This is a genomic window from Aromatoleum sp. (assembly GCF_035254505.1).
Lineage (GTDB): Bacteria > Pseudomonadota > Gammaproteobacteria > Burkholderiales > Rhodocyclaceae > Aromatoleum.
Genome location: NZ_DATFAO010000099.1, coordinates 1 through 57,671 on the forward strand (window position 1 = coordinate 1; position 57,671 = coordinate 57,671).

A 57,671-nucleotide genomic window follows, 5' to 3' on the forward strand; every position below is an offset into this window, starting at 1 on the left:
GTGGCCCACGATGCCGGCGCTCGCGCGCTTCGACCTCGGCGTCTTCGAGAAGCTGCGCGACCGCTTCCTCGACGCCGCCGGCGACCTCGACCTCGCGAAGTTCTTCCTCGAAGAAGGGCAGAACTTCGGCCTGTCGGGCACGCAGCTCGAACTGTGGAAGCGGGTCGTCGGCTGATGAACATGGCGCGAGGCGAACATCGGGATCGCCCGAATGCCGCATTCCGAATCAACAGGAGGCGTTGAGCAATCATGGCCACCCCGTCCTTCCTCTCGCCCAGCCTGCTCGCCGCGCTCGCGCTGCGTCCGGCGCTGACGCTGCTGCCGCGCGTGCCCGTCGATATCCGCCTCCACGAGCCCGAAAAACGCCCGGACGACCCGCGCCGACTCAACCTCTTCGCCGGCCGCGCGCTCGGCGAACGCGAGTTCGAGCGCCTGCAGGCCTACGTCGATGACCGCGTCGCGCCGCTCTTGGCGAGCCTCGAACCGGGCATCGTGGAGGGCTTGCCCTGCGCCTTCTTCGGCACCGGCGCCGACACCCGCGTGCGCGTACAACCCGGCCTCGCGGTCGGCGCCGCGGGCCAGCTGATCCGCCTCTTCTACCCGCTCGACCAGGCCTGGACCGACCTCGCGGCGCAAGCCGAGCGCGACCAGGACACGCCGCTGCGCGACGGCCTCTTCCTCGTGACGATCCGCAGCGCCGTCGAGCCGATCGACGACCCGACCGACCAGGAGCCCTGCACGCGCACCGAGCCCGACCCGCTGCGCGAACGCCGCATCGAGACCGTCAGCCTCCTCGGCCTGCAGCGCATCGCCGGCAGCCCGCGGCTAATGGCGATGCCGCAACCGCAGGCGGCGAACCGCATCGGCGCCCGCCTGCTGCGCGAGTCGCCCTTCCGCGCCGACAGCGGCGCCGTACCGCTGGGCCTCGTGAAGGTCGTCGGCAAGCTTCCGGTATGGTTCGACCCGCTCGCCGGGCGGCTGCTGGCCGAGCCCGGCGCCGCCGCCCACACGCTACTCGCGCAGACCGTCGCGGCACTCGAAGCCTGGCAGCGCGATCACCCCGCACCGCTGCCGAACGTGCCGACCCAGACGCTGGCCGAACTCCTCGGCCTCGACTACCTGCCCGCCGCGGGTCCCTTGCCGGCGGCACTGCTGCGCGACCCGGCCGGCAAGACCCCGACGCTCGCCTTCCTCCCCGCCGACCTGCAGGTCGAGCTCGCACCCGTGCCCGCGAGCACCGTCGAAGGCGTCGTCGCCGACGAACTCTCGCGCGGCAGCGTGGACCTGATCCACGGCCTCGGCGAACGCATCCGCCTGCTGCTCGCGATCCCCGACCTCGACTACCGGCGCGATCTCTTCGACCTGCCCCAGCGCGACACGCAACTCGAAGACGAACTCTTCCGCCGCGGCGAGGCGGCCGCCCGCGCCTTCCAGGCTTGGAAGCAGCAGTGGTTCGCGCTCTTCCACGGCCTCACGCCCGAACAGCTGAAGGCCTTGCGCGCGCCGATGCTGCGCGCCATCGCGCCGCGCGACCCCGACCTCTACCGCGACGACCTCGTCACCGCCCGCCGAGCGACGCTAGCCCCGGCAACCGGCCCGATCTTCACCACGGCCGCCGTCGCCCTGCCCACCGCGCCGCTGCCCGAGCCCTACGCGAGCCACGTCGCCGACCGCCATCCGCCCCCGCCGGGCTACTCGCCGGTCGAAGACTCGCAGCCCGGCGATCCCGGCCTCTTCCGCCAGCGCGAAGACCTGCGCGAAGACATCCGCCACCTCGAAGCGGCGCTCGACCAGAGCTTCCGCCTGCTCGAAGAGGTCAACGACTTCCTCGGTCTGCAGCGCCAGCAGCTCGACACCCTCACCGTCTCGCTCAGCACGCTCGCCGGCGGCGTGCCCGGCGACGGCCTCGGCGCGAAGCTCGTGCGCTGGACGACGAAGGCGCAGTTCGTGCCGAAGGTCGCGACGACTCCGGAGGAACCGAGATGAGCGACATCCTCAACCGCTTCACGGCCAACGCCACGGAATTCACCGAAGTGAAGCTCGCCGCCGGGACACTGGTTCCGGACGCAAGAGTGCAGTTGGAGCCGACGATCTCCGCCGCGAGCCTCGCCGCGCTCGCGGGCTCCTTCCAGGTCGCCGCCGAACCCAGCGAACCGCTCACCGAGCCGGTCTTCAGCAAGGCGACGACGACCGCGAAAGGCATGCTGTCGCACGTCGACGTGATCCGCGACAGCTTCCTCAACGTCCGGCGCGATCTCCTCGACCTGCGCGACAAGGCCAACTCGCGCCAGAACCAGGCGAAGTCGCTGATCGACCGCGTCTGCGACTTCCTCGACGACTACCTGAAGCCCGAGGAGCTGCGCCGCCTCGGCGCCATCACCGACGTCAAGGAGGCGCCCGCCTTCCGCCTCTTCGTCGCCCCCGACCTGCACAACGCCGACGGCTTCCTGCTGCGCCCGCGACTCGACCTCGCGATCCCGCGGCCCGGCGACGACGCCGGCGACGGCCTCAAGCACAACGACGAATCCGCACTGTTTTCCGCCGGCAAGGTCGTCGCCGACGACATCCGCAAGATCGAAGCGCTGCGCGGCGCGCTCACCACGCTGCGCCGCCGCCACCAACAAGCCCTCGACGACCTGCGCGCGCGCCTCGCGGCCCTCGAAGCCGACATCCCGGGCGAGATCCGGACCCTCGACGTACGCGAGCGCGAACGCGTCGAGGCCCTCGACGACTACGCCGTCGCGCAGCGCCTCCTGGCCGAGCACTGGCGTGAGATCGAAGCCGACTACGCCGAGCGCAAGCGCGTCATCGAAAGCCACCGTGGCCTCTTCTACGTGAAGGTGCGCGAGACCCCGCTCGGCCGCACGCTGCCCGACCCGCTCGACCTGCGGCCCGCGTCTCCGGACGACCTCGTCCCGGGCTGCGCAAACCGCGAAACCTCGCTGCCCGCCGCGCTCGCGCCCTTCATCGAAGCCGTCTACGACATTCCCGCCGGCGACTGGGCAAACCTGCGCCCGCTCGGCCACCTGCTGCCCGGCCGCGCGATCCTCGCCGGACTCATCGACACGCGCCGCCAAAAGCTCGCGCTGCGCCTCAATCGCGTCCCGGTCGCCGACACGCCCGTGCTCACATCGCTGATCCAGCAGAACCACGCGCTGGTGCGCGACCTCGCCGCGCGCCCCTTCAATGCCGGCGCACTGTCCGAGCTGCAGCGCCAGGGCAGCGCGATCCTCGCCCTCGACGATCTCCTCGCGATCCCCTCGCCGCTGCTGCGCGACCCGGCGCGCGTGCTCCACCAGCGCCTCGACGCCGCCGCCGGCTGCCTCCTCGCGCGCCTGCGCACGATCGCCCCGTCGATCCGCCTGCGATGGTCCGCCGATGCCGAAGCCAACCGCCTCGCGGTCGAGACGCCCGAACGCTGGCCAGGCATCGCCGACGCCGAGGAGCGCGACTTCAACGGCGTACGCACCCTCGTCGAACTCGTCGCGTGGTGGTTCCGCCAGCTCGACGCGGATGCCTCCGCCGCCAGCCGCACCGCGATGAGGAACCTCGTCCGCGCCTGCCTGCTGCTCGCCGCGAGCGACGACCCGCAGCAGCTCGTCCAGGGCCGCCTGAAGACCATCCCCGGCCGCTTCCGCCTCGGCGACGCGCTGCGCCTCACGCTCAACCGCGAAGCCGCCCCCGGCACGCTGCTGCAGCTCTTCGACGACCGCCAGCGCGTCATCGCGACGCTGCGCGTCGACGACCACGACGACCAGGGGACGGTCGCGTCCGTCGCGAGCATCCTCGACCCGCAGCTCGAACGCAATCCCGCAGCGATACTCACCGCCGCGCTGCAGATCAGCGGCCTCAACCGGGGCTGACGCGATGAGCTCGGGCGACATCCGCGTCGGCCGCGTCGTGCTGCGGGGCACCGCGTCCGCAATCGACGCCGCACGCGCGACGCTCCTCGCCGCGCTTGCCCGCGCACACTGGCCCGATGACGCCAACGACGCGATCGTCGTCGTCCGCCGCGTCGCGGTGGCCGGCACTGCCGCCGAGTTGCCCGCGCGTGCGGCCGCGGCCACCGAGCACCTCGCCCGCCGCGCCGCCGACCCTTGGAGCCCGGCCGCCGACGCCGCCGACGCGGTGCGCTTCCGCAACGCGCTCGACTACCGCGCCTGCCTGCTCCGCGACCTCGTCGCCGGCTCCGCGCACCGGCGCTGGCTGTGGCGCCATCGCACGGCCCTGCTCGCCCGCCCCACGGCGCAAGCGCTCGCGGAGCTCCTCGGCGAGGACGCGCTGGCGCTGCCAGCCCTCCTCGAACGGCCCGCGCTGCGCGACAGCCTCCCGGCCCTGTGGCGCACCCTCGACGCCCCCGCCGCCCGCAGCATCCTGCAAGCCATCGGCACCGCGACCGGCTGGCAAAGCGCCATCACAAGCACACTCAGCCCGACCTCGCAGGAACGTGGGGCGGGAAAGCGCACCGCATCCGGCCCCCCGGCGCTTGAGCGCCCACCCGATGCCCGGTCGACGGCCCAAGCGCCCGAACCGCCCACACCGGCACAGACGGCGGATTCCGTGTTCGACACCGCCGCCCCGCGCGCCGCACAGCTCCGCGACCTGCCCTCGTCCGACCCGCGCGTCGTCCTGCAAGCGGCGCTCGCGCTGTGGAGGCAAGCCCCTGCGACACTGGCCGGCGCGAACGCCGCCGACGCGCTGCGCGCCGCCGCCGGGGCCCTTCTCATTCCGGCGGCCCCATCGACACCGGACCGCCATTCCGATCGGCTCAGCCACGCAGGACGCGGCCATCGCCCCGCCGACGCGCAAGCGCCCGGCCCGACGCAAGACTCGGCCCCCCGGGCTCCTGCCACCGCGGACAACACTTCATCGCCCGCCGCGGCGCGCGATCCGCTTACCACCACCGGCGCCCCCCGGGAAAACCTCCCCAACCGCGCGCCCTCCACCCCCCAACGTGTCTCCTCCGTCGCGGCTTCGTTCGCGACGCTTCCGCCCGCCGCGGACCATGACTTCCACACCCGCGGCGGCGGTTTCTTCTTCCTGCTCAACGTGCTGGACCTTCCCGCCTTGCGCGACTGGCGCGCCCGCCTCGACGAGCCGCAGGCCGGCTGGCGCGAACTCGTCCGCCTCGCGGCCACGCTGGGCTTCACCCCCGACTCGCCGCTCGCGGCCTTCCTCGCCGACGCCTGCGGTCTCGCGCCGGACGACGGCTCTCCCGACGAGCCCGCGATCGCGCTCGCACACCTGCCCCGCGGCACCGAATCCGGCATCGTGCTGCACACCGCATTGCGCCACTATGGCGAAACCGCGCTGCGCGCCGCGCTCGCCGAACGCCCGGCGCACGTGGTCGCAACGCGCAGCCACGTTGACATCCATCTGCGCCTCGCCGACGTGGACCTCGACATCCGACGCCCCGGCCTCGACCTCGACCCCGGCTGGCTGCCCTGGCTCGGACGCGTCGTGCACTTCCATTACGACAGCGGAGGTTTCACGTCATGAACACACCCGCCCCGCCGCTCGACGGCCCCCGCCTGTCGCGCGCCTTCGTCCACGCCGGCATCCTGCACTTCGCGAAGCTCAGTCTCGGCACGCGCTCCGCGGCGTTCGACGCGCTGGCGTCGAGCGGCGGCGCCGACGACCTCGCGCCCCTCCTCGACACCCCGCGCGAAGACTGGCCGGCCGCGTGCCAGGCGCTCGCGCAACTCGCCCCGCAACTGCGCGGCCCGCTCGGGCGCCTGCTCACCGACCTCAAGCTGCAGCTCCACGAATGGTTCGCGCTCGCCCTCTGCGGCGAAAGCGAATCGAGCTACCTGCTCAATCTCGCCGTCGCCGAGCTGCAGTCCCCCGGCCCGGTGCGCCCCGGCCTGCACCTCGTCGCCGCGCTCGGCGAGGCGCTTTTCGGCACCGCCCTGCCGCCGCTCGCGCTCCCCAACCACTGCCTGGTCCGCGCCGGCATCCTCCAAGTCACCGGCGACGGCCCGATGCCCACGCGCAGCCTCTCGATCGCGCCCGAGCTCTGGGCCCTGCTCTGCGGCGACACCAGCGCGTGGCAGGACACCTCGCCGCTGCCCGTCACCAATGCCGTGCTGCCCGAACGCTACTGCGACCAGCTCCCCTCGCTCGCGAGCATGTTGCGCGGCGGCGTCACCCAATACGTCGTGCTGCGCGGCTCGCGCGGCGCCGGCCTCGAAGCCGCCGCCCGCCTCGCCGCCGCCGTCGGCCGCCCGCCGCTGCAGATGGAAGCCGCGACCTGGGCGCGCGATCCCGCGCTCGCCCCCGCGTGCCGCTACGCCGGCTGGCTGCCGGTGCTGACGCTCGACCTCGGCCCCGGCGAACGCCACACGCTGCCGCCGAACCCGGCGCTCGCCGTGCCGATGCTGATCGTCACCGGCCACGACGGCGCCGTCGAAGGCCCGCGGCTGACCGAGATCGACCTGCCGCAGCTCTCCCCCCTGGAACGCCACGCCGCATGGCGTGCCGCCCTCGCGGCGAACGACGCGGGCCTCGGCGACGCGGAACTCGGCCGCGAATTCGCCGACCACGCGCTGCTCGACGGTCCGACCGTGCACACGATCGCCGAACGCCTGCGCCTCGACGCCCAGGTCCGCGGCGAAACGCCCGGCCTCGCCCATCTGCGTCGTGCCCGCGCGGGCTTCGGCAGCGAACGCCTGCGCCAGCTCGCACAACCGGTGACGCGCGAAGTCGGCCCCGACGCGCTGGTGCTGCCGGACGAACTCGTCGAACGCTTCGACGCCCTCGTCGCCCGCTGCCGCCAGCGCGAAAAGCTCCGCGACGGTCTCGGCGCGAGCCTCGCCGACCCCGCGCCCGGCGTGCGGGCCCTCTTCGCCGGCGACAGCGGCGCCGGCAAGACGCTCGCCGCGAGCCGGCTGGCGACGCTGCTTGGCGCTCCGCTCTTCCGCGTCGACCTCGCGGCCGTGATGAACAAATACATCGGCGAATCCGAGAAGAACCTCGGGCGCCTCCTCGACGAGGCGGCCGCGCTCGACGTGCTCCTGCTGATCGACGAGGCCGACAGCCTCTTCGGCCGCCGCGGCGAAGGCAAGGAGACCGGCGAACGCTACGCCAACATGCTCACCAACTTTTTGCTCACGCGGATCGAACAGCACCCGGGCATCGTGGTCCTAACCACCAATACCCGCGGACGCATCGACGCCGCCTTCACCCGCCGCTTCGACGCCATCATCGAGTTTCCACCGCCGGGCGTGGCAGAACGCTTGCGCATCTGGCAGTCGCACCTGGGTCAGCGATCCCCCGACGCGGCCCTGTGCCGCCACCTCGCAAGTTACTGCACACTGCCCGGCGGCCATATCCGCAATGCCGTGCTGCAGGCCGCCGCCCTCGATCCGGCGACGCCGGACGACGGCGACGGCGCCCGCCCGATCGCCGTCGAACAACTCGTCGCCGCGCTGATCGAGGAATACCGCAAGATCGGCCGCAGCCCACCGCCGCAGCTGATGCACGCGCGGAGTGCGGAATGAGCCGCCTCGCACCCGGCGGCACGCTGCGCCGCAAGACTCCGCCGGCGCCCGCCCCCTCTTCCGCCCCGGACAAGAAGGCGGGCGAGGCGGCGGCCAAGCCTTCCGGCACCGCGAAGGCTCAGGGCAAGGAAGGCGACAGGGGCGCCACCGACGGCCGGGGCACGCAGCCGCCGAGCTACCTGCAGGTCAAGCTCGCCGTCAGCCAGCCGGGCGACGCCGACGAACAGGAAGCCGACAAGGTCGCCGGCGACGTCCGCCGCGCAATGCGCTCGTCGTCGAACGCCCCCGCGAAGTGTTCGAGCTGCGGCGGCGCAGGCCCGCGCGGCAGCCTCGAACCGGCGATCACCCCGCCGAAGAAGGAGGTGCTCGCGCCGAAGCTGATGCGCGCCCCGGCGCCCGAAGAGCAGAAGGCCGCGCCCGGCGACGGCGCCAAGTCCGCCCCGTCGGACAAACCCGCTGCAAACAAGCCCGACGCCCTCGCCGGCAAGGAAGCCCCGCCCGAAACCGAGCAGCGTATCGGCGCCCGCCGCGGCCAGGGCGAGGCGCTCGCGCCGGACCTGCGCGCCGAACTGGAGGCGAAGCTCGGCCGCGACCTCTCCGCGGTGCGCATCCACACCGACGCCGAAGCCGACGCGATGTGCGTCGAAATGCACGCCCGTGCCTTCACCGTCGGCAACGACATCTACTTCTCCGCCGGCAGCTACGCCCCCGAGTCCGACGCCGGACTCGAACTCCTCGCCCACGAACTCACCCACGTCGGCCAACAGTCCGCGGGCGGCCCGCAGAGCGCCGCGCCCAAGCTGCAGCGCGACTTCTGGGATGACCTCTTCGGCGACGGTGGCGCCCCCGCCGATCCCATGGCCGGCTGCAACAAGGAACTCGCGGAATCGGAAAAATGGGCCAAGGCCGGCCCCTATCCAGCCGCACCCCAAGGCATCATCGGCGCGGCCGGCTACGGCGGCTTCGACGCCCAATACCGCAGCGACCCGACCGAAGGGGAGGGCGTGCTCGACATCCAGCAGGGTGTGGCCGCCGAGTTCAAGGACACCCTCGTGCAGAACGCCGGCATCGTCGCGCCGCACCCCGACCTCCCGGCCACCCCCGAGATCACCGCGCTCGCCAACCGCATCAACGGCATCCCCGTCGCGTTCGTGCGCAACGCGCTGCTGGCGCGCTACCAATGGACGCCCGCAGAGCAGGCCCCCTGGCTCGCCAACCTGAAGACGCTGATCGAATCCACCTGGGGCGGCAAGCACAGCTTCTTCCTCAACAAGCCGCGCTGGACCTGGCTCGGCGCCGACGTGAAAGTCGCTCTCGACATCGGCCAGCGCGCGAAAGCCGCCGGCGACCACATGGCGGCGGAGATCTACAAGACGCCCCCCGGCGAGAGCCTGCGCACCTTCGACATCTCGCACGAAGTCGGTCCCGGCAGCCTCACCGACCCGCGCGACCAGACGATGCGGCTCGCCAGCACGACCACCGGCCCCAAGGAATACGACCTGCTGCGCGAATCGGTCGAATTCGGCTTCAATTCCGATGCGCTGACGGGCACTGCGGTCGGGAAACTCAACGACTTCATCGCACGTTTCAACGGCGCGGTCGGCAACGCCGCGCACCAGGAAGTCCGCGTCGAGATCGTCGGTCACGCGAGCGCCTCCGGCACCGAGCAGTACAACCACGACCTCTCCGAGCGCCGCGCCAATGCCGTGCGCGACCACCTGGCCGCCAACGGCTTCGCGAACACCGCCACGCGCGTCACGATCACCCCGCGCGGCGAAACCGAGGCCGACCAGACGCAGCCCAAACTCGCCACCGACCAGCGCGCGGACCTCATCGTCGACGGCGGCGAGCGCATGATCACCGCGGCGCACGAGTGGGGGCATGCCTTCGGCGTGGACGACGAATACGTCACCGGCGGCACCAACATCGGCGACCCCGTCGACCACGACGCGATGACCAAGGCCATGACCGACGCCAACGGCGTCCACCTGCCCGGCGCGATCAAGGAACACAACGGCGGCATCATGTCCTTCGGCACCGAAGTCCGGCCGCAGCACTACTCGACCTTCCACCACGCGCTCGAGACCGTCACCGCGCAGTCGCCGTGGTCGTTGGGACTGCACAAGCCGAAGTGGCAGGTGGCGATGGAATGCGGCGCCCCCTCGCCAAAGGGCGACTGGCCCACGCCGACCCCAAACCCGCCGACGCCCGCCACCCCGCCGGCGAGCCCCATGCCCGGCAGCGACAATGGAAACGCCGTCGCCTAAATTCGCACGCCGGCCGAGCGAACGGCCGGCGCCCGAGACCCCGCGCGCCGCCTCGCGCAGCGCCGAAGCACGCGCACAGGGCAATTCGCCCGCCGCCTCATCGGCCAGCACCCCCGCGCCGCCACCAGCCCTGCCCGCCTACGCGCAGCCACCGGGCCGTCCCGCCGCTCGTGTGAGTCAGCCCGGCGAAGGCATCGAACGCGAAGCCCAACAGCGCGCCAACGCTGTCACCCCCCTCGCCGTACCTGACCCCACGCCGACGAGCACCACGAGTACTGCACCGGGCAGCGCCGCCGCGGGTGGAACGACCTCAGCCGCCGCTTCGCCCGCTTCTGCCGGGGGCTCGCCAGCCGCCACCGGCGGTGCTTCCGCTGCGCCCACTCCTCTGCCCGGCACTGCCACTGCATCCACGCCGTCGCTGCCTGCCTACGCCGCCGGCCGCGTCGACGCCCGCCGCGGCCGAGGTGAACCGATTCCCAAGGACGCCCGCAGCAGCCTCGAAGGCCACTTCGGCCGCGACTTTGCGGACGTGCGCATCCACACCGACGCCGAAGCCGCCCGCCTCACCGCCGCCCTGGGCGCGCGCGCCTTCACCTCCGGCCGCGACATCTACCTCGCCCCCGGCGCGTGGGCGCCCGACACGGCCGAAGGCCGGCATCTGCTCGCCCACGAACTCACCCACGTCGTGCAGCAGGACGGCCAGGCCGCCGCGGTGCTCGCCCGCGCCGTCGACCCGACGCTCGACACCCGCTTCCACGAAACCGACCGCACCTCCGCCGCCGCCACAGCCCTCGAACGCCTCGAAATCCCCGCCGTCAAATCGCGCCACCTGCCGATCTACAGCGGCCTCGCCTCCGCCGGCAACTTGAAGCGCGTCCGCGGCTACGGCCGCGACGGCGCCGACCAGCGCGCGGTGTGGAACCAGCTGCAGGTCCCCGCCGACGCCGTGCGCTCAAAACTCGGCGAACGCAACATCCCCGTCCCCGCCGACGACAGCGGCCGTGTACGTCTGAAACTCCATCGCGGCGCGCGCCTCACGTCGAAACGAATTTCAGAGCTGCAAACGCTGCTGCGCATCCCAGCCTGGGACCGCAACGGCCGCGCCATCCCGCAGTTCCAGGTCGACCACATCGTCGAGCTGCAGGTCTCCGGCCAGATGGGTTCGGGCGTCGGCAACAGCGTTCAGAACATGGAGCTCCTCGACCAGCCGTCGAACAGCAGCTCCGGCGGCACGATCCGCAGCGGCATCTACCGAAAAGTCGACGCCTACCTCGACACCTTCGACCCCAAGCCCGACCGCGGCACCGTGCTGCGCCAGCACGACGTCGTCTTCAGCAGTGCCGCCGCGACCGGTGCCGGCTCCGCCGCGGGCGCGTCCGCCTGGTGGACCAAGACCGAGATCGAGGCCGCCGAACCGCTCAACACCGCGAGCCCGCCCAACGCCACCGAAGACGGCGTCGCCCAGGGCACGGCCGGCGAATTCATCCTCACCTCCGGCCCCGGCGGCATCACCGTCGGCCGCTTCCGCCACAGCCCCGGCAGCGCACCCGCGATCGGCACGACCCAGGCGCGCGCCCTCGCGGGCCTGCGGATCACAGCGATCAGCCTCACCGACAACGCCGGCACCCCGACCGGGCCCGTCGGCTCGCTCTCCGCCGAATGGGACCTCCCCGCCGACTGGCAGCCGGAAACCCCCGCCGTCACGATCGCGCTCACCGGCGACGGCGAATACCGCGGCTACCCCTCGGCCGTCCCGGCGCTGAACCTCACCTACACCCACCTCAGCCCGGTCAGCTTCACATCGATCTCGACCGAAGACGGCGAACTCTCCGCCGAAGGCACGCTGACGCCCTCGATCCCCATCCTCAACGCCCCGATCACGGTGCGCCTGCGCGGCAAGGATCTGAGCTTCTCGCTCGACTACGGCCCCGACCAGATCAGCCTGCCGATCCCGCGCACGACCATCGACGACGCCTACGTCAGCGTCTTCTACTCCACCGCCCGCGGCCTCGGCCTCGGCGGCCAGGTACTGTTCTCGATCGAAGGCGCCGGCAGCGGCGAACTCGCGGCGTCCGTATCGACCGCCGGCGGCGTGCAGCTCGAAGGCGGCTTCACCTTCGAACGCTCCCTCTTCGACCGCGCCCGCGTCCGCGCATGGTGGCGCGACGGCGCGCTCGGCGCCGAAGGCACGATCGGCATCGACACCCCCGACAAGATCCGCGGCATCAAGAGCGCGACCGCCACGGTCAGCGTCACCGAAGGCGCCTGGAGCTTCACCGGCAGCGCCGAACTCTCGGTCCCCGGCGTCAAGGAAGCCGGCATCTCGATCACTCAAGGGGACACCGGCCTCACCATTGCCGGCGACGTCGCCCTCGCCGCCAACCCCGCGATCCGCTCCGGCTCGATCCACGTCGAATGCAAGAAGGACGAAGGCGACTGGAAAGTCTCCGCCACCGGCACTGCCCAGCCCGCGATTCCCGGCGTCGACTCCGAGCTCACCGTCACCTACGACGACGGCGCCTTCGACGCCCAGTTCAGCGGCGCCTTCGCGCGCGGCATGCTCTCCGGCCAGATCACCGTCGGCGCCACCAACCGCAGCATCGGCGAGGACGGCCGCCCGAGCGGCGACGCCGCGCCCGACGCCCCCATCATCGTCTACGGCAGTGGCTCCGCCACCGTGCAGATCGCCCCCTGGCTGCAAGGCACCGCCGGCATCCGCCTCGACCCCAACGGCGAAATCACCGTCTCCGGCGAAATCGCGCTGCCGAACCAGCTCGAGATCTTCTCCAAGCTCGAATACGACAAACGCCTCTTCGGCCTGTCGACCCAGATCCCGATCATCCCCGGCATCGTCGCCGAGGTCGGCGGCAACCTCAGCGCCAACGCCAGCATCGGCCCCGGCGCGATCGACCAGCTGCGCATCGGCATCGAATACGCCCCCGCGCACGAGGAAAACACCCACGTCACCGGAGACGCCCACCTCAACGTCCCCGCCCAGGCGGGCCTGCGCCTCGGCGCCCGCGCCGGCATCGGGCTGGGCATCACCGGCGCCAGCGCCACCGGCGGCATCGAGATCGGTGGGACGCTGGGCATCTCCGGCGCGGCGGAAGCCGGCATCCACATCGACTGGATGCCCTCCCAGGGCCTCGCCATCGACGCCGAAGCGGCGCTGCACGCCCAATCCACCTTCCGCTTCGACGTTTCCGGCTACGTCGCCGTCACCGCGCTGGGCGCCAGCCTCTACGACGAACGCTTTGAACTCGCCGCCGTCGAACTGGGATCAGGCCTCGAATTCGGCGTGCGTTTCCCGATCACCTACCGCGAAGGCGAGCCCTTCGACGTGTCGCTGGACGACCTGGAATTCGAGGTGCCGGATGTCGATCCGGTGGCGCTGGTCGATCAGCTCGGGGCGCAGATCTTCTGATCGGTGGCAGCTCATGTCCGACCCCGATTCGCCAGACACACTTGCATTGACGTCGGCATTTCGGTGCACTAACGTCCTGCAACGACAACTTGCGGGCGGCGCGATCATGCAAACGACGGCACCCAATCCGGCTGACATGCAAGGCCCCGCAATCCTGCGCCCTCCGGGGCCGGGTGACGTCGGCTGGCTGATTTCGTCGCACGGCAAGGTGTATGCCGAGGACTTCGCGTTCTCGCAGGACTTCGAGCTGGACATCGCGAGAAAGGTCCTCAATCTCTACGACAACGCGGAGGACCTCAAGGTCTGGATCGCCGAAGTAGACGGCCGGCGCGTCGGCTCCGTAGCGGTTTCGCGACGCTCCGAAGACATGGCTTTCGTCAATTTCCTGCTGGTACTGAACCGATACCGGGGCAGGGGAATCTCGACGCAGCTCATGCTGCGCGTCATCGAGTGCGCACGGCAGCGGCGCTACAAGACACTTCAGCTCGAGACCTACAGCTGCCTGACGACGGCGCGCACGCTGTACCGGAAGCTCGGCTTTCGCCTCGCGAGATCGACCTCGGATGTCCGCAAGTACGGGCACCGGTTCGAGCAGGAATTCTGGGAGCTGGAACTGTAGTTGCCCCGGCTTTCCCTCGCAAGCCGACAACTCGCGCTTCCGGAGTCACATCGCGGGGGCAACGGTGAGATCTGTCGCTATGTCACCGGCGTGGCCGAATGTTACAATTCGTATCAATGACTTAACTGTCATGTCGCGTCGCGCGAGTGCCCGGCAGTGCGCTCCGTACGACCCGTTGCCACCTGTCACGAGAAAACAAGTGAAAAGAGTCTTCCTGCTTCTTCTAGCCGCCAATCTGTTCGGCTGTGCGACTTACCGGCCTGTTCCCGAGGGATATGCCGGGGCTGTCGCAAGGATCACCGATAGCGGTTATTCCGAGAACGGATATTCCGAAGGCGGCTCAAAGGGACAACTGTTCGCGCTGACCGAAATCAATGGCAACCGCATCATGAACAGTTTTTGGGCTTCTGCGAACGCGAGCCGCGGCCAAGGGTTCGCGCTGACGGTCGTGATTTCTGACCGCCAAGTTCCCGCCGAGCCGATGAAGGCAACATTGAGAGCCAGTCACACGACGGGGGCGCCGATCCACGCGATAGCAAGCCAGCTGGCCGGAACGTTCCACTCGGTAGAAGGAACCGTGGACTTTTCCCCGAAGCCCAACGGCAAGTACGTCGTCAAGGGTGAATTGAAGAAGGGAGGTTCCGCGGTCTGGATCGAAGATGCCGACACAGGAGAGCCTGCTACGGAAAAGATCGTTGAGAAGTGAGCTCTCGCGACCTGTGCCTCCCTCCCTCCGTCAGGAATGCAATCTCTCTGCCAACCATGTTTAGATCGATTCTTCGAGCTCTGATTTTCTTGTCGCTTGCTGCATTGCTGATTTCCTGCGGTTCCAATCCAAGCAAGCCAGTCAGCGAAGCGGCAGCACCTCATCAGAAGAAATACACGCTGGCCTATATCGCCAATGTTTCCGTCACCTTGCTTGTCGACAATCCTGACGATAGGAGATTGAGGGATAAGAGGAATTTCGAAAGCAGAATCCCCTCACTCATCAAGGAGAAACTCCAGGAGGAGGGATTCACCGTTCTACCGGAAAACCCGGGAACGGGAAACGGACTGATCGCGATCAACGTGAAGGTCAAATACGATCCGGGCGACCGGGCCCTTCGCTCGGTTGCCGGCATGTTCGGTGTTGGCAAAGGAACGATCGAGGCCTACATCGAAGGCATCGACCAAGCGACCGGAACCGTAGTCGCCAGCACGACAGAGACCAACGCAAAGAGAACGGGCGGTGGGAACTTCTACGATATGGCGGAAGATACCGTGCAAGATGCTACGGATGACCTGACGCAAGACTTGTCTAATTTCTGACGTCAGGCCAGACACGTCGGGGGAAAAGGCTCAGCCCTTTCCCCCGACGTGCGCGTCCCTTCTTGTTGCAGCGAGCCGGCGCTAGACCGTCACTCCGCCTTCGACACCATGTAGTCGACCGCCGACTTCACTTCGTCATCCGTCAGCGAAGCGCTCGCGCCCCGCGCCGGCATCATGCCCTTCTGGCCGGTGAAGCCTTCGAGCGCGTGCTTGTAGAGCACGTCCTTGCCCTGCGCAATGCGCGGGCCCCAGTCGGCCTTGTCGCCGACTTTCGGTGCACCGCCCACGCCCGCTGCGTGACAAAGCGAGCAGACCTTGTTGAATATGCTGCTGCCCGCGGAATTGGCGGCAGCAGGCGCTGCAGCGGCGGGTGCCGCCGGGGCCGGAGCGGGCGCGCTTGCTGCAGGGGCCGTTGCGGGCGCGGCGCTTTCCTTCTGCCCACAAGCACTGAGCAGGACCGCCAGCGAGGCGGCGACGATTACGGATGCTTTCATATGAGGAACCTCCTTTGTTGTGGCCAGGAGAGCAGTTCCCCCGGGAGTAGAGGGGCTGGATCCTATCGTCACGAGCAGCAGCGGTCATTGACCGCGCTCAATGACATATTTGCTCAAACACATTTCCTGGCAATTTGCTTTGCTCAAATGGTGCATGGAGTGTAGGTCCGAAGCGCGGTAAGCGCCAGGTCGATGCCAGCAGTGGTAACGTTGCTCTTCCACTGCACCTTCGCCCCGATAGGACAAGCCCCCATGCCACTCCTCTTTTCTTATGGCACTCTGCAACAAGAGAACGTTCAACGCGCGACCTTCGGCAGGTTGCTCGCGGGCAGGTCCGCCGAGTTGCTCGGGTACTCGGTTTCCATGATCGCCATCGACGACCCCGAAGTCGTAAGAACAAGTGGAAAGACTCATCATCCGATTGTCCGGTTCACGGGCGTCCGCGACGACCGGGTCCCCGGAACGGTGTTCGAGGTTACGCAACTGGAACTGGAACATTCGGACAAGTACGAGGTTGCTGCCTACAAGCGTGTTCTCGCGCCGCTGTCTTCGGGCGAAGAGGCGTGGGTGTACATAGACGCTCGCCATACTCCTTGAGTCACCCGAAATAGGGTGCGCACGCTGTTCATAGCGACCCGCAAGAAAGCTGGGCTCATCCCGAACAACTAGCTATCCGGCACACACCGACCCGCTCTCCCCATGTTTCGCATCGGCATCGACCTCGGCGGTACCAAGATCGAACTCGTCGCGCTGGACGCGAGCGGCCGCGAATGCTTCCGGCGCCGCGTCGCGACGCCGCAGGGCGACTACGCGGCGACCGTCGATACCCTCGTCGGCCTCGTCCATGAGGCGGAGGCAGCCCTCGATGCACGGGCCACGGTCGGCATCGGCACGCCGGGTTCTCGCTCGCCGGCCAGCGGTCACATGCGCAACGCGAATTCGACCTGCCTCAACGGCCGACCGCTGATCGAGGACCTTTCGGCGCGGCTCGAGCGCGAGGTACGCACCGCGAACGACGCGAACTGCCTGGCCGTATCGGAAGCGACCGATGGCGCCGGCGCCGGAGCGGACGTCGTGTTCGCGGTGATCCTCGGCACCGGAGTCGGCGGCGGCATCGTCGTGCACGGCAAGCTGTTGCAAGGGGCGAACGCGATCGCCGGGGAATGGGGCCACAACCCCTTGGCCGCTGCACTGGATGACGACGGGTCAGCGCGCGACTGCTATTGCGGCCGGCGCGGCTGCATCGAGACCTGGCTGTCGGGGCCCGGCATGAGCGCCGACCATCAGAAGCACACCGGCCGCATGATCAGCGCGGAGGCGATTGCGCAAGGGGCGGACGCGGGCGACGCGGACTGCGAAGCGACGCTGCAGCGCTATGAGGGGCGGCTCGCGGGCGCACTCGCCGGCATCATCAACATCCTCGACCCGAACGTGATCGTGCTCGGCGGCGGCCTGTCGCGGCTTGAACGGCTGTATCGCAACGTGCCGCGGCGCTGGGCGCCGCACGTCTTTTCGGATTCCATCGTCACCCGCCTCGTGCCGAGCCTGCACGGCGACGCGTCGGGCGTGCGCGGCGCCGCGTGGCTGTGGCCGCACGGCGCGGAGATAATTTCGTCATGAATACGCAACTCGAGCAGCTCTTCGTCGGCGCGCTGCGCCCGCTGCCCCCGGAAGGGCAGATGACCGGCATCTACAAGAGTGCCGTCGACCGGCCCGTGGCCGTCGGCCCTGAGGGGCTTGCCGGCGACTTCCAGGGAGACCGGCGCGTGCACGGCGGCGCCGAGAAGGCGGTGCACCACTTCCCCGCCGAGCATTACGCGCGCCTCGCGCAGCGCTTTCCGCACAGCGCGGGCATCTTGCGGGCGGGGACGCTGGGCGAGAACCTGTCGACTCGCGGCTGGACCGAGGAGACGGTCTGCATCGGCGACGTGTTTCGCGTCGGCAGTGCGCTGCTGCAACTGAGCCAGCCACGTAGCCCATGCTGGAAGATCGATCACTGCCTCGACGCCGAAGGGGCGTCGCTGTTCGTCGCGCACGAGGGGATCACCGGCTGGTACTACCGCGTGCGCGAAGTCGGCACGATCGCACCCGGCGATGCAATCGAACTCGTCGAGCGTCCCAACCCGGAACTGAGCGTTGCGACCTACTGGCGCGCGACGCTGGAACATCGGCCCGAGCCCGCGGCGCTGCGCGCGATGGCTGCGGCGGCCGGCCTTGCACCGGACAAGGCAGAGCGGCTCGCCAAACGTGCGGATTGGCTGGAGAAGAACTGAGGCCCCTCATACCTCGAGCGGATCGACGTCCAACTGCCAGCGCAGCTCGCGTCCGGTGCGTTGCGCACGCAGCATCTCGATCCAGCGCCCGAGAAATCCCTGCAGCAAGGGACGCTCGTCAGCCTCGACGAGCAGTTGCGCCCGCTCGCGCCGGGCGAGCCGCGTCAGGCGCATCGGCACTGCGTCGAACACGCGCAGGCCTGCCGGCGCCGTATCCTGCGCGAGGCGGCGCGCGTGGGCGAGGAAGTCCATCGCGTCTTTAAGCGCCGGCGCGTCGGCGCGCAGCATCGCCTGGTAGGTGAAGGGCGGAAAACCCGCGGCGCGGCGCTGATCGAGTTCGCTCGCTGCAAACGCGTCGAAGTCGTGCTTTACGAGGCAGCGATACAGCGGGTGGTCAGGGTACTCGGTCTGCACCAAGACCTCGCCCGGCAGGTGCGCCCGCCCGGCCCGTCCCCCGACCTGCATCAGCTGCTGGAAAAGGCGCTCGGGCGCGCGGAAATCGGCCGCATGCAGCGACGCGTCCGCAGCGATCACACCGACCAGCGTGAGCTTGGGGAAGTCGTGCCCCTTCGCCATCATCTGCGTGCCGACGAGGATGTCGGCCTCGCCGTTGGCGATCTGCGCGAGCATCTGCTCCCATTGGTTGCGCGTGCGCGCGGAGTCGCGGTCGACGCGCAGCACACGCGCGTCCGGGAAGAGCTCGGCGAGGCGCGCCTCGATGCGCTGCGTGCCGCGGCCGAAAGGCTGAATGTCCTGGTTGCCGCACACCGGGCAGTTGCGCGGCACGTCGGTGTCGCAGCCGCAGTGGTGGCAGCGTAGCCGCCGGTCCGCGAGATGCACGACGAGGTTCGCCGAGCAGTGCGGGCATTGGCTCACCCAGCCGCAGGACGGGCAGGACAGCACCGGCGCGTAGCCGCGGCGATTGAGGAAGACCAGGCTCTGTTCGCCGCGCGCGACGCGTTCGCCGATCGCCGCCTGCAGCTGGGGGCTCAAGCCCTCGTCGAGTTTCATGCGGCGCGTATCGATGCGGCGGACCTTGGGCAGCGTGCTCGCAAGCGCGCGGGCATCGAGACGCAGGCTGCGGTAGCGTTCGCCGCGTGCGTGGTGCCAGCTTTCCAGCGAAGGCGTCGCGGAGCCGAGCACCACCGGCACCCCGCGCTGGCGCGCCCGCCACACGGCGACGTCGCGCGCCGAGTAGCGCACGCCTTCCTGCTGCTTGTAGGAGGGGTCGTGCTCTTCGTCGACGAGGATCAGCCCGAGGCGCGGCAGCGGTGCGAACACCGACAGCCGGGTGCCGAGCACGATGTCCGCCCGCCCTTCGAGCGCCTGCACGAAGCCGCGCGAACGCGCCCCTTCGGCGAGCCCAGAGTGCAGGCTCACGACGCAGGCGGCGGGGAAGCGGTTCGCGACGCGTGATTCGAGCTGCGGCGTCAGCGCGATCTCGGGTACCAGCATCAGCACTTGCTGCCCGGCCGCCAGCGCCCGCGCGGCAAGGCGCAGATAGACCTCGGTCTTGCCGCTGCCGGTGACGCCTTGCAGCAACCAGGACACGAAGCCGGGCGGTTCGGCCGAGATGGTATCGACGGCCGCGCGCTGGCCTTCGGTCAGCTCGGGTTGGTTCGCAGCGGGCGTGGCCGGGCTCGCCGCGCGCACGGGCTCGATCCAGCCCCGGCGCAGCGCATCCGCCAGGGCGGCGCCGTCCGGCAGTTCGCGCGCCGCGCTGCGACGGATCACGCCGGCTTCGCGCAACTGCGCGAGCAGCGACAAGGCGCGGCTCGCGCGGCGGGACTCGTCAAGCGCCGCATGGCCTTCCGGCGTGAGGTCGAGTAGCGGATCGCTCTCCCGGTCACTGACGGCGTCGGCCCGTCGCAGGCCCGGCGGCAGCGCCAGCGCGATGACCTCGCCGGGCGGGGCGTGGTAGTAGCGGGCGACGAATCCGACCAGCTCCAGCCAGTCCGCAGGCAGCGGCGCGACTTCGCGCTGAATGTGGCGCACTGCTTTGAGGCGCGCGGGGTCCACGTCCGAGTCGGCCGGCAACGCGACGATGACCCCGCTCTTTTCACCCTTGCCGAAGGGTACCCGCACGCAGCGGCCAACATCTTCTTTGCATACGTCTTCCGACGTGTAATCAAAGAGTTGGGGCAATGGAACGGGAAGCGCGACGCGAACGATGGCCATCCGGGATTTTGACGTGTAACTGAAACCTGTTTTGTATCAAAAACTTAGCGGCGTTTGTTAAGCCGATACCTGGGAAATCCGGTTAAATCTTTGCCGCGAAACCCTTCCGCTGCTTGTCCACAATTCCTGTGGATAACTTTGTTGATAGGGTGGGTGAAAAGTGCCAAACCCAGCGTGGGCACAGGCTTTTTGTCACATTGCCTTAACAATGAGCGAAAAATTTTTCTTTGTTTTTCAATAACTTGCCTTTAATGGTGAATAACCCCCACTCCCGCGCATCATGATGCCCTCGGAACTGCTCGGTGTGCATAAGTCAAGCCGACTTGGAAAGTTTTTCTGCTTGACAAGCCATCGTCAGGCACTCTCTTTCCGGCCGCCGGGCACGCGAAAAACAGAACCCCGGCGGGGCGCATCGCGCCGGCCGCCGGGGTCCGATGATGAGACAGTTCGTTCAGCTGCCGCTACGGATCTTGCGGCTGTGCTCGTGCACGGTATCGACCAGCACCGACACCGATTCCGGCGGCGTGAACTGCGAGATGCCGTGGCCGAGGTTGAAGACGTGGCCGGGGTGGTTGCCGAAGGAGTCGAGCACGCGCTTGGCTTCGCGGGCGATGGCTTCGGGCGGGGCGAAGAGCACGTTCGGGTCGAGGTTGCCCTGCAGCGCGACCTTGTCGCCGACGAGCTTGCGCGCGCGGCCGATGTCCATCGTCCAGTCGAGGCCGACGGCGTCACAGCCGATGCCGGCGATGTTCTCGATCCACAGCCCGCCGCCCTTCGTGAACACGATGTTCGGCACGCGCTCGCCTTCGCGCTCCTTGATCAGCCCGTCGACGACGCGCTTCAGGTAGGGCAGCGAGAACTCGTGGTAGGCGGCTTCCGACAGCACGCCGCCCCAGGAATCGAACACCATCACGGCTTGCGCGCCGGATTCGATCTGCGCGTTGAGGTAGGCGACCACCGAATCCGCCGTCACCGACAGGATGTGATGCAGCAGGTCGGGACGCGAGTAGGCCATCGCCTTGACCTTGCGGTAGTCGTCGGACGAGCCGCCTTCGACCATGTAGCAGGCGAGCGTCCAGGGGCTGCCGGAGAAACCGATCAGCGGCACGCTGCCGTTCAGCGCCCGGCGGATTTCGGCGACCGCGTCCATCACGTATTGCAGTTCGGCGTGCGGATCGGGGATCGCGAGGTTGCGGATCTCCCATTCGTCGCGCAGCGGGCGCTCGAAGCGCGGGCCTTCGCCTTCGGCGAAGTACAGGCCGAGGCCCATTGCGTCCGGCACGGTCAGGATGTCGGAGAAGAGGATCGCGGCGTCGAGGTTGTAGCGGGCGAGCGGCTGCAGCGTGACCTCGCAGGCCATCGTCGGGCTCTTGCACAGGTTCAGGAAGCTGCCGGCGCGCTTGCGGGTCTCGCAGTACTCGGGCAGGTAGCGGCCGGCCTGGCGCATCAGCCACATCGGCGTGTATTCGGTCGGCTGGCGCAGCAGGGCGCGCAGGAAGGTGTCGTTCTGCAGACGGCTCACGATTACATCCTCAAATCTGCCCGGTGCGGGCACAAGCCGCAATTATCCCCGTTTTCAGCCGTCATGCCGACCCTCGGGCCGCGAAAGCTGCGGGTTTCGGTGCAAACCGGGGAGCGGAAGCGGTCTACGCGGGGTCGAGCCGGCACTCCAGCCACTCTTCGAGCTGCGTCGCCGGCAGCGGACGAGCGAAAAGAAAGCCCTGCAGCAGCTCGCAACCGAGGCCGGCGAGAAAGCTGCGCTGCGCGTCGGTCTCGACGCCTTCCGCCACCACCGACAGGCCGAGCGGACGCGACAGCGTGACGACGGCAGCGGCGACTGCAGCATCCGTGTCGGACATGGGTAAGTTCTGCACGAAGCTGCGGTCGAGTTTGAGGGCATTGAGCGGCAGGGTGCGGAGCATCGCGAGCGACGAATGGCCGGTGCCGAAATCGTCCAGCGCGACTTGCAGGCCGCGCTCGCGCAGGCGCCGCAGCACGGCGACCGCGGCCCTCGGGTCCTGCATTGCCGCCGACTCGGTGATCTCGAGCTCGATCCAGGCAGTCTGAGCACCGGCATCGGCGACGATCTGCTCGATGCGCTCGGCCAGATCCGGCGTGCGGAACTGGCGCGGCGACAGATTCACCGCCACGCGCGGCACACCGACGCCGCGCCGGCGCCAGTCGACCATCTGCCGCACTGCCTCGCGCAGCGCCCATTCGCCGAGTTCGGCGATGATCCCCGCCTCCTCGGCGACCGGAATGAATTCGACCGGCGACACCATGCCCCGCTCGGGATGGTGCCAGCGCAGCAGCGCCTCGACACCGGCAAGGCTGCCGTCGTCCGCCCGGACCTGCGGCTGGTAGAAGAGCTGGAGCTGCCCGCGCGCCGCGGCACGCCGCAGATCGGATTCGAAGGCGAGGCGCTGGCTGGCGCGCCGGTTCATCGCCTCGTCGTAGAACCGGAAGGTGCGGCGCCCGGCCGCCTTCGCCGCATACATCGCCGCATCGGCGTTGCGCAGCAGGCTTTCGATGTCGCTGCCGTCGTCAGGATGGATGGCAAGCCCGATGCTCGCCGCGACGTCGATGTCCCGCCCGGCGGCCCGCACGGGCGGCTCGAGCACCCCCAGCACGCGCGTCGCGATCTCGGCCGCTGCATGGGCGTCCGCCACGCCTTCGAGCAGGATGACGAACTCGTCGCCGCCCAGGCGCGCCAGCGTGTCCCGGCTGCGGCAGACGCCATGCAGGCGCCGCGCCACCTCGACGAGCACCGCATCACCCGCGCTGTGACCGAGGCTGTCATTGATCAGCTTGAAACGGTCGAGGTCGATGAAGCACAGCGCAAAGCTGGCCCCGTGGGCGAGCGCGCCCCGCAGCCGCAGATCGAACAGGCCGCGATTGGCCAGGCCGGTCAGCACATCGTGATGGGCGACGAACGCGAGCTGCGCCTCGGCCTCCTGTCTCGCCGTGATGTCGTTGAGGATGCCGACGTAGTGAGTCACGCCCCCGGCGTCCCCGAGCACCGGCGCGAGGAAGAGCTCGATCCACTGCTGAGAACCGTCGGCGCGACTGCGCGACAGCGTCGTGTAGCCGTCGCGCCCGGCCGCGATCGCCGTGCGGATGGCGGCAAAGCCATCCTCGTCCCCGGCACACAGGCAGGGCCGCTCCAGCACCTCTTCCCGCGGGCTGCCGAGAATGCGCGAAAACGCCGAATTCACATAGATCAGCCGGCAATCGTGCGGCGCGGCGGCGGCGATAAAGATACCGTTGACGCTCGATTCGATCGCGCGGTCGCGCAACGCGATGGCCCGCTTGTCGGCATGGATGTAAGTGTCGAGCGTCAGTCCCAGGTCAAGCATGACGACCTTGAGCAGCGCATCGAAGGTCGCCATGAACGAGCCGACCTCGCCGTCGGTCGCCGTCCATATCGCGCGCAGCATGTCGGACAGATACTTGCGGAAGGCACCGACATACCATTTCGGGGTGAGCCCGATGCGCGCATGGGTCATGCCCACTCGCAGACGCCCGCCGACGTATTCCTCGCCGTAGTCCCCGCCGGTAAGGCTGTCGAAATACCGGCCATGGGCGTGCTTCAGTCGCGCGACAGTCGCATCGTCCGGCAACAGCGCCGCCAGCTCGGGCAGGCGGCGCAGGTATTCGTAGAAACCGTCGGCGAAGCCATGCTGCGCACCGCTCAGCCGATCGCGGATCGCGCGTAGATGCCGAACGTCCGCCTCGCCGAGCTCGAGAAAGGCTTTGCGCGACTCGATCTCGGCCGCATCGATGCCCATCTCGGCCGCGAAGTCGCCGATCTCCTTGGCCCTTCCCAGGGCGTCGGGCCCGCGCTCCATCACACGCGCCGCCCGCGTAGCACAGGCCCCTGTCGCATTCCCGATCCCGACATGCTTGCCTCCTCCCGAGGACGGTTTGATTGTTGAGTATTTTCCTCAACAATTAGCAAACGGCCTTGATACCGGTCAAAAGCCCCGGAAGCGGATCGAAGGGAGGGGGCCGACGGCGACCGCTTGTGCGGCGATCAGCTCCCCAGCAACACCAGGCCAGTACCGGCGATTAGCCCGCCGAGCACGCGCTGCGCGGCACGGCCGGCGGCCGATTCCGGCATCCAGCACGCCAGCAGGAAGCCCGCGGCATGCAGCGTGAGACTCGCGGACACAAAGCCCGCCGCGTACATCAGCATTGATGCGTGGCCCGATTCGACCTCGTGCGCATGCCCGTGGAACATCGCGAAGGCGGCGACCAGCGGCAGCGCGGCGCCGGCGGGCAGCTTCGCGACGAAGGCGATCAGCAGCCCGAAGACCAGCAGCGAGGCCGCGACGCCGGTTTCGACGCTCGGCAACACGAGGCCGGACGCGGCGAGCAGCGCGCCACCGATCATCGCGACGACGAAGGTGGCCGGCAGCGCCCAACGGAGCGCGCCGCGCTGACGCGCCGCGAAGAGGCCCACCGCCAGCATCGCCAACAGATGGTCGATGCCGCCGATCGGGTGCGCGAAGCCGGCGAAGAAGCTGTGCTCGCCGTGACCGCCGTGCGCCATGGCGGAACCGGCCGCGACGGAGAGGGCCAGTGCGACGGGAAGACGACGAAGGAAGTTCATGACGATATCCTTGAAGGGCAGATTGGACGACGGTTCTCTGATGGAAGTGCAATCAAGATGCGTGCCAAAGCCCGGAGGGGCTGCGCATGCGCGCCGGCACGGACGGCACTGCGCGCAGCCGGCCACTGGCCTTCCACCTCGGCGTCGGGCCGGTCACTCGGTTTCCACTCCAGTCGCCGTCTTCGACGCACCGCGCAGCAGTCCCTGGCACTCGATGAACTCGATGATGTCGGCAAGCCCCTGCCCCGTCTTCAGGTTGCTGAAGACAAAGGGTCGCTCGCCGCGCATCTTCTTCGCGTCGCGGTCCATCACTTCGAGGCTCGCGCCGACCATCGGCGCGAGGTCGATCTTGTTGATCACCAGCAGGTCGCTTCGCGTGATGCCGGGCCCGCCCTTACGCGGGATCTTGTCGCCGGCCGAGACGTCGATCACGTAGAGCGTCAGATCCGACAGCTCGGGCGAGAAGGTCGCCGCGAGGTTGTCGCCCCCGGATTCGACAAAGACGATCTCGACACCGGGAAAGCGCCGGATCAGGCGGTCGACGGCCTCGAGGTTGATCGACGCGTCCTCGCGGATCGCCGTGTGCGGGCACCCGCCGGTCTCGACGCCAATGATGCGCTCGGGTTCGAGCGCCTCGTTGCGTACGAGGAACTGGGCGTCCTCGGCGGTGTAGATGTCGTTGGTAACCACCGCGATGTCGTAGCGGCTGCGCAGCGCGCGGCACAGCGCGAGCGTGAGCGCCGTCTTGCCAGAGCCGACCGGCCCGCCGATGCCCACGCGCAGGGGTTGGGATGTGCTCGAAGTCATGATCTGAATAGCCTCGTGTATTGGGTTTCGTGCCGACTGCTCGCGAGCGCGAGGCCGGGGGTGAAGTTGCTCCAATCGGCCATTGGCAGCGCGGCGGCCTGCACCGCCAGCGCCGGGATGCGCGCCCCGAGCGTCGCGAGCAGACGCTGTCCGGCCGATTGCCCGAGCGGCACCGTCTTCACGGCGGCCATCACCTGATTTTCGAGCCAGGCCCAGAGGTAGGCCGGCAGGGCCATGTCGACGGGAATTCCCCACGCCGCGGCGGCCGCGCTCCAGGCGGCAGGGAAACTCGGTTCCTTGAGGGCCAGCAGCCGCGTCCGCCAGCCCGGCAGGGCCGCGAAGGCGTCGAGATCCGCCAGCAGGCGGACGAGCGAAAAGCCCATCTGCACCGTCTCGGCACGCAATTCATCGGTTTCACGGCTCGCGAGGAAATCGGCATTGAGCGGGGCGACCTGAACGTCCCCATCCTCGTCCCACGCGCGGATCAGCTGTGCGACGAGCGGCGCCTCGAAGCGCGCGAGATTCCATTCGAGGAGGCCCCCGATCCAGCGCGCGGCGCCTGCTTCATCCTTTACTGAGCCGGACTCGACCGCCCATTCCAGTCCCTGCGAATAGGTATAGGCGCCGACGGGCAAGGCCGGACTCGCGAGCTGCAGCAGGCGGATCAAGGGCAGCATCGTGCCTCCCGCCCTGGGTTCGTTCGACCCGATCTTGTCGGCGGGCGTCGAGAGGGCTTCGATAAGCCCAGCCCGAACGGTAATCGATGGCCGTCACGAGCCGACTCATTGACGGCTTCCAGTAGAGGTACGTCACCCCGCCCACGCAAGACGCAGCCCCCCGTCGGGAGGTGTTTCGCGCCGAGGCCTCCGCCACGCGTCGAACGAGGCGCGGAACACCTCCCGGCGGGGGGCGGGTTTAAAGTCAGCCGGCTCCGAAGCAGCACGATCACCGCCCGCCCATCATGTGAATCCGCGCCCCACTCCCATCCCCCGGATGCTGATGCCCGTGCGCATACGCCCCCGCCTCCGGCTCGAAGGGCGCACGCAGCGCCGTCACCCTCGCGCCGAGGCCGACGAGCATCCCCTCGAGCACGTGATCCGCCTGGATGCGCAACCACTCGCCCATCGCATCCGAACCGACCTCCACTGCCACATGCCGATTGCCGAGGTGATAGGCGGCCCGAGCGAGACCCAGCGCCTCCGCGCAGCGCGCCTCCAGCAAATCCTCGGGCGCGGCGACAACGTCCACGATGCGTCCGTCGCAGCCCCGGAGTTTCTGCCCACCACGCAGGATCGTGCCGCGCGGCAGGAACATCCCGACCTCCTCGCCGGAAGCGAGCTTTGCGCGCAGGCGACTCTTCGTGCGATACGCGAAATCGAGCTGCAGGCGTTCTGTTGCGGCCTCCGGGCCGTCGTACAGCGCTTCGAGGAGCAGCATCGTCTTTGCCGGCGCGCTGGAATCGTTCTCGGCCATCGCAAAACCCTCTCAGAACAGGAAGTAGCGCTGCGCCATCGGCAGCACGTCGGCGGGCTCGCAGGTCAGAAGCTCGCCGTCGGCCCGCACCACGTAGGTCTCAGGATCGACATCGATGGCCGGGGTCGCGCCGTTGTGAATCATGTCCGCCTTCGTCACGCTGCGGCAGCCGCGCACCGCCTCCAAGGGCTTGGCGAGGTCCAAGGCCGCAACTGCCGGGTTCGCCAGCGCCGCCTGTGACACGAAGGTCACCGAAGTCTTCAACCCTCCCGCAAAGGCACCGAACATCGGCCGGTAATGGACCGGCTGCGGCGTCGGGATCGACGCATTGGCGTCGCCCATCGCGGCGGCGGCGATCATGCCGCCCTTGAGGATCAGCGTGGGCTTTACGCCGAAGAAGGGCGGCTTCCACAACACGAGATCCGCGAGCTTCCCAACCTCGACCGAGCCGACGACGTGCGAAATCCCGTGCGTGATCGCCGGGTTGATCGTGTATTTCGCGAGGTAGCGCTTCACGCGGAAGTTGTCGTTGTGCGGGCTGTCCTCGGGCAGCGGCCCGCGCTGCACTTTCATCTTGTGCGCCGTCTGCCACGTGCGGATTACGACCTCACCCACGCGACCCATCGCCTGCGAATCCGACGACATCATCGAGAACGCGCCCGTGTCGTGCAGGATGTCCTCGGCGGCGATCGTCTCGCGACGGATGCGCGATTCGGCGAAGGCGACGTCCTCCGCGATCGCCGGGTCGAGGTGGTGACACACCATCAGCATGTCGAGATGCTCGTCGATGGTGTTCACGGTGTAGGGCCGCGTCGGGTTGGTCGAGGACGGCAGTACGTTCGCCTGCCCGACCGCGCGGATGATGTCCGGCGCATGCCCGCCCCCTGCTCCTTCCGTATGGAAAGTGTGGATCGTGCGGCCCTTGAAGGCCGCGAGCGTCGTCTCGACGAAGCCCGATTCGTTGAGCGTGTCGGTATGGATCGCGACCTGGATGTCCATCTCATCCGCGACTGCCAGGCAGTTGTCGATCGCGGCCGGCGTCGTGCCCCAGTCCTCGTGCAGCTTCAAGCCGATCGCACCGGCCGCGACCTGCTCGCGCAAGGGCTCGGGCAGGCTCGCATTGCCCTTGCCGAAGAAGCCGAGATTCATCGGGAAGGCGTCCGCGGCCTGCAGCATGCGATGGAGGTGCCACGGCCCCGGCGTGCAGGTCGTCGCGAAGGTGCCGGTCGCAGGGCCGGTGCCGCCGCCCAGCATCGTCGTGACGCCGCTCATCAGCGCCTCGTCGATCTGCTGCGGGCAGATCCAGTGGATGTGGCTGTCGATGCCGCCGGCGGTGAGGATCATCCCCTCGCCCGCGATGATCTCGGTGCCGGCGCCGATCGCGATCGTCACGCCCGGCTGGATGTCCGGGTTGCCCGCCTTGCCGATGCCGTTGATCCGGCCGTCCTTGATCGCCACGTCGGCCTTGACGATGCCCCAGTGGTCGACGATCAGCGCGTTCGTGATCACCGTGTCGGCGACTTCCGCCGCGACCTTCTGCCCCTGCCCCATGCCGTCGCGGATCACCTTGCCGCCGCCGAACTTCACCTCCTCGCCATAGATCGTGAAGTCGCGTTCGACCTCGATCCACAACTCGGTGTCCGCGAGCCGCACCCGGTCCCCGACCGTCGGGCCGAACATCTCCGCGTACGCGCGGCGCGAGATCTTCAGGCTCATAGGGCCCTCCTCATCACAGTGCTCCCATTACGTCGCCGTTGAAGCCGAAGACCTTGCGCTCGCCCGCGAGCGCGACGAGCTCGACGGTGCGCGACTGCCCCGGCTCGAAGCGCACCGCGGTGCCGGCAGCGATGTTGAGGCGAAAACCGCGCGCCGCCGCACGATCGAAGGCCAGCGCGGCGTTGGTTTCGGCGAAGTGGTAATGGGAGCCGACCTGCACCGGCCGATCGCCGGTGTTGGTGACCGTCACCGTCAGTGTCGGGCGTCCGTCGTTGAGTTCGATTTCGCCGTCGGCGACCAGATATTCACCTGGGATCATCGCTGTGTTCTCCAGTTCTCGAAGGCGCGGCTCAGCCGCCGCGGGCGCCGTAGCGGTAGTGGCGCGGGGAATCGACCTGTGCCGCGGGAAGCTCACCGGGGACGGCTACGTCGCTGACGGCGGGCGGGGCCACCGGTTTCAGCAGGCGCGCGCGCAGTTGCAGCACCAAGACGAGCAATTCCTCGTCGTCGGTCAGGTCCTCGATATCGGAGAGGATGGCGTCGGCGTAGTCGCGGTCGGCCATCAGCGCGGCGAGATCGACGGCGCGGTCGTGCAGGCGCCGCAACTGCAGCTTGAAACGCGCCAGCAGACGCAGGAGTTCGATGTCTTCGGTACTCACGGCGGCTTCCTCAGACGATCGGGTTATGCACGGTCACGAGCTTCGTGCCATCCGGAAAGGTCGCCTCGACCTGGATCTCCGGGATCATCTCCGGGACGCCTTCCATCACGTCGTCGCGCGTCAGGATCGTCGTGCCTTCGCTCATCAATTCGGCAACCGTGCGTCCGTCACGCGCCCCTTCGAGGATCGCGCACGAAATCAGTGCGACCGCTTCCGGATAGTTGAGCTTGAGGCCGCGCGCGCGGCGCCGCTCGGCCAGCAGCCCCGCGGTGAAGAGCAGCAGCTTGTCCTTTTCGCGTGGAGTCAGTTCCATTCTTGTTGTCCTCGTCCAGGTATTCCTTCAGGTGTTCCATATTCGCGGCACGCGCATCGGCAGCCCGACCACCGCGGGCCGAATCGCGTCCCACAGGCGTACGAACCACTCCCGCCCGGGCTCGCACGCCGGCCCCAGCCAGCGCGCAACCAGGAGTCCCGGCAGCAGCGTGACCGCGCCCTGCCCGACCACCGGCACAATGTCGCGACAGCGATCGCGCAGCGCCGCTTCGCACTTCGGTGACGCGACCAGCAGGCTGCCGACGACCGGTTGCCCGGCGAGCCCCACCGGCGAATCCAGCAAGTCGCTGCCGCCGGCGATGCACCCGCGTTCCAGCCACAGCGGCTTGCCGTCGCGGTCAATCCGTGTCGCCAACCTCAGCTCGCCGCGCGCAAAGCGTTCCCCCGAACCGGTGCGCCCAAAGCACAGCATCTCGGCTCCGACAAAGCACGCGTCGCCAACGAGCTCCACCTCCGTCTCCAGCCGCCCGAGGGCGCCATCGAACACGATGCTCTCCTGCGGCAGCCACTCGCACACGCCACCCTCGCGGACAGCGATGCGCTGCATGAGCCGCGCCGGCGCACCCGCGCTCCGATACCACTTGCCCGCGCCGGGCGTCGTCAGCAGGGCATGCGCCCCCGCCCCGACCGACACATCGATCTCCAGCGAATCGCCTCCGGCGATGCCCGCGGGCGGATGCAGCACGATGCCGTGGCACACGCCTTCGCCTTCCGGATACAGCGCCTTCTGCAGTCGCAAGGGTCCAAAATGGTGACGACGCACCAGCACGGTGCGCGCATCACGCCGTTCGAAGCCAAGTTGAAGCTGCGCGCACCAGCCCGGGACGCTCGGCTTCGCCGGAATGGCCGATTCGGCACTGAAAGGAGCATCGAGCGCAGCGTTCATGCAATTCACCAAGCAATCCGCAGGCCATATTCCGCTGATGCGCATGTAATGCGCTTCCGGACGTTTCAACGATCCATCTTGTCCGCTTCTGGGTGTAGTCTGGCGATGCCCTAGAGGCAAGTTCCGCAGGCTTCCGTTTCGATCGATCGATGCCGACCAGCCAGGCCGCACAGACTATCCTCCAGCACCCGCTTGCGTTCGTCGTGCGCACGCTGAAGGCGTTTCGCGCCAACCAGGGCCTGCTGCTCGCAGGCGCGGTCGCGTATTACGCGCTGCTGTCGACGGTCCCGCTGCTGATCCTGATCGTGATCGCGCTGTCGCATGTCGTCGATCAGCACGAACTCCTGCAGACCCTGGGCCGCTACCTCGAATGGCTGCTGCCGGGACAATCCGACGCGATCGTCGCCGAGCTGTCGAACTTCCTCGCGCACCGTGAAGTCATCGGGTGGGTCTTGCTCGGGACGATGCTGTTCTTCAGCTCGCTGGCCTTCACGGTGCTCGAAAACGCGATGTCGGTGATCTTTCACCACCGGGTCGCCATCAGGCGACGCCATTTTCTCGTCTCCGCGCTGCTCCCCTACGGCTACATCCTCAGCCTCGGCGTCGGGCTCTTGCTGGTGACGCTGGTCGCCGGCAGCCTTCAGCTCATCGGCCAGGAGAAGGTGGAGTTGCTCGGGCATGTCTGGTCGCTCAGCGGCGTGTCGGGAGTACTGCTTTACCTGCTCGGTCTTGCCGGCGAGATCTTCGTGCTGACTTCGATCTACCTCGTGATGCCGGTCGGCCGCCTATCCTTGAGGCACGCGCTCCTCGGCGGGGTCACGGCTGCGCTGTTGTGGGAGATCTCTCGCCACGTGCTGGTGTGGTATTTCGCGACGCTATCGCAGATCAGCACCGTTTATGGATCTCTGACGACGGCGATCGCGGTCCTCCTCAGCCTGGAAATTGCCGCAACCCTGCTATTGCTGGGGGCCCAGGTGATCTCCGAATACGAGCGGACAGGGATTAGCGCGACCCACAGTGCCCCGAAACCGTTCACGACGGAACAACGCTGATTACACCGCCAGCGCCTCGCGCACCCCGTCCGCGTCCATGCGAGCGCCCTCCCCACGCATCACGATCTCGCCGCGCTCCATGACGAGATACTGGTCGGCGAGGGATCGCGCAAAGTCGTAATACTGTTCGACGAGCAGGATCGCCATCTCGCCGCTTTCGGCGAGGCTGCGGATGGCGCGTTCGATGTCCTTGATGATCGAGGGTTGGATCCCCTCGGTGGGCTCGTCGAGGATTAGCAGTTTCGGCCCGAAGGCGAGCGCGCGGCCGATCGCGAGCTGTTGTTGCTGGCCACCCGAGAGGTCGCCTCCGCGCCGGCCGAGCATTTCCTTGAGGACGGGGAACATCTCGAAGATGCGGGTGGGCAGTGGCGTGCCGCGCGGGCGGGTGGCGAGGCCCATCTGGAGGTTTTCCTCGACGGTGAGGCGCGGAAAGATCTCACGCCCCTGCGGGACGTAGCCGATGCCGGCCTTCACACGTGCATGCGAGGGGGCGCGGGTGATGTCGTCGTCGCCGAAGCTGACGCCGCCGCTGGCCGCCGGTACGAGGCCCATCAGGGTTTTCAGCAGAGTCGTCTTGCCGACGCCATTGCGTCCGAGCAGGGTTGTGACCTTGCCGAGCGGAACTTCGAACGACAGCCCGCGGAGGATGTGGCTGCCGCCGTAGTACTGGTTGAGGTTGTCGACTTTCAGCATGCCTAAATCCTTCGAATCCAAACCTCAATAAAGCCCCGATGCAAGCCAGATGTACGGGGTGTTTGCGGAAGGGCGAGGACTGTTTGAGCGCAAGCGCGGAAGCGCGCTGCTGCGCGAGTTCCGCAGCCCTGGAGCAGATACCCCGTGCAGCTGGCGATTACTCCCACGGTCTTCCGCTACCGTCGCTTTTCAACCATCGCCGAAGAAGCCCAGTGCAATCCGGTTGTGCTGCTAAGCGCCGGCCACAGGGGGAATTCCCTCCGCGGCTGCGGAACTCGCGGTGCGGCGCGCTTCCGCGCCTGCGCTCAGACAGTCCTCGCCGCTCCGGGAACACCCCCTATGTCCGGCTTAACTTCGTTCGTTGCCGACGGCCGCTTTCTCTGTTCTACCGTCCCAGATACACCTCGATCACCCGCGGATCCTCCTGCACTTCAGCGAGCTCCCCTTCCGCCAAAACCGATCCCTCCGACAACACCGTCACCTTCCCGCCCAACGCCTCCACAAACGCCATGTCGTGTTCGACCACCACCAGCGAATGCTTGCCGGCGAGACTCACAAACAATTCCGCCGTACGCTCCGTCTCGTCGTCCGTCATCCCCGCGACCGGCTCGTCCAACAACAACAGCTTCGGCTCCTGCATCAACAACATCCCGATCTCCAGCCACTGCTTCTGGCCGTGCGACAACAAGCCAGCCTGGCGGTCGGCCTCCTTGTCGAGGCGGATCTGGCACAACACCTCGGCGATGCGGTCGCGTTCGTCGTCGATCAGCGACGCCCACAAGGTGCGGCGCACGCGCTTGTCCGCCTTCATCGCCAATTCCAGGTTCTCGAAAGCCGTGTGCTGCTCGAAGATCGTCGGCTTCTGGAATTTGCGACCGATGCCCGCGTGGGCGATCTGCGGCTCGGTGAGGCGCGTCAGGTCGATCGTCTGGCCGAAGAAAACCTCACCCGAATCCGGGCGCGTCTTGCCGGTGATCACGTCCATCATCGTCGTCTTGCCGGCGCCGTTCGGACCGATGATGCAGCGCAGCTCGCCCGCGTCGATCTCGAGGCTCAGCTTGTTCAGCGCGCGGAAGCCGTCGAAACTCACCGTGATGTCCTCGAGGTAGAGGATCACCTTGTGGGACAAGTCCAGTTCATCCGAGGGTGCGACGTGGCCGGTCGACGCATTGCCGCTCCAGTTGTTGAGATGGTCGTCACTTTCCATCTCGGCGCGTTCGAGGTCGGTGACCGTGCTCATGCGCGCGCTCCTTTTGCCGCCGAGATACGGTTGGATTCGATTTGCGGCGACATGGGAGAACTCGTGTCCTTGCGTGCCTCCACGGCCGACTTCGGCTGCGCAGGCACGGGCGCGATGGGCGGTGCGCCTTTCCTCTTGGCGCGCAGCTTACGCCACAGCCCGACGACCCCATCCGGCAGGTAGAGCGTCACCGCGATGAACAGGAAGCCGAGGAAGAAGGGCCAGTATTCGGGGAAGGACATCGTGAACCAGCTCTTCGCGAGATTCACGATCCCGGCACCGAGCACCGCGCCGACGAGCGTGCCGCGCCCGCCGACGGCGACCCACACGGCGATTTCGATCGAGTTGGCGGGGCTCAGCTCGGACGGGTTGATGATGCCCACCTGCGGCACATAGAGCGCCCCGGCGAGGCCGCACAACACCGCGGACAGCGTCCACATGAAGAGCTTGTAGTGCAGCGGGTTGTAGCCGATGAACATCACGCGCGATTCGGCGTCGCGGATCGAGGCAAGCACTCGGCCGAAGCGCGAGGTGACGAGGTAGCGGCCGAGGACGAGACTTGCGACGAGGAGCGCCGCCGACAGCGCGAAGAGCGTTGCCCGCATCTCGGGCGACGTGATCGAGTAGCCGAGGATGCGCTTGAAGTCGGTGAAGCCGTTGTTGCCGCCGAAGCCGGTCTCGTTGCGGAAGAAGAGGAGCATCGCGGCGTAGGTCAGCGCCTGGGTGATGATGGAGAAGTACACGCCCTTGATGCGCGAGCGGAAGGCGAACCAGCCGAAGACGAAGGCGACGAGCGCGGGCGCGGCGACGGCGAGGAGGAGCGCGCGCAGAAAGGAGTCCGAGCCGGCCCAATACCAGGGGAGCTCCTTCCAGTCGAGGAAGACCATGAAGTCCGGCAGGTCGGCGCCGTAGCTGCCGTCATGGCCGATCTGGCGCATCAAGTACATTCCGAACGCATAACCGCCGAGCGCGAAGAAGAGGCCGTGACCCAGGCTCAGGATGCCGGCGCAGCCCCAGATCAAGTCCATCGCGACCGCGACGACCATGTAGCAGAGGATCTTGCCGAGGAGGCTCACGGTATACGCGGACAGATGCAGCGGATGTGCGTCGGGCAGCACGGCATGGGCGACGGGCACGCCGATCCAGGTGATTGCGGCGAAGATCGCCAGCGCAATCCAGCCGGCGCGTGGGGTGCTCTGCAGCAGTCTTAGCGTGAATGGGGTGCGCATGTGCGCCGCTCCTGGGTTCTGATTTCAAACCGACCGGGCTGTAAGATCGGTGCCTACGCTTTCGTCGGCCGAGGGCATTTGCTCCGCTGGCTGCGGAACTCGCGGTGCGGCGCGCTTCCGCGCCTGCGCTCAGACAGTCCTCGCCTGCTCCGCAAACACCCCCGACCGACTTTTGTTCTCTGTTCGTTGATGCCGTGATTCGTACGGCGGATGACGCCTTCGGCTCATCCGCCCTAGGTTTCCTCAGTTGTCGGCGAACCGTCCCTTCAACGCAAAAATCCCCTGCGGCCGCTTCTGGATGAAGACGATGATGAACACCAGCACCAGGATCTTCGCAATCACGGCGCCCGCCCAGCCTTCGAGGAATTTCGCGACGATGCCCAGCCCCAGCGCCGCCCACACGGCCCCGGCGAGCTGGCCGACGCCGCCCAGCACCACGACCATGAAGGCGTCGACGATGTAGCCGGTGCCCATCGCCGGGCCGACGTTCGCGATCTGCGACAGCGCGAGTCCGCCGAGGCCCGCGACGCCCGAGCCGATCGCGAACGCAAGGGTGTCGACGCGCGCGGTCGGCACGCCCACACACCCGGCCATCGCGCGATTCTGCGTGACCGCCCGGACGAACATCCCAAGCCGCGTCTTCTGCATCATCAGCCAGATCAGGATCAGCACGAAGACCGCAAAGCCGACGATCACGATGCGATTCCATGGCAGCACGACGCCCGCGGCGAGTTCGATGCCGCCCGACATCCATGTCGGGTTCGACAGCTCGACGTTCTGCGGGCCGAAAATCACGCGCGCGCCCTGGATCAGGACGAGCGACAGGCCCGAGGTCGCGAGCAGGCTTTCGAGCGGTCGGCCGTAGAGGTGGCGCAGCACGAGGCGCTCCATCACGATGCCCACGAAGGCTGCTGCGAGGAAGGCAGCGGGGATCGCCACGGCGACGTACCAATCCACATAGGCCGGCAGATAGCTGCGGAAGAAGCTTTGCACGAGGAAAGTCGCGTAGGCGCCGACCATCAACAGCTCGCCGTGGGCCATGTTGATCACGCCCATCACGCCGTAAGTGATCGCGAGGCCGAGCGCGGCGAGGAGCAGGATCGAGCCCAGCGACAGGCCGGAGAACAGCGTGCCGATGCTCTCGGCGGTGGCGATGCGGCGGTCGATCGCGTGGATCGACATGTCGGCCGCGGCGCGCACTTCGGCGCTCGGGTCCACCCAGCCGCCGTCGCGCTTTTCAAGCAGCGCGGCAAGCAGGTTCTTCACCGCCGGATCGGACGATTCGCCCAGTGCTTCCGCCGCCTTAAGGCGTTTCGCCGCGTCCTTGGAGGCGAGATTCACGCGCGCTGCGGCACGACCGACGACGCCGCGGATCTCGTCATCGGATTCGTTCGCGAGCGAGCGTTCGAAGACCGGCAGCAGCGACTCGTCCGCATTGTCGGCGAGCGTGCGGGCTGCGGCGAGCCGATCACCGCGCTCGCCCGATGTGAGCGTCGCTGCCGCGCGGGCGGTGGCCAGCGCGCGGCGCACTCGGTTGTTCACGGTGATGAGATCGACGGACGCGGGCTTCACATCCAGTTTCTCGCCGTTTGCGGCCGCGGTGACGGTCTCGCCTTGCACAACGACGACCCGACCGCCACTGACGCCGAGGGCACCGCTTTCGAGCGCATCCAGTACGCGCCGTGCGTCGTCGCCTCCGGCCACGCCGAGCGCCTCAATGGTATCGATCCGGCGCTGGAAATCGCCGCCAAACCCGGCCAAGGCAGCCTCGTCGAGCGCTGCCCGCGCCGGTGCGGCAAGCAGCGCCAGCAGCATCGCGATACCGCAGATCAGTCTTCCGGACAGCCCTCGCCCCATGGCCCACCCGCCGCGTGACGCCCCGCCGTGGCCGGGCGCGAGAATTCAAAAAAAGCGGGGCCGACCGAAGCCGGCCCCAAGATGACACGAGGAGTGATGGCTCGCAGTGCTGCATGCGGATCACTGATCCGCCCCGGGTCATGCCAGCCGCTGACCCGGAATGTCTCCTCCATCCTCCGTCCTTTTTTGTCCCTTAAAGCTTCTGCTTGCCCTCGTTGCCCGCGATGAACGGGCTCCACGGCTGGGCACGGATCGGTTCCTTGGTCTTCCACACCACGTCGAACTGGCCGTCGCCGCGCACTTCACCGATGTACACCGGCTTGTGCAGGTGGTGGTTGGTCTTGTCCATCGTCAGCGTGAAGCCCGATGGCGCCTTGAAGGTCTGCCCGCCGAGCGCGGCGATGACCTTGTCGGTGTCGGTCGACTTGGCCTTCTCGACGGCCTGCTTCCACATGTAGATGCCGACATAGGTCGCCTCCATCGGGTCGTTGGTGACGACCGAGTCCGCGTTGGGCACGCCGTTCTTCTTCGCCCAGTCCTTGTACTTCTTCGCGAAGGCGTCGTTCTCGGGGTTCTTCACCGACATGAAGTAGTTCCACGCCGCGAGATGGCCGACCAGCGGCTTGGTATCGACGCCGCGCAGCTCCTCCTCGCCCACCGAGAACGCCACCACCGGCACATCGGTCGCCTTCAGGCCCGCGTTGCCGAGCTCCTTGTAGAAAGGCACGTTCGAGTCGCCGTTGATCGTGGAGATCACCGCCGTTTTCTTGCCCTCGGCGGCGAATTTCTTGATCTTCGCGATGATCGTCTGGTAGTCCGAATGGCCGAAGGGCGTGTAGTCCTCCATGATGTCCGCTTCGGCGACACCCTTGCTCTTCAGGAAGGCGCGCAGGATCTTGTTCGTCGTGCGCGGATAGACGTAGTCGGTGCCGAGCAGTACGAAGCGCTTCGCGCCGCCGCCCTCCGGGCTCATCAGATATTCGACCGCCGGGATCGCCTGCTGGTTGGGCGCGGCACCGGTGTAGAAGACGTTCTTCTCGAGCTCCTCGCCCTCGTATTGCACCGGGTAGAACAGCAAGCCGTTCAATTCCTTGAACACCGGATTCACCGACTTGCGCGACACCGAGGTCCAGCAGCCGAATACGGCCGCGACCTTGTCCTGCGTCAGCAGCTGGCGCGCCTTCTCGGCGAAGAGCGGCCAGTTCGACGCCGGGTCGACGACCACCGGCTCGAGTTTCTTGCCCATCACCCCGCCCTTGGCGTTGATCTCCTCGATCGTCATCAGGGCGACGTTCTTCAGCGCGGTCTCGGAGATCGCCATCGTGCCCGATAGCGAATGCAGGACACCGACCTTGATCGTGTCCGCGGCACGAGCGCCGAACGGCGCGCCGATCGCGGCGATTGAAGCGGAAAGTGCGAGTGCTTGAACGAAACTGCGGCGGTTCATCGACTGGCCCCCCTTGGCGGAAATTGGTGCAATGCAATGCGTCGCCATTTCCTATCGCAAGGGCTATGCCAGTCTAATAAAAACCTTTATTTTCAGTGAGTAAGGCTCTCAGCGACGATCAGCGAAAACGCTCTCGACATCGCTTCCGCCCCGCGATGAAGCATCGCCGGCCTAAAATGCACCATGCATGTGCATCGGGGCTGCCGGGAGCGAAAACTGCTGGCGAGCGGCGCCTCAGGCCTCCTCGGAACGACGCCCCGCCTGCAGGCCCAGTTGCTTGAGCTTGCGGTACAGGTGGGTGCGCTCCAGACCGCTCTTCTCCGCGAGCCGCGTCATGTTGCTGCCTTCGAGGCGCAGATGGTGCTCGAAATAAAGCCGTTCGAAAGCCTCGCGCGCCTCGCGCAGCGGCTGATCGAGCGACACCGCGATCGCCCCTTCGCTCGGCGGGATCAAGAGCTTGCGCACGTCGGTCGCGTCGATCTCGTCATCCAGCGTCCCGAGCGCGAGCGACTTCACCGCCGCGCGCAGCTCGGCGTACCCGCCGGGCCAGGGGTGGGCGCGCAGCACATTGAGTGCCGCAGTCGCGAACCGCCGCTGCGGCACCTCGCCCGCCTCGACGAGATGCAGCAGGAGCTGCGATGCAATCTCCGGCAGGTCGTCGCGCACGTCCGAGATCGACGGCGGCGCGAGGCTCACTTCGAAGAGACGCAGCAGCAGCCCCTCGTCCCAGCCTTCGCGGACCAGGGCTTCGAGCGTGTGATCGGTCGCCACCACCAGCCGCAGGTCGTAGCGTTCGAGGCGCTCTAGCGCAAACGCGAGATTCTTCTGCTGAGTCCGCGACAGCCGCGACAACTCGGGCGCGAAGAGCACGCCGGCCTGGCAGGTCTGCAGCTGGTTGACGTCCAGCGGAGCCGACACCGCGGACAAGTCGAGCCACGAAGTGCCCTTCGCCTGGAAGCTGCGCGCCGCGAGTTCCGCCAGACTGCCCGCACCGACGCGCAGCAGCAGCACGCGAGAAGTCGCGACCATCTGCTGCACCAGGCGCTGCAGCTCGCGTAGCGGCGCCGAGCGCGAAAACGCGGCGAGGGTCAGGGGTGCGGGCGCCCCCTGCACCGCGGGCCGCTGCAGGCCCCGTTTGACGGCGGCGAGGAGCTTCTGCAGCCCGATCGGCTTTTCGAGGTAGTCGATCGCCCCGATGCGCGTCGCCTCCACCGCGGTATCGATCGTGCCGTGCCCCGACATCATCACGACCGGCATGTTGAGCTGGCCGTTCGCCGACCACTCCTTCAGCAGCGTGATGCCGTCCGTGTCTGGCATCCAGATGTCGAGGAGCACCAGATCGGGGCGGCGCGCGTTGCGCATGGCCCGTGCGGCCGCTGCATTTTCCGCGAGCAGCACGTCGTGCCCTTCGTCCCTCAGGATTTCCGACAGGAGTTCCCGGATACCGACTTCGTCGTCAACGATGAGTATGTTTGCCATGTGTCACTTTCACTGGTCGGCGCCCGCCAGCCGCAGGCGAATGCGGACTTCGGCGCCGCCGGATTCACTGTTCAGCAGGCGGACTTCGCCGCCGTGTTCATCGACGATCTTCTTGACCATCGCCAGACCCAGGCCCGTGCCGCGGCTCTTGGTCGTGAAATAAGGTTCGAAGGCGCGTGCCTGGATCTCGGCCGGAAAGCCCGGTCCGTTGTCGCTCAGCACGAGCACCGCCCGATCCCCTTCGAGACGGGTCACCAAGGTGACCTCGCCATCCTCCCGCCCGGTCAGCGCATCCTCGGCATTCTGCAACAGGTTGTGGATCACCTGCCGCAGCTGGCTCGCGTCGCCGGCCACCAGCGGAAGATTGCGCGCGAGCTCGGCGCGGATCATCACCGGCGAGCTTTCATACAGGTTCAGCACTTCGGTGATCAGGCCGTTCAGATCCAGGCGCCCGATCACCGGAGTCGGCAGTTTGGCGTAATCGCGGAAATCATTCACCAGATTCTTCATCGACTCGACCTGGTTCACGATCGTGCGCGTCGCCCGCTCGAGGATCTCCCGCCCTTCCGGGTCCAGCCGATCCGCGAGCTTGTACGCAAGGCGCTCGGCCGAGAGCTGGATCGGCGTCAGCGGATTCTTGATCTCGTGCGCGAGCCGCCGCGCGACCTCCGCCCAGGCCGCAGCGCGTTGCGCCGTGATCAGGTTGGACAGGTCGTCGAACACCACCACCAGGCCGCCACCCGAGGCCTGCGGCAGCCGCGCGCCGTGGATCAGCAGGGTCTGCGGCGGACGGTCCTCGGGCTTCAGCTCGAACTGCTCGTGCCAATCGCCCTCGTTCTCGGCGAAGCCCTTCACGAGGGCGTCACGGAAGGCATGATGGCGGGGCCATGCGGCCAGCGCGATGTCCTCGAAGCCTTCGAGCTCGTCGTGCAGGATCTGCATCGCGCCGGCGTTTGCCGCACGCAGCTTGCCGTCGGCGGCGAATGCGAGCACGCCCGTCGACAGGTTCGCCAGCACGCTTTCCAGGTAAGCACGGGCCGCCTCGACGGCGCCCCGATTGCGTTCCGCCAGATCGCGCGCCTCGACGAGCTGACGCGTCATGCGGTTGAAGGACTGCGTCAGCACGCCGAGCTCGTCGCGCGCGGGCAGCGCCTGACGCGGGCTGAAGTCGCCCTGGGCGACCGCCTGCGTCCCTTCGGCGAGGATCAGCAAGGGCGCCGCGAGCCGCCGCGACAGCACGAAGGCGACGGCGACCGCCGCGAGCAACGCGAGGAGCAGCGTGAGCGTCAGCGTCAGCGTGTAGATGCGCGTGAGCCCGGTGCGTCCCAGCGTCAGCTGCTGATACTCGCGGTAGGCCTCCTGCACCGCCTCGGCATTGCGCGTGAAGCTTTCCGGCACGCGCTGCGTGAGCTGCAGATAGCGCGTCTCGACGCTGAGCAGCCGCGACGGGATCGGCACCACCACGCGGATCATCATGCCCGCCCCCGGGTGGGTATCGACCGAATGGTAGCGCTGGGTCTGCCGCGCTTCGCGCAACTGTGCGGGCCCAGGGACCTCCGGCATGAAGCTGTCGAGCGCGTCCGAGGTCGTCACGAGCGCCTGGCCGTTGGGTCCGATCACCGTTGCCGAGCCCACGCCGACCTGCTCGCGCTTGCGGTTCAGTAGCGTCGGCGGCACCGGGTCGGTCATCTCCAGGTCCATCGCCATGTCGCGCGCCTTGTCGCTGACCTGGCCGACGAGATACTCGAGCGCGTTCTGGCCCAGCGCGATGCCACCTTCGAGCGCCGAATCGACCCGCACGTCGAACCACGAGTCGATGCTGCGCACGACGAACTGCAGCGACACGGCGTAGATCAGGACGCCGGGCACCAGCGCAATCAGCGCGAACATCAGCAGCAGGCGGTACTTCAGCCGCGAGCCGAACTGGCGCGCCCGGTACTCGCGCCACAGCCCGGAGAGCTGGTAGGCGACGAGGCCGAGCAGCGCGACGACGATCGCGCCGTTGAAGGCGAGCAGATACGGGTAGCTCGCCGCGAAGAGATCCGTGTTGGAACTTGCCGATGCGAGCAGGAACAGCGAAATCGCCGCGATCGCCGCGACGACGAGCAGCAGCGCGCGCTTCATCGCGGCGCCCCCGCCAGGAAGGTCCAGCGTGTCCAGTCGGTGCTGAGATTCCAGTCGCGGCTGCCGATCGCCGTCACCTGGAAGGGCTTCGGCAGCAGACTGGTGTCGAGCTGGAAGCGCAGCGCCACATTGTAGGAGGTGCCAGGCTGCAGCGCGCTGATGGGCGCGATTTGCCAGTTTCGGATGCGCAGCATCGTGCGAACGGCCTCGTCCAGGGTCTCGAAACTCTGGTGCAGGCTACCGACCGAGAGACGATAGCTGCGCGTGATCGCGTTGTACGAAACACGGTAGTTGAGCGTGCGGTCGGCCACGATTTCGTTCAGCCAGTACCAGCGCTCGCGCTCGACGATGAATTGCGCCGAGAAATAGAGGGACACGCCGCGCGAAACGGCATCAACGAGTCGCGGATTGAGCTCCACGTCGATGTCGGCGTTGACGACATAGCCCTCTTCGCCCGACACGATTTCCGCGTAGCCAATGCGGCCCTCCGCCGCCATCGCTGCGAGCGGCAGCCATAGGCAGAGCAAGGCCGCCGTGGCGACGGCGCGCAGGCGATCAAGCGGCTTTTTCGACGAGCGCGTAGTAGAAGCCGTCATGGTCGGCGTTGGGGAGGAATTGGCGGTCGGGCTGCCCGTCGATATCAATCCGGCGGGCATCGTCGTGGCGGGCGCAGAAGGCGGCGATCTGGCGTGAGTTTTCGTCGTCGAAGACGGAACAGGTGACGTAGAGCATGCGGCCACCGCGCGCGAGTGTCGGCCACAGCGCGTCGAGGATGTCGGCCTGCTGCGCAGCGAAACGGCGGATATCCTCGGGGCGGCGCAACCACTTGATGTCGGGGTGGCGCCGCGCCACGCCGGATGCCGAGCACGGTACATCGGCAAGAATGCGGTCGAAGGGACGTCCATCCCACCACGCCTCGACGTCGCGGCAATCCGCCGTGCGCACCGGTGCCGCGAGGCCAAGACGCGCGAAGTTGTCGCGGATGCGCTGCGTGCGCATCGGATCGAGCTCGAGCGCCAGCAGTTCGACCGGCGCAGTCTCCAGGATATGCGCGGACTTGCCGCCCGGCGCGGCGCAGGCGTCGAGCACGCGTTGTCCGGCCTCAAGTCCGAGCCATGGGGCCGCCCACTGCGCGCCCGCGTCCTGAACCGACAGCCTGCCCTCGGCGAAGCCCGGCAGGGCCGTCACGGCAACCGGCGTGTCCAGCACGAGTGCGCCGTTATCAAGCTCGCGCAGCGACAGGCCCGCCTCTCGAAGCGCCGCCGTCGTGCTCGGGACATCCGCGCGTTGACGATTGACGCGCAGCGCCATCGGCGGATGCATGTTGCCGCCTGCCAAGGCCGCTTCCCAGCGATCCGGAAAGGATTGCTGCAGACGCCTGATCCACCACGCGGGATGCCGGTAACGCGCGGCGAGATCGGCCTCGACCGTCGCCGCGAAGGCGTCGCGGTTGCGCAGACAATTGCGCAGCACGCCGTTGATCACGCCCTTCAACGCCGGGATCAGCGACGCGGCCGCGTCCACCGTCTGATCCACGACGGTGTGAGCCTGCTGCGGATGACTCTCCAGCCGGTTCAAGGCTACGAGCAACAGCGCATGCAGTTCGGTCGGCAAGGGCTTGTGCAGCAGGTCGCGCAGTACCGCGTCACCACGCCCGTAGGCGCGCAGACAACTCCATGCGAGATCGCGTACGGCGCCGCGCGTCGCGTCCGGCCAGCCCGGATTGGCCTTCAGGGCCCTCTCCCAGGCGTCGGTCAGATTCGCGCCTTCGAGCACGGCGGCGACCAGCTCCGCCGCGCGGGCAAGGCTGTAGCCAAGGCTATCGATCGGAAGCACGAGCGGCTTTGCCGGGTAGGATGAAGGTCTGGGTGCCAAGTAAACGATCCGTTCAGAGTGGGTGGACTGAGCCGCTTGCGGTGCTCACCAAAACATGTCGCGCAGGAAATTCGGCAATGCGAACTGCGCACGATGCACCTCGCCATTGTAATACTGCAACGCGCCGATACCGCGTGCTGCAAGACCTTGATCCACTTCCTCCGCATTGAGCGAAGTCGGATCGAGCGCGTCGGAGGCCACCGCCAGTCCCCACAGCGATCCATAAAGCGGGATGTACAAGAAATAGGGCGCCACGTGCCGATAGACCGTTCTCAAGCGCACCACCAGATCACGTACGCGGTCGGGCTGGAAGATCGGCGAACCGAGATGCAGTGTCAGCGCGCCGCCCTCGCTCAACAGCGCCTTGCAGGCAGCGAAGAAGCTCTCCATGTACAACGCCTGCGCAGGTCCAACCGGATCGGTCAGGTCCAGCACCACCAGATCGAAGCGCTCAGGCGGATTTTCCGCCCGCTCGGCGACGTAGCACAAGCCGTCGCCGATCCGAAGTTCGAGCCGCGGATCGTCGAGCGCGCCGCGGTGCACCGCCTGCAGATGCGCCCGCGCGATCTCGACCACCTTGGCGTCGAGTTCCACGATCACGACGCGCTCGACGTCGGGGTACTTCAGGATCTCCTCCGCTGAGCCGCCGTCTCCGCCGCCAATGATCAATGCGCTGCGCAGCCCCGCGTGCGCCGAGCCGGCCACGTGGATCAGGTTCTCGTGGTAGAAGAACTCGTCGCGTTCGGAAGTCATGAAGCTTCCGTCGAGGCGGAAGAGTTTGCCGAGTTGCGGCGTGTCCCAGACCTCGTAACGCTGGTGCTCGGTCTCCCCCGCTTCGAGAAGACGCCCGCCGCGCAGGCCGAATCGGACATCGTCGTTCAGGGCTTCGTAAAGGAAGGGGTCCTTCATCTCGATGCTCCTCGGGTTTGCTGTCGATGTGACCGTCGGGAAGACCTGTGGTTTTCGGTGGTGGCGCAACCCGATCGGCCAACGGGATGTTCCACGTGAAACATGTCACCCATCAGTGCGCGACGAGGTCCCAGCCCATCTTCGCAATCAGCACGCACACCACGAACAGAAACATCTTGCGCACGAAGCCGACACCATGCCGCAACGCGAGGCGGGAACCCATGATCGCGCCGGACAGATTGCAGGCCGCCATGATCGCCGCCGCGGCCCACAAGATCGGCACGTTCAGCGCAAAGAAGGCGATCGCTGCGATATTGGTTGCTACGTTCAGGATCTTGGCGGTCACGGAGGCACGCAGGAAGTCCATTCCCAGCACCCGCACGAAGAGGAAGATCAGAAAGCTGCCCGTGCCCGGCCCGAAGAAGCCGTCGTAAAAACCGATGCCTAGGCCGATCGCAATCGCGATGATTCGCACGCGGCGCCCATCGGGGTGCTCCTGCGCCGACGCGCCAAAATCCTTGCGCGCAAATGTGTAGGCCGCGACAAAGATCAGCAGCACGAGGATCACGGGCTTCAGCAGCGTCGGCGGAAGATAGGCCACCGCGCGAGCCCCGCACCAACTGCCGAGGAGTGCCGCGATCGCGCCAGGCAAGGCAACGTGCCAGGGCACGGCGACGCGGCGCGCATACTGGATCGCGGCACTGCTCGTCCCGACAACGCTCGCCAGCTTGTTGGTCCCGAACAAGGTGGCCGGCAGCATCTGCGGAAACGCAGCGAACAGCGCCGGGATCTGAATCAGGCCCCCTCCTCCGACCACCGCATCGACGAACCCTGCGAAGAATGACGCGATGCCAAGGAGGAGCAATACGGAATCGAATTCGGGCATCTGGGGGTTGTTTCACGTGGAACACTGATGGGGACGGCAATGATACCCGCGCTGCCCCCTCCCGGCAGCCCCCTAATCCTACGCGAGCGAACACCCGCGACTCAGTTCGCGTCGATGAGCTCTGGGCTGCCGACGACGTGTTTGAACAGCACCTCATACGCGACGAAGCGCACCAGCTCCGCCATCGTCAGCGCCCCCTCGTGATAGCGCTCGCGCAGCAGCTTGGCGTCCGACAGAATCCCCTCGTACGCGTCGACCTCGTCGTCCGATAGCGGCGCCCCGACCCGAGCCAACAGTCCGTGCTCCGCTTCGCAATGTGCCTCAAAGGCCCAAAGCAGCTCATACACGCGCAATTCGATAACGCTCATCGCCTTGTCGCCCTGGATCTCGTCGATCAGCTCGTTGCAACGGGCGAACAAGGCGCGATGGTGCTCGTCGATTACGGCATGGCCGATTTCGAATTGAGGGTGCCAGGCCAATTGCCGCAACGTGCCGTCGGGCGGAACAAAGACTTGCGCGGCCATCGCACGCCTGAACCGGCGCCGCATCCTCAACATCACAGCCGCGGTCGACATGAGGAGCGTTCCGCTCAGCATCGCGAACGGACTTCGCAACCACACGATAGTCAGCACCCCGCGCGTCAGATAGAGATGCGGGAGCGACTCGTACAACCATTCGGGCTTATATCCCCTGCCCATCACTGCTCTCCTGCGGAAGGCAGCACACGCGACACGCTCCGGTGCCGCACCCACGGACAAGGAGGAAACGCCTTCGCCTGCTCGAACTACGCAGGCGCTCCGTGCGTTAACACTTTGTCATTTTTCGGGCGGACTAACAATCGGCAAGAAAACGCTCTTGCCAAACTTTTCACGTCACGCGCTACGCATATTCGGAACAGCGCCACGAGGCCGCGGCACCCATCGCGGGCGCCGCTCACTTGCCGATACAGAACCGCGAAAAGATGACGCCGAGCAGGTCGTCGGAGGTGAATTCGCCGGTGATCTCGCCCAGGCATTCCTGCGCCTGACGCAATTCCTCGGCGAAGAGCTCGAGCGCAGCGCTCTGCTCTCCGGCCATATCGACGTGTTCGAGCGCGCGACGCAACGCAAGGAGGTGACGTTCGCGCGCGAGCACCACGTCCTCGCCATGCGCATGCCAACCCGCCACGCGCAGCAGCTCGCGGCGCAGCAGGTCGATGCCCTGCCCCGCCTTCGCCGACAGGTAAAGTGCGATGCCGGCCTCGTCATCGCGCCGCTCGGGCGCCTGCCCGTTGAGGTCGATCTTGTTGAACACGGTGATGCGCTCGACGCCGACCGGCAGCGCCGCGTCGATCGCGGCATCCTCAGCCTGCAACCCGTTGCGCGCCTCGACGAGGCGCAGGATCACGTCGGCCCGCTCGATCTCGCGCCAGGTGCGCTCGACCCCGATCTTCTCGACCGGATCGACGGTCTCGCGCAGACCCGCGGTATCGATGATGTGGATCGGGATACCCTCGATCGCGATCGTCTCGCGCAGCGCGTCGCGCGTCGTCCCGGCGATCTCGGTCACGATCGCCCGCTCCTCGCCGGCGAGGCAGTTGAGCAGGCTCGACTTGCCGACGTTCGGCTGCCCCACCAGCACCACGTTCATGCCCGTGCGCAGCAGCGCCCCCTGGCGGGCGCGGTCGAGCACGTCCAGGAGCTGAGCACGCACCCCCGCGAGCCGCTCCAGCGCCCGCCCCTTCTGCAGGAATTCGACTTCCTCCTCGGGGAAATCGAGCGTCGCCTCGACCAGCATACGCAGGTCGATCAGAGCATCCGTGATTCGATGGGTTTCATCCGAGAACACCCCCGACAGAGAGCGCACCGCGGAGCGCGCCGCGGCCGCGGTCGAGGCTTCGATCAGGTCCGCGACGGCTTCGGCCTGCGCGAGGTCCATCTTGCCGTTGAGGAAGGCGCGGCGCGAGAACTCGCCCGGCTCGGCGAGACGCGCACCGAGCTCGAGGCAGCGCGCGAGCAGCATCTGCATCACGACCGGCCCGCCGTGGCCCTGCAATTCGAGCACGTCCTCGCCCGTGAAGGAGCGCGGCGCCGGGAAATAGAGCAGGATTCCTTCGTCGATGGTCGCGCCTTTAGCGTCCGTAAAACGCGCGAACCCCGCATGGCGGGGTTCGGGGCTCTTGCCGGCCAGCGCCTGCGCCATCGGCAGCAGGCCAGCACCGGACACGCGGATCACGCCGACCCCGCCGCGACCGGGAGCGGTCGCGACGGCGGCGATCACGTCAGGCAGGCTTCGCGGCGGACTTTCCACCTTCGATCATCCTCGTAATCTTCCACTGCTGGGTAATCGACAGCACGTTGTTGACGACCCAATACAGCACGAGCCCGGACGGGAACCACAGGAACATCACGCTGAACACGAGCGGCATGATCAGCATGACCTTGGCCTGGATCGGATCCGGCGGGGTCGGGTTGAGCTTGGTCTGCACGAACATCGAGATGCCCATCAGCACCGGCAGGATGTAGTACGGATCCTGCGCGGACAGATCCTGGATCCAGCCGAGCCACGGCGCGTGGCGCATCTCGACGCTGCCGAGCAGCACCCAGTACAGCGAGATGAAGACCGGGATCTGCACCAGGATCGGCAGGCAGCCGCCCAGCGGGTTGATCTTCTCCCGCTTGTACATCTCCATCATTTCCTGCTGCAGCTTGACCTTGTCGTCGCCATAGAGCTGCTTCAGGCGCTGCATGCGGGGCCCGAGCACGCGCATCTTCGCCATCGACTTGTAGCTCGCGGCCGACAGCGGGAAGAACAGCGCCTTGATGGCGACGGTCACGAGGATGATCGACCAGCCCCAGTTGCCGACGACGCTGTGGATCCACGACAGCACCCAGAAGAGCGGCGCCGCGATCACGGTCAGCCAGCCGTAGTCGACGACCAGATCGAGCCCCTTCGCGACCGACGCGAGCTTGTCCTGTTCCTGAGGACCGGCGTAGAGCTCGGCCGACACCTTCCCCGACTGGCCCGGCGCGATCGCCTCGACCGGCAGGATCATGCCCGACGAGTACAGGTCGTTGCCGACCTTGCGTGCGAAGAACTCGCGCTCGACATTGCCCTGCGGCAGCCAGGCGCCGACAAAGTAATGCTGCACCATCGCCATCCAGCCGTCGCTCGCCTTCTTCGCGAACTTCGCCTTGCCGTTTTCGATCTCGTCGAACTTCACCTTCTGGTACTTCTCGGCCTCGGTGTAGAAGGCCGGACCGGTGAAGGCGTTCACGCCGAAGCGCCGCGCGGGCTCGGACGGCTTGCCGTCGCGCGTGAACTGGTAGTAGGCATGCGGAGCGATCGGGGCGCCGCTGCCGTTCGTGATCTCCCATGCGACATCGACGACGTAGCTGCCACGGTGGAAGGTCAGCAGCTTCGCGACCTTGACGCCGTTCTGCTCGGGCGCCTCGAGGCGCACGGTCAGCGTGTCCTGGCCGTCCTTCAGCACCTGCTCGCCGGCGGGCAGCGCGAAGCTCGTGCGATGCGTCGGCAGGCCGTCGCCGATGAGGCCGGACTGCGCCGCGTAGAGATGTTCGGCTCCGTCGTCGAACAGCACGAAGTTGCGGCTGACGTCGTCGCGCGACTTGTGCTTGGTGAGTTCGAGATGCACGATGCTGCCGCCCTCGGCCGACACTTCGGCGACCAGCATGTCGGTGCGCACGGTCACGCGCGGCGCGTTCGACACCGCGGCTTGCGCATCGGCAGTCGGCGGCACGGCGGCGGCGCTCGAGCTCGGCGTCGGCACGGCACCGTCGGCGGCGCTGGTGGCCTGCGGCGCATTCGCGGCCGGCGCGGGCACGGGCTGGTGCTGCTTCTGCCAGCCTTCCCACAGCATCAGGATGGAGAAGGAGAGGACGAGGAAGAGTATGAGACGACGCTGATCCATCGGATTCTTGTAAGCTCTGTAGGTTCAGGGAACGGGATCATACCCGCCCGGATGGAATGGGTGGCAACGACCCACCCGCTTGACCGCGAGCCAGCCGCCCCGCAGCGCGCCATGGCGCTCAACGGCCTCGACGGCGTACACGGAGCAGCTCGGGTAAAAACGGCAATTGCGCCCCAGCATCGGACTGACGACGTAGCGATAGCCGCGCAGCAGGCCGAGGAGCACGATTTTCATGATCGCTGCACGCGTCCGAACAGCTGCGCGACATCTTCGTTGATCGCCGCACGCGTCACGCCGCGCACCGGGGCGTGCAGGCGCACGATCAGGTCCTGGGGCGGAAGCGAAGCGCGGATCTTGCGGAAGTGTTCGCGCACGATGCGTTTCAGGAGATTGCGCAGGTTGGCGTGCTTGGCAAGTTTCTTCGCCACCACCACGCCGAGACGGGCCGTCGGGAGCTCATTGGGACGGTAGTGGATCATGAAGAACCGTCCCTTGAGGGCCCGCCGAAAAGCAAAAACGGATGAAAATTCATCCGTTTTGCATAATTTGTAGGCGCTGAGGAATCGCTCGTCAACGCCCGACGGGCTGCTCACCTCAGACGGCGAGACGGTGACGGCCCTTCGCGCGACGAGCGCGGATCACGGCGCGACCGCCACGGGTCTTCATGCGAACCAGAAAACCATGGGTGCGCTTGCGACGGACGACGGAAGGCTGATAGGTGCGTTTCATTTCGGTCTGCCAGAGTTTGGGTCAAACCGGAGATTTAATTGGATAATATCCTGTTTGTCAAGCACAATTTTTGAATGAAGCTGTGGATAACTTTGTCCCCTGCGAGTAGAATCCCGTGGTTCCGCCTTTAGCCGCACTCCAGCTGCAATTTCGTCGAGCGCCCTGTCGCCGGCGCTTGCGGCCCGCAAGCGGCCGAAGCATCCCGAACCTTATTCAAGCTGCCGTATCCAGCCCGCCTCCATGGTGTTGCGTGGAGCCGGGCCCGTATCGAGAACCGTGCCACAAGCAACGTCCCTTCAGCCCGTGAGCCAAGCCTTCTGGTCCTTCTGCCTGTCGCGTCTTGAAACCGAGCTGCCCCAGCAGCAGTTCAATACCTGGATCAAGACCCTGCAGGCAGCGGAGGACTCGCCCGCGCCCGAACCGGCGCTGCGCCTGCTCGCGCCCAACCGCTTCGTCATGCAATGGGTGCGCGAGCGCTACCTGCGCCGCATCGAGGAGCTGGGCGAGGAATTTCACGGCGAACCGCTGAAACTCGAACTCACGCTGCCCGCCGGCGGTGCCGCACGCGCCGCGGCGCCCAAACCCTCGACCACCACGGCTGCCGCCGCGAACGGCGACGCCGCGCCGGTGAGCGCTGCCCGCGCTGCTGTCGCGCCGGCGATCATCACGCGCAGCGAACCCGAACCGGCCACGAGCCCTTCCGAGCTCGCCTACGAGAAGACGCGGCTCAACCCCGATTTCACCTTCGACACCCTCGTCACCGGCCGCGCGAACGACCTCGCCCGCGCCGCCGCGATGCAGGTCGCGCAGAACCCGGGCACGTCCTACAACCCGCTCTTCGTATATGGCGGCGTCGGCCTCGGGAAGACCCACCTCGTGCACGCCATCGGCAACGCCGTCTATCGCCACAACCCGCGTGCGGTGATCCGCTACGTCCACGTCGAGGACTACTACGCCGACGTCGTGCGCGCCTACCAGCAAAAGAGCTTCGACGCCTTCAAGCGCTACTACCGCTCGCTCGACCTCTTGCTGATCGACGACATCCAGTTCTTCAACAACAAGAACCGGACGCAGGAAGAATTCTTCCACGCCTTCAACGCGCTGACCGAAGCGCGCAAGCAGATCGTCATCACCTGCGACACCTATCCGAAGGACATCCAGGGCCTCGAAGATCGCCTGATCTCGCGCTTCGACTGGGGCCTGACGGTGCAGATCGAGCCGCCCGAGCTCGAGATGCGCGTCGCGATCCTGCAGAAGAAGGCCGAAGCGCTGCGCGTTGAACTCACCGACGACGTCGCCTTCCTGATCGCCAAGAACCTGCGCTCGAACGTGCGCGAGCTCGAAGGCGCGCTCAACAAGGTCGTCGCCTTCGCGCGCTTCCACGGCCGCAGCATCTCGCTCGAAGTCGCCAAGGACGCGCTGAAGGATCTCCTCAACGCGCACAACCGCCAGCTCACGATCGAGCACATCCAGAAGACCGTCGCCGATTACTACAAGATCAAGATCGCCGACATGCATTCGAAGAAGCGCACGCGCGTGATCGCCCGTCCGCGCCAGGTGGCGATGTGGCTCGCGAAGGAACTCACGCCGATGTCACTGCCGGCAATCGGCGAAGCCTTCGGCGGGCGCGATCACACGACGGTGCTGCATGCCTGCCGCACGATCACCGAACTGCGCCTCGGCGACCACCAGCTCAACCACGACGTGCACGTGCTCACCCAGGTGCTGCGCGGATGAGCCTGCGACCCGCAATGCGCCTTCCCTCCCCCGATTTCGTAGCCCCGCCCCATCTCGACCGCGCGCCGTGCGCGCAACCTGCATAACTCCACACGGAAGACACTGACGCCATGCTTCTGCTCAACACCAACCGCGACGCGCTCCTTGCACCGCTGCAGTCGGTCGCCGGCATTGTCGAAAAGCGCCACACCCTGCCGATCCTGTCGAACGTGCTGATCGAGAAGCATGGCGACCAGCTCACGATGCTCGCCACCGACATCGAGATCCAGATCCGCACCACGACGGGCGGGCACATCGGCGGCGAGGATGCGTCGATCACGGTTGCGGCGAAGAAGCTGCAGGACATCCTGCGCGCGCTGCCGGCGGGGGAAGTGAACGTCACGCTCGACGACAAGCGCCTCACGGTCAAGTCCGGCCGCAGCCGCTTCGCGCTGCAGACGCTGCCCGCCGCCGACTACCCGCGCATGAATCTGCCCGAAGCCGAAGCGTCGCGCTTCTCGGTGAGCCAGAAGCAGTTCAAGCGCCAGCTCGCCCAGGTCGCCTACGCGATGGCGCAGCAGGACATCCGCTACTACCTCAACGGCCTGCTGCTGATCGTCGCCGGCACCGAACTGCGCATGGTCGCGACCGACGGCCACCGCCTCGCCTTCGCGTCGAGCCCGCTGCCGGTCGAGCTGCCGCGCAGCGAAGCGATCCTGCCGCGCAAGACCGTGATGGAACTCGCGCGCCAGCTCGCCGACACGGAAGATCCGGTCGAAGTGATCCTCGCCGGCAACCAGGTCGTATTCCGCTTCGGCCCGATCGAGCTCGTCTCGAAGCTCATCGACGGCAAGTTCCCCGACTACGAACGCGTGATCCCGCAGAACCACCCGAAGATGATCACCTTCGAGCGCGCGCCGCTGCTCGCTACCCTGTCCCGCGTCGCGATTCTCACCAACGACAAGTTCCGCGGCGTGCGCCTCGTGCTCGGCGACGGCAGCCTCAAGATCGCCTCGACCAACGCCGAACAGGAAGAAGCCCAGGAAGAGCTCGAAGTCGACTACCACGGCGACCCGCTCGACATCGGCTTCAACGTCACCTATCTGGTCGACGTGCTCAACAACACCCACGAAGACCATGTCGAATGGCGCTTCAACGACGGCAATTCGAGCGCGCTCGTGACGCTGCCGGGCAACGACAACTTCAAGTACGTCGTCATGCCCATGAGAATCTGACGCCGGCCGGCACGCCGCCGGCCGTGTGCCCTCCGCCCCGGGCCCTCCCGGGGCGTGTTCTTTGATGAATCACCCGAGATAGACGATGTCCGAACCGCAAAACCTGCCTCAGTCCGCCCCTGCCCCCGCCGCCGGCTCCGGCGCCTATGACGAATCGAGCATCCAGCAGCTCGAAGGTCTGGAGGCCGTGCGCAAGCGCCCAGGCATGTACATCGGCGACACCTCCGACGGCACCGGCCTGCACCACATGGTGTTCGAGGTCGTCGACAACTCGATCGACGAGGCGCTGGCCGGCCACTGCGACGACATCGTCATCACCATCCACCCCGACAACTCGATCTCGGTCGCCGATAACGGCCGCGGCATTCCGGTCGGCGTGAAGATGGACGACAAGCACGAACCGAAGCGCTCCGCGGCTGAGATCGTGATGTGCGTGCTGCACGCGGGCGGCAAGTTCAACCAGAACAGCTACAAGGTGTCGGGCGGTCTGCACGGCGTGGGCGTCTCGTGCGTGAACGCGCTCTCCAAGTGGCTGCGCCTGACGGTGCGCCGCGACGGCAAGAAGCACTTCATGGAGTTCCATCGCGGCGTGCCGCAGGACCGCATCATCGAGCTCGTCGCCGGCATCGAGACCAGCCCGCTGAAGGTGATGGGTGAAACCGCGAAGCGCGGCACCGAAGTGCATTACCTCGCCGACGAAGAGATCTTCGGCACTATCGAATACCACTACGACATCCTCGCGAAGCGCCTGCGGGAACTCTCCTTCCTCAACAACGGCGTCAAGATCCGCTTGGTCGACCAGCGCTTCGGCAAGGAAGAGGACTTCGCCTTCGCGGGCGGCGTGCGTGGCTTTGTCGAATACATCAACCGCACCAAGAGCGTGCTGCACCCGAGCGTGTTCTACGCCGAAGGCACCACGCGCATCCCGACCGGCCACGGCCACGACGCCGAACTCGGTGTCGAGGTGGCGATGCAGTGGAACGACAGCTACGCCGAACAGGTGCTGTGCTACACCAACAACATCCCGCAGGCCGACGGCGGCACCCACCTCACGGGCCTGCGCGCCGCGATGACCCGCGTCATCAACAAGTACATCGAAGAACACGAGATCGCGAAGAAGGCCAAGGTCGACATCACCGGCGACGACATGCGCGAAGGCCTCGCCTGCGTGCTGTCGGTGAAGATGCCCGACCCGAAGTTCGCCAGCCAGACCAAGATGAAGCTGGTGTCCTCCGAGGCGCGTCCGGCGGTCGAAGAAGTCGTCGCCAACAAGCTGACCGACTTCCTGCAGGAAAACCCGATCGACGCCAAGACCATCTGCGCCAAGATCGTCGAAGCCGCCCGCGCCCGCGACGCTGCCCGCAAGGCGCGCGAGATGACGCGCCGCAAAGGCCTGCTCGACGGCGTGGGCCTGCCCGGCAAGCTCGCCGACTGCCAGGAGAAGGATCCCGCGCTGTGCGAAATCTACCTCGTCGAGGGTGACTCCGCAGGCGGCTCCGCCAAGCAGGGCCGCGACCGCAAGTTCCAGGCGATCCTGCCGCTGAAGGGCAAGATCCTCAACGTCGAGAAGGCGCGCTTCGACAAGCTGCTGCAGAGCCAGGAAATCGCGACGATGATCACCGCACTCGGCACCGGCATCGGTAAGGAAGACTACAAGCCCGAGAAGCTGCGCTACCACCGCATCATCATCATGACCGACGCGGACGTCGATGGCGCCCACATCCGCACGCTGCTCTTGACCTTCTTCTACCGCCAGATGCCCGAGCTCGTCGAGCGCGGCCACATCTACATCGCGCAGCCGCCGCTCTACAAGATCAAGCACGGCAAGACCGAGCTCTACATCAAGGACGACAACGAGCTCAACCAGCACCTGCTGAAGCTCGCCCTCGATGGCGCCACGCTACTGCCGCGCGAAGGCGCTGCACCCATCGGCGACGAAACCCTCGGCGGCCTCGCCCGCAGCTACCTGCTCGCGGAAGCCGTCATCAACCGCCTCGCCGGCTACATCGACCCCGCCGTGCTGCACGCGATGCTCGCCCACGACATCGAAGTCAGCCTCGACGACGAAGCCGCCGCCAACGACAGCATCGCCCGCATCCAGCCGCACCTCCCGGACGACGTGCGCCTGCGCGCCGAATACCACGACGAAACGGAAACCTGGCAGCTCGCCATCGAGCGCATGCACCACGGCAACCGCAAGATCGGCTGGCTCGACGAGCCTTTTGTGCGCTCCGGCGACTATCGCAGCATCCGCACGGCGAGCGCCGCCATCGCCGACCTGATCGGCCCCGGCGCCACTATCCGCCGCGGCGAGAAGGCCCAAGCCGTCACCCGCTTCGCCGAAGCCATCCGCTGGCTGCTGAACGAAGTCGAACGCGGGCTGACGAAGCAGCGCTATAAGGGTCTGGGTGAGATGAACCCCGAGCAGCTGTGGGAAACGACGATGGATCCGGCGGTGCGCCGGCTGTTGAAGGTGCAGATCGATGACGCGATCGCTGCGGATGAGATCTTTACGACGCTGATGGGCGACGACGTGGAACCGCGTCGGGCGTTCATCGAGGGGAACGCGTTGTATGCGAGGAATATTGACGTGTGACTTTGTCTGCCGTTGTCGGCACTGACAATGAAAAAAGGCTCCCTAGGGAGCCTTTCTGCTTCATGCGCTGTGAATTCCGCGCGTCAGAGTTTGCTGTTCTGGCAACCGGCGCTGACGCATTCACGATATCGGTCTTGAAGGAACTGCGCTCTGCTGATGGTCCGCTTCGTAGCGCAGCTCAGATTTACAAAGAATTCAAGGCCGTCTCGCTGACTACAGCGAGAATTTCTCTCTTCGATCCATGCAAGTTGCCCCTTCTTGAGAGCTGCCGCCCCATTTGCATCCAGCAGTGGCTTCAGCTTCTTGTAGTTCGCGTTCAGCTCCGAATCCGCTTCCTGATAGACCTTGTTCAGACAATACAGGTCATCGAAATCATCTCTCGGTTTGTCGCATGCCGAATTGGCAAATGCCGCGCTGGAGAACGCAGTAACTGCGAGAAAGAACGAAACCGCTTTCATTGCCTTTTGCTCCCTTGTTGGATCAAGCGTTGCCAGATAATGTCTTTGGCATTTTCACATTGGCATATTCTAGACTGGGCACGACCAGAAGTTCGGCACGCGATGAAAGAAATTGTCCGCCGGCGGCAAGGTTGCCTGCCCAGACGACGTTCCCGCTGGCCAACAAGGTGAACGCAAGACCCGCCATCACCACGGCAATCAGCGTATCCAGCACCCTCCACGCCGTCGCCCGGGTAAAGAGTGGTGCCAACAGCCGCGCGCCGTAAGCCAGCGCGACGAACCACAGCAAGCTCGCCGCCGCCGAGCCCACGCCGAAGAGCCATCGCCCGCCCTCGCCATGCTGGTTTGCGAGGCCGCCGAGCAGGATCACGGTGTCGAGATAGACGTGGGGATTGAGGAAGGTGAAACCGAGGCAGGTCGCGATGGCGGTGGCGAGCGGCATCGGTGCGGCGGCGCCGACGTCGAGCCGTTCGCCCTGCCAGGCGCGGTGAGCGGCGAGGCCAGCGTAGGCGAGGAGGAAGGCGGCACCGCCATAGCGGGTGGCGGCGAGGAGGAGGGGGTTCGCCTGGATCAGCGTGCCGAGGCCGGCGATGCCGGCGGCGATCAGCAGGGCGTCGGAGGCGGCGCAGATCAGCGTCACCGGCAGCAGGTGTTCGCGGCGGATGCCTTGCTGAAGCACGAAGGAGTTCTGCGCGCCGATGGCGACGATTAGGGCGAGGCTGGCGAGGAAGCCGGCGAGAAAGGGGCTGTCAAGAGATGGGCTGACGAGAGCGGCGATGTTCACGGGGGGCTCGGGGGAAGTTGAGGACCCGAGCCTAGCGAGCGATAATCCGCAAGGAAAACTAAACGTTTTGACGGACGGTTAATTTCTCTAATCCATGAAGATCGACAATGCTCAGCTCGCCGCTTTCGCGATGGTGATCCGCGAAGGCTCCTTCGAGGCCGCCGCGCGCAAGCTCCATGTGACGCCGTCGGCGATCAGCCAGCGTATCAAGCAGTTGGAGGAGCGGCTCGGGCAGGTGCTGATCCAACGCGCGAGCCCTTGTGTGCCGACGGGTGCGGGCACGCTGCTGGTGCGCTACACGGAAGAGCTGGCCTTGCTCGAAGCGGAGATGCTCGGTGCGTTGGGCAGTGCGGAGGAGGGCGGTGGCGCGGCGCTGCGGATGCCGATCGCGGTGAATGCGGATTCGCTGGACAGCTGGTTCCTGCCGGTGTTCGACGCGATGCCGACCGAGCCTGCAGTCGTGTTCGATCTGCGCGTCGAGGACCAGGACCATTCGGCGACGCTGTTGCGCGAGGGTACGGTGATGGCGGCGGTGAGCGCGAGCGCGGCGGCGATCCAGGGCTGCAGCGTCGAGCCGCTGGGGACGATGCGTTATCTCGCGGTAACGTCTCCCGCGTTTGTCGCGCGCCACTTTACGGGCGGCGTGGATGGCGCGAGTCTCACCCGCGCGCCGATGCTGCGCTTTAACCTCAAGGACGGGTTGCAGGACCTGTTCATTGCGCTCTTCACGGACGAAGCCTTGCAGCCGCCGACGCATTACGTGCCCTCGGTGCATGGCTTTGTCGGCCTCGCCCGACAAGGACTGGGCTGGGGCATGGTGCCGGAGCATTTCGCGCTGCCCGCGATTTCAACCGGCGAACTGGTCGAGATCGCGCCTGGCCGGCATCTCGACGTGCCGCTCTAC

49 protein-coding genes (1 of these 49 running past the window's edge) are annotated in these 57,671 nt (G+C 67.1%); 17 read left to right on the forward strand and 32 right to left on the reverse strand.

Going from position 1 to position 57,671, the window contains the following annotated elements:
* The first annotated feature begins 249 nt into the window (after positions 1 to 249).
* From VJ673_RS21785 to VJ673_RS21825, 9 genes are all read left to right on the forward strand, one after another.
* Positions 250 to 1,986 carry a hypothetical protein gene (locus tag VJ673_RS21785; protein WP_324128273.1) on the forward strand — a complete coding sequence of 579 codons (1,737 nt, stop codon included), beginning with the start codon at positions 250 to 252 and terminating at the stop codon, positions 1,984 to 1,986.
* Positions 1,983 to 3,863: a hypothetical protein gene (locus VJ673_RS21790; protein WP_324128274.1), complete on the forward strand. Its 1,881-nt coding sequence runs from the start codon at positions 1,983 to 1,985 to the stop codon at positions 3,861 to 3,863. Before VJ673_RS21785 ends, VJ673_RS21790 begins: the two co-directional genes overlap by 4 nt.
* A gap of 4 nt (positions 3,864 to 3,867) precedes the next feature.
* Entirely contained in the window at positions 3,868 to 5,499 is a 1,632-nt protein-coding gene (locus VJ673_RS21795; protein WP_324128275.1) for a hypothetical protein, read from the forward strand.
* Positions 5,496 to 7,499, forward strand: coding sequence for an ATP-binding protein (locus VJ673_RS21800; protein WP_324128276.1), 2,004 nt, complete (start codon positions 5,496 to 5,498; stop codon positions 7,497 to 7,499). Before VJ673_RS21795 ends, VJ673_RS21800 begins: the two co-directional genes overlap by 4 nt.
* Positions 7,496 to 9,766, forward strand: coding sequence for an eCIS core domain-containing protein (locus VJ673_RS21805; RefSeq protein ID WP_324128277.1), 2,271 nt, complete (start codon positions 7,496 to 7,498; stop codon positions 9,764 to 9,766). The genes VJ673_RS21800 and VJ673_RS21805 overlap by 4 nt, the downstream gene beginning before the upstream one ends.
* Positions 9,747 to 13,190 carry a DUF4157 domain-containing protein gene (locus VJ673_RS21810; protein ID WP_324128278.1) on the forward strand — a complete coding sequence of 1,148 codons (3,444 nt, stop codon included), beginning with the start codon at positions 9,747 to 9,749 and terminating at the stop codon, positions 13,188 to 13,190. Before VJ673_RS21805 ends, VJ673_RS21810 begins: the two co-directional genes overlap by 20 nt.
* 106 nt (positions 13,191 to 13,296) lie before the next feature.
* Complete coding sequence (locus tag VJ673_RS21815) at positions 13,297 to 13,809, forward strand: GNAT family N-acetyltransferase (protein ID WP_324128279.1); 513 nt, start codon at positions 13,297 to 13,299, stop codon at positions 13,807 to 13,809.
* 199 nt (positions 13,810 to 14,008) lie between these two features.
* Entirely contained in the window at positions 14,009 to 14,515 is a 507-nt protein-coding gene (locus tag VJ673_RS21820; RefSeq protein ID WP_324128280.1) for a hypothetical protein, read from the forward strand.
* An 89-nt stretch (positions 14,516 to 14,604) separates the two neighbouring features.
* On the forward strand, positions 14,605 to 15,117 hold the full coding sequence (locus tag VJ673_RS21825; RefSeq protein ID WP_324128281.1) for a DUF4410 domain-containing protein: 513 nt from the start codon (positions 14,605 to 14,607) through the stop codon (positions 15,115 to 15,117).
* Positions 15,118 to 15,206: 89 nt separating this feature from the next.
* Here the strand turns inward: VJ673_RS21825 and VJ673_RS21830 are convergent, their stop codons facing one another.
* A complete protein-coding gene (locus VJ673_RS21830; protein WP_324128282.1) occupies positions 15,207 to 15,611 on the reverse strand; it encodes a c-type cytochrome in 405 nt (134 codons plus the stop codon).
* Between the two features lie 252 nt (positions 15,612 to 15,863).
* Here VJ673_RS21830 and VJ673_RS21835 point away from each other — a divergent pair, with 252 nt between their 5' ends.
* The 3 genes from VJ673_RS21835 (at position 15,864) to VJ673_RS21845 (ending at position 17,884) form a co-directional block, all read left to right on the forward strand.
* Entirely contained in the window at positions 15,864 to 16,208 is a 345-nt protein-coding gene (locus VJ673_RS21835) for a gamma-glutamylcyclotransferase family protein (RefSeq protein ID WP_324128283.1), read from the forward strand.
* 102 nt (positions 16,209 to 16,310) lie between these two features.
* Positions 16,311 to 17,231, forward strand: a complete 921-nt coding sequence (locus tag VJ673_RS21840; RefSeq protein WP_324128284.1) for an ROK family protein — start codon at positions 16,311 to 16,313, stop codon at positions 17,229 to 17,231.
* The gene (locus VJ673_RS21845; RefSeq protein WP_324128285.1) at positions 17,228 to 17,884 is read left to right on the forward strand and encodes an MOSC domain-containing protein; all 657 of its coding nucleotides are present in this window, start codon (positions 17,228 to 17,230) and stop codon (positions 17,882 to 17,884) included. The genes VJ673_RS21840 and VJ673_RS21845 overlap by 4 nt, the downstream gene beginning before the upstream one ends.
* A 6-nt stretch (positions 17,885 to 17,890) precedes the next feature.
* On the opposite strand, the gene VJ673_RS21850 is transcribed toward VJ673_RS21845, so the two are convergent.
* From VJ673_RS21850 to VJ673_RS21905, 12 genes are all read right to left on the reverse strand, one after another.
* Positions 17,891 to 20,062, reverse strand: a complete 2,172-nt coding sequence (locus VJ673_RS21850; protein WP_324128286.1) for a primosomal protein N' — start codon at positions 20,060 to 20,062, stop codon at positions 17,891 to 17,893.
* A 451-nt stretch (positions 20,063 to 20,513) separates the two neighbouring features.
* Entirely contained in the window at positions 20,514 to 21,584 is a 1,071-nt protein-coding gene (hemE, locus tag VJ673_RS21855) for a uroporphyrinogen decarboxylase (RefSeq protein ID WP_324128287.1), read from the reverse strand.
* 124 nt (positions 21,585 to 21,708) lie between these two features.
* Positions 21,709 to 23,910 (reverse strand): putative bifunctional diguanylate cyclase/phosphodiesterase, encoded by a 2,202-nt coding sequence (locus tag VJ673_RS21860; RefSeq protein WP_324128288.1) that lies wholly within the window; start codon positions 23,908 to 23,910, stop codon positions 21,709 to 21,711.
* Between the two features lie 185 nt (positions 23,911 to 24,095).
* A complete protein-coding gene (locus VJ673_RS21865; protein ID WP_324128289.1) occupies positions 24,096 to 24,674 on the reverse strand; it encodes a HupE/UreJ family protein in 579 nt (192 codons plus the stop codon).
* A 153-nt stretch (positions 24,675 to 24,827) separates the two neighbouring features.
* Complete coding sequence (ureG, locus tag VJ673_RS21870) at positions 24,828 to 25,481, reverse strand: urease accessory protein UreG (protein ID WP_324128290.1); 654 nt, start codon at positions 25,479 to 25,481, stop codon at positions 24,828 to 24,830.
* The gene (locus VJ673_RS21875; protein ID WP_324128291.1) at positions 25,478 to 26,158 is read right to left on the reverse strand and encodes an urease accessory protein UreF; all 681 of its coding nucleotides are present in this window, start codon (positions 26,156 to 26,158) and stop codon (positions 25,478 to 25,480) included. Before VJ673_RS21875 ends, ureG begins: the two co-directional genes overlap by 4 nt.
* A 268-nt stretch (positions 26,159 to 26,426) precedes the next feature.
* Positions 26,427 to 26,954 carry an urease accessory protein UreE gene (gene ureE / locus VJ673_RS21880; RefSeq protein WP_324128292.1) on the reverse strand — a complete coding sequence of 176 codons (528 nt, stop codon included), beginning with the start codon at positions 26,952 to 26,954 and terminating at the stop codon, positions 26,427 to 26,429.
* Between the two features lie 12 nt (positions 26,955 to 26,966).
* Positions 26,967 to 28,670 carry an urease subunit alpha gene (gene ureC, locus VJ673_RS21885; protein WP_324128293.1) on the reverse strand — a complete coding sequence of 568 codons (1,704 nt, stop codon included), beginning with the start codon at positions 28,668 to 28,670 and terminating at the stop codon, positions 26,967 to 26,969.
* Between the two features lie 13 nt (positions 28,671 to 28,683).
* Positions 28,684 to 28,989 carry an urease subunit beta gene (locus VJ673_RS21890; protein WP_324128294.1) on the reverse strand — a complete coding sequence of 102 codons (306 nt, stop codon included), beginning with the start codon at positions 28,987 to 28,989 and terminating at the stop codon, positions 28,684 to 28,686.
* 31 nt (positions 28,990 to 29,020) lie between these two features.
* A complete protein-coding gene (locus VJ673_RS21895) occupies positions 29,021 to 29,329 on the reverse strand; it encodes a hypothetical protein (RefSeq protein ID WP_324128295.1) in 309 nt (102 codons plus the stop codon).
* A 10-nt stretch (positions 29,330 to 29,339) separates the two neighbouring features.
* Positions 29,340 to 29,642 carry an urease subunit gamma gene (gene ureA / locus VJ673_RS21900; protein WP_324128296.1) on the reverse strand — a complete coding sequence of 101 codons (303 nt, stop codon included), beginning with the start codon at positions 29,640 to 29,642 and terminating at the stop codon, positions 29,340 to 29,342.
* A gap of 27 nt (positions 29,643 to 29,669) precedes the next feature.
* Positions 29,670 to 30,548, reverse strand: coding sequence for an urease accessory protein UreD (locus VJ673_RS21905; protein ID WP_324128297.1), 879 nt, complete (start codon positions 30,546 to 30,548; stop codon positions 29,670 to 29,672).
* Positions 30,549 to 30,697: 149 nt separating this feature from the next.
* On the opposite strand from VJ673_RS21905, the gene VJ673_RS21910 reads away from it, so the two are divergent.
* Entirely contained in the window at positions 30,698 to 31,600 is a 903-nt protein-coding gene (locus VJ673_RS21910) for a YihY/virulence factor BrkB family protein (RefSeq protein WP_324128298.1), read from the forward strand.
* Here the strand turns inward: VJ673_RS21910 and urtE are convergent, their stop codons facing one another.
* The 17 genes from urtE to rpmH all read right to left on the reverse strand — a co-directional run bounded on the left by urtE (position 31,601) and on the right by rpmH (position 49,978).
* On the reverse strand, positions 31,601 to 32,293 hold the full coding sequence (urtE, locus tag VJ673_RS21915) for an urea ABC transporter ATP-binding subunit UrtE (RefSeq protein WP_324128299.1): 693 nt from the start codon (positions 32,291 to 32,293) through the stop codon (positions 31,601 to 31,603). It lies immediately after the preceding gene.
* A 385-nt stretch (positions 32,294 to 32,678) separates the two neighbouring features.
* Complete coding sequence (urtD, locus tag VJ673_RS21920; RefSeq protein ID WP_414635681.1) at positions 32,679 to 33,533, reverse strand: urea ABC transporter ATP-binding protein UrtD; 855 nt, start codon at positions 33,531 to 33,533, stop codon at positions 32,679 to 32,681.
* Positions 33,530 to 34,762: an urea ABC transporter permease subunit UrtC gene (gene urtC, locus VJ673_RS21925; RefSeq protein WP_324128300.1), complete on the reverse strand. Its 1,233-nt coding sequence runs from the start codon at positions 34,760 to 34,762 to the stop codon at positions 33,530 to 33,532. The genes urtD and urtC overlap by 4 nt, the downstream gene beginning before the upstream one ends.
* Before the next feature lie 243 nt (positions 34,763 to 35,005).
* Positions 35,006 to 36,619 (reverse strand): urea ABC transporter permease subunit UrtB, encoded by a 1,614-nt coding sequence (gene urtB, locus VJ673_RS21930; protein ID WP_324128301.1) that lies wholly within the window; start codon positions 36,617 to 36,619, stop codon positions 35,006 to 35,008.
* 193 nt (positions 36,620 to 36,812) lie between these two features.
* Positions 36,813 to 38,066 (reverse strand): urea ABC transporter substrate-binding protein, encoded by a 1,254-nt coding sequence (urtA, locus tag VJ673_RS21935; RefSeq protein WP_324128302.1) that lies wholly within the window; start codon positions 38,064 to 38,066, stop codon positions 36,813 to 36,815.
* A gap of 234 nt (positions 38,067 to 38,300) precedes the next feature.
* A complete protein-coding gene (locus tag VJ673_RS21940; RefSeq protein ID WP_324128303.1) occupies positions 38,301 to 39,545 on the reverse strand; it encodes a sigma-54-dependent transcriptional regulator in 1,245 nt (414 codons plus the stop codon).
* A 9-nt stretch (positions 39,546 to 39,554) separates the two neighbouring features.
* Complete coding sequence (locus VJ673_RS21945) at positions 39,555 to 41,669, reverse strand: sensor histidine kinase (protein WP_324128304.1); 2,115 nt, start codon at positions 41,667 to 41,669, stop codon at positions 39,555 to 39,557.
* The gene (locus VJ673_RS21950; RefSeq protein WP_324128305.1) at positions 41,666 to 42,265 is read right to left on the reverse strand and encodes a DUF4390 domain-containing protein; all 600 of its coding nucleotides are present in this window, start codon (positions 42,263 to 42,265) and stop codon (positions 41,666 to 41,668) included. The genes VJ673_RS21945 and VJ673_RS21950 overlap by 4 nt, the downstream gene beginning before the upstream one ends.
* Positions 42,225 to 43,505, reverse strand: coding sequence for a 16S rRNA (cytosine(967)-C(5))-methyltransferase RsmB (gene rsmB, locus VJ673_RS21955; RefSeq protein ID WP_324128306.1), 1,281 nt, complete (start codon positions 43,503 to 43,505; stop codon positions 42,225 to 42,227). Before rsmB ends, VJ673_RS21950 begins: the two co-directional genes overlap by 41 nt.
* 84 nt (positions 43,506 to 43,589) lie before the next feature.
* Complete coding sequence (gene speE, locus VJ673_RS21960; protein WP_324128307.1) at positions 43,590 to 44,453, reverse strand: polyamine aminopropyltransferase; 864 nt, start codon at positions 44,451 to 44,453, stop codon at positions 43,590 to 43,592.
* Between the two features lie 112 nt (positions 44,454 to 44,565).
* Positions 44,566 to 45,339, reverse strand: coding sequence for a sulfite exporter TauE/SafE family protein (locus tag VJ673_RS21965; protein ID WP_324128308.1), 774 nt, complete (start codon positions 45,337 to 45,339; stop codon positions 44,566 to 44,568).
* A gap of 101 nt (positions 45,340 to 45,440) precedes the next feature.
* Positions 45,441 to 46,037: a bacteriohemerythrin gene (locus tag VJ673_RS21970; protein ID WP_324128309.1), complete on the reverse strand. Its 597-nt coding sequence runs from the start codon at positions 46,035 to 46,037 to the stop codon at positions 45,441 to 45,443.
* Positions 46,038 to 46,272: 235 nt separating this feature from the next.
* Positions 46,273 to 47,628 (reverse strand): tRNA uridine-5-carboxymethylaminomethyl(34) synthesis GTPase MnmE, encoded by a 1,356-nt coding sequence (mnmE, locus tag VJ673_RS21975; protein WP_324128310.1) that lies wholly within the window; start codon positions 47,626 to 47,628, stop codon positions 46,273 to 46,275.
* Positions 47,600 to 49,249, reverse strand: a complete 1,650-nt coding sequence (yidC, locus tag VJ673_RS21980) for a membrane protein insertase YidC (protein ID WP_324128311.1) — start codon at positions 49,247 to 49,249, stop codon at positions 47,600 to 47,602. The genes mnmE and yidC overlap by 29 nt, the downstream gene beginning before the upstream one ends.
* 24 nt (positions 49,250 to 49,273) lie before the next feature.
* On the reverse strand, positions 49,274 to 49,483 hold the full coding sequence (gene yidD, locus VJ673_RS21985; RefSeq protein WP_324128312.1) for a membrane protein insertion efficiency factor YidD: 210 nt from the start codon (positions 49,481 to 49,483) through the stop codon (positions 49,274 to 49,276).
* Positions 49,480 to 49,842 (reverse strand): ribonuclease P protein component, encoded by a 363-nt coding sequence (gene rnpA / locus VJ673_RS21990; protein ID WP_324128313.1) that lies wholly within the window; start codon positions 49,840 to 49,842, stop codon positions 49,480 to 49,482. Before rnpA ends, yidD begins: the two co-directional genes overlap by 4 nt.
* A 1-nt stretch (position 49,843) precedes the next feature.
* Positions 49,844 to 49,978 carry a 50S ribosomal protein L34 gene (gene rpmH, locus VJ673_RS21995; protein WP_002926183.1) on the reverse strand — a complete coding sequence of 45 codons (135 nt, stop codon included), beginning with the start codon at positions 49,976 to 49,978 and terminating at the stop codon, positions 49,844 to 49,846.
* Positions 49,979 to 50,281: 303 nt separating this feature from the next.
* On the opposite strand from rpmH, the gene dnaA reads away from it, so the two are divergent.
* The 3 genes from dnaA to gyrB all read left to right on the forward strand — a co-directional run bounded on the left by dnaA (position 50,282) and on the right by gyrB (position 55,525).
* A complete protein-coding gene (dnaA, locus tag VJ673_RS22000) occupies positions 50,282 to 51,715 on the forward strand; it encodes a chromosomal replication initiator protein DnaA (protein WP_324128325.1) in 1,434 nt (477 codons plus the stop codon).
* 110 nt (positions 51,716 to 51,825) lie between these two features.
* A complete protein-coding gene (gene dnaN / locus VJ673_RS22005) occupies positions 51,826 to 52,929 on the forward strand; it encodes a DNA polymerase III subunit beta (RefSeq protein WP_324128314.1) in 1,104 nt (367 codons plus the stop codon).
* 85 nt (positions 52,930 to 53,014) lie between these two features.
* Positions 53,015 to 55,525, forward strand: coding sequence for a DNA topoisomerase (ATP-hydrolyzing) subunit B (gene gyrB / locus VJ673_RS22010; protein WP_324128315.1), 2,511 nt, complete (start codon positions 53,015 to 53,017; stop codon positions 55,523 to 55,525).
* An 83-nt stretch (positions 55,526 to 55,608) separates the two neighbouring features.
* Here the strand turns inward: gyrB and VJ673_RS22015 are convergent, their stop codons facing one another.
* Together VJ673_RS22015 and VJ673_RS22020 are read right to left on the reverse strand one after the other, a co-directional pair.
* Positions 55,609 to 55,983: a lysozyme inhibitor LprI family protein gene (locus VJ673_RS22015; RefSeq protein WP_324128316.1), complete on the reverse strand. Its 375-nt coding sequence runs from the start codon at positions 55,981 to 55,983 to the stop codon at positions 55,609 to 55,611.
* 22 nt (positions 55,984 to 56,005) lie between these two features.
* Positions 56,006 to 56,767, reverse strand: coding sequence for a LysE/ArgO family amino acid transporter (locus tag VJ673_RS22020; RefSeq protein ID WP_324128317.1), 762 nt, complete (start codon positions 56,765 to 56,767; stop codon positions 56,006 to 56,008).
* A gap of 94 nt (positions 56,768 to 56,861) precedes the next feature.
* On the opposite strand from VJ673_RS22020, the gene VJ673_RS22025 reads away from it, so the two are divergent.
* On the forward strand, positions 56,862 to 57,671 hold the 5' portion of the coding sequence (locus VJ673_RS22025) for a LysR family transcriptional regulator ArgP (protein ID WP_324128318.1). Its footprint extends 87 nt past the window's final position; only the first 810 of its 897 coding nucleotides appear in the window; its start codon is at positions 56,862 to 56,864; the stop codon falls past the right edge of the window.

Excerpts from the sequence above, each read along its gene's own strand:
- VJ673_RS21785 (WP_324128273.1), top strand. The coding sequence starts at position 250 with ATGGCCACCCCGTCCTTCCTCTCGCCCAGCCTGCTCGCCGCGCTCGCG.
- VJ673_RS21790 (WP_324128274.1), top strand. The coding sequence starts at position 1,983 with ATGAGCGACATCCTCAACCGCTTCACGGCCAACGCCACGGAATTCACC.
- VJ673_RS21795 (WP_324128275.1), top strand. The coding sequence starts at position 3,868 with ATGAGCTCGGGCGACATCCGCGTCGGCCGCGTCGTGCTGCGGGGCACC.
- VJ673_RS21800 (WP_324128276.1), top strand. The coding sequence starts at position 5,496 with ATGAACACACCCGCCCCGCCGCTCGACGGCCCCCGCCTGTCGCGCGCC.
- VJ673_RS21805 (WP_324128277.1), top strand. The coding sequence starts at position 7,496 with ATGAGCCGCCTCGCACCCGGCGGCACGCTGCGCCGCAAGACTCCGCCG.
- VJ673_RS21810 (WP_324128278.1), top strand. The coding sequence starts at position 9,747 with ATGGAAACGCCGTCGCCTAAATTCGCACGCCGGCCGAGCGAACGGCCG.
- VJ673_RS21815 (WP_324128279.1), top strand. The coding sequence starts at position 13,297 with ATGCAAACGACGGCACCCAATCCGGCTGACATGCAAGGCCCCGCAATC.
- VJ673_RS21830 (WP_324128282.1), bottom strand. The coding sequence starts at position 15,611 with ATGAAAGCATCCGTAATCGTCGCCGCCTCGCTGGCGGTCCTGCTCAGT.
- VJ673_RS21835 (WP_324128283.1), top strand. The coding sequence starts at position 15,864 with ATGCCACTCCTCTTTTCTTATGGCACTCTGCAACAAGAGAACGTTCAA.
- VJ673_RS21840 (WP_324128284.1), top strand. The coding sequence starts at position 16,311 with ATGTTTCGCATCGGCATCGACCTCGGCGGTACCAAGATCGAACTCGTC.
- VJ673_RS21845 (WP_324128285.1), top strand. The coding sequence starts at position 17,228 with ATGAATACGCAACTCGAGCAGCTCTTCGTCGGCGCGCTGCGCCCGCTG.
- VJ673_RS21850 (WP_324128286.1), bottom strand. The coding sequence starts at position 20,062 with ATGGCCATCGTTCGCGTCGCGCTTCCCGTTCCATTGCCCCAACTCTTT.
- VJ673_RS21860 (WP_324128288.1), bottom strand. The coding sequence starts at position 23,910 with ATGGAGCGCGGGCCCGACGCCCTGGGAAGGGCCAAGGAGATCGGCGAC.
- VJ673_RS21865 (WP_324128289.1), bottom strand. The coding sequence starts at position 24,674 with ATGAACTTCCTTCGTCGTCTTCCCGTCGCACTGGCCCTCTCCGTCGCG.
- ureG (WP_324128290.1), bottom strand. The coding sequence starts at position 25,481 with ATGACTTCGAGCACATCCCAACCCCTGCGCGTGGGCATCGGCGGGCCG.
- VJ673_RS21875 (WP_324128291.1), bottom strand. The coding sequence starts at position 26,158 with ATGCTGCCCTTGATCCGCCTGCTGCAGCTCGCGAGTCCGGCCTTGCCC.
- ureE (WP_324128292.1), bottom strand. The coding sequence starts at position 26,954 with ATGGCCGAGAACGATTCCAGCGCGCCGGCAAAGACGATGCTGCTCCTC.
- ureC (WP_324128293.1), bottom strand. The coding sequence starts at position 28,670 with ATGAGCCTGAAGATCTCGCGCCGCGCGTACGCGGAGATGTTCGGCCCG.
- VJ673_RS21890 (WP_324128294.1), bottom strand. The coding sequence starts at position 28,989 with ATGATCCCAGGTGAATATCTGGTCGCCGACGGCGAAATCGAACTCAAC.
- ureA (WP_324128296.1), bottom strand. The coding sequence starts at position 29,642 with ATGGAACTGACTCCACGCGAAAAGGACAAGCTGCTGCTCTTCACCGCG.
- VJ673_RS21905 (WP_324128297.1), bottom strand. The coding sequence starts at position 30,548 with ATGAACGCTGCGCTCGATGCTCCTTTCAGTGCCGAATCGGCCATTCCG.
- VJ673_RS21910 (WP_324128298.1), top strand. The coding sequence starts at position 30,698 with ATGCCGACCAGCCAGGCCGCACAGACTATCCTCCAGCACCCGCTTGCG.
- urtE (WP_324128299.1), bottom strand. The coding sequence starts at position 32,293 with ATGCTGAAAGTCGACAACCTCAACCAGTACTACGGCGGCAGCCACATC.
- urtD (WP_414635681.1), bottom strand. The coding sequence starts at position 33,533 with ATGAGCACGGTCACCGACCTCGAACGCGCCGAGATGGAAAGTGACGAC.
- urtC (WP_324128300.1), bottom strand. The coding sequence starts at position 34,762 with ATGCGCACCCCATTCACGCTAAGACTGCTGCAGAGCACCCCACGCGCC.
- urtB (WP_324128301.1), bottom strand. The coding sequence starts at position 36,619 with ATGGGGCGAGGGCTGTCCGGAAGACTGATCTGCGGTATCGCGATGCTG.
- urtA (WP_324128302.1), bottom strand. The coding sequence starts at position 38,066 with ATGAACCGCCGCAGTTTCGTTCAAGCACTCGCACTTTCCGCTTCAATC.
- VJ673_RS21940 (WP_324128303.1), bottom strand. The coding sequence starts at position 39,545 with ATGGCAAACATACTCATCGTTGACGACGAAGTCGGTATCCGGGAACTC.
- VJ673_RS21945 (WP_324128304.1), bottom strand. The coding sequence starts at position 41,669 with ATGAAGCGCGCGCTGCTGCTCGTCGTCGCGGCGATCGCGGCGATTTCG.
- VJ673_RS21950 (WP_324128305.1), bottom strand. The coding sequence starts at position 42,265 with ATGACGGCTTCTACTACGCGCTCGTCGAAAAAGCCGCTTGATCGCCTG.
- speE (WP_324128307.1), bottom strand. The coding sequence starts at position 44,453 with ATGAAGGACCCCTTCCTTTACGAAGCCCTGAACGACGATGTCCGATTC.
- VJ673_RS21965 (WP_324128308.1), bottom strand. The coding sequence starts at position 45,339 with ATGCCCGAATTCGATTCCGTATTGCTCCTCCTTGGCATCGCGTCATTC.
- VJ673_RS21970 (WP_324128309.1), bottom strand. The coding sequence starts at position 46,037 with ATGGGCAGGGGATATAAGCCCGAATGGTTGTACGAGTCGCTCCCGCAT.
- yidC (WP_324128311.1), bottom strand. The coding sequence starts at position 49,249 with ATGGATCAGCGTCGTCTCATACTCTTCCTCGTCCTCTCCTTCTCCATC.
- yidD (WP_324128312.1), bottom strand. The coding sequence starts at position 49,483 with ATGAAAATCGTGCTCCTCGGCCTGCTGCGCGGCTATCGCTACGTCGTC.
- rpmH (WP_002926183.1), bottom strand. The coding sequence starts at position 49,978 with ATGAAACGCACCTATCAGCCTTCCGTCGTCCGTCGCAAGCGCACCCAT.
- dnaN (WP_324128314.1), top strand. The coding sequence starts at position 51,826 with ATGCTTCTGCTCAACACCAACCGCGACGCGCTCCTTGCACCGCTGCAG.
- gyrB (WP_324128315.1), top strand. The coding sequence starts at position 53,015 with ATGTCCGAACCGCAAAACCTGCCTCAGTCCGCCCCTGCCCCCGCCGCC.
- VJ673_RS22015 (WP_324128316.1), bottom strand. The coding sequence starts at position 55,983 with ATGAAAGCGGTTTCGTTCTTTCTCGCAGTTACTGCGTTCTCCAGCGCG.